Origin of the sequence: Exiguobacterium sp. FSL W8-0210, assembly GCF_038006045.1 — a bacterium.
Classification (GTDB): Bacteria; Bacillota; Bacilli; order Exiguobacteriales; family Exiguobacteriaceae; genus Exiguobacterium_A.
The window spans coordinates 1-44,532 of sequence record NZ_JBBOUK010000004.1; the positions used below are offsets into that span (position 1 = coordinate 1).

The 44,532-nt window shown below is 35.7% G+C and carries 51 protein-coding genes; 48 read left to right on the forward strand and 3 right to left on the reverse strand.

Translation table 11 applies throughout. The features are described from left to right. Nucleotides 1–111 precede the first annotated feature (111 nt). From MKY22_RS17025 to MKY22_RS17200, 36 genes are all read left to right on the forward strand, one after another. On the forward strand, nucleotides 112–327 hold the full coding sequence (locus MKY22_RS17025) for a hypothetical protein (protein ID WP_341090641.1): 216 nt from the start codon (nucleotides 112–114) through the stop codon (nucleotides 325–327). Nucleotides 328–461: 134 nt separating this feature from the next. Further along, nucleotides 462–911 (forward strand): JAB domain-containing protein, encoded by a 450-nt coding sequence (locus MKY22_RS17030; protein WP_064300989.1) that lies wholly within the window; start codon nucleotides 462–464, stop codon nucleotides 909–911. A 67-nt stretch (nucleotides 912–978) separates the two neighbouring features. Next, nucleotides 979–1,293: a hypothetical protein gene (locus tag MKY22_RS17035; protein WP_064300990.1), complete on the forward strand. Its 315-nt coding sequence runs from the start codon at nucleotides 979–981 to the stop codon at nucleotides 1,291–1,293. A 59-nt stretch (nucleotides 1,294–1,352) separates the two neighbouring features. Beyond that, entirely contained in the window at nucleotides 1,353–1,934 is a 582-nt protein-coding gene (locus tag MKY22_RS17040; protein ID WP_341090646.1) for a hypothetical protein, read from the forward strand. A gap of 306 nt (nucleotides 1,935–2,240) precedes the next feature. Further along, entirely contained in the window at nucleotides 2,241–3,476 is a 1,236-nt protein-coding gene (locus MKY22_RS17045) for a ParM/StbA family protein (RefSeq protein ID WP_341090649.1), read from the forward strand. A gap of 18 nt (nucleotides 3,477–3,494) precedes the next feature. Further along, nucleotides 3,495–4,055, forward strand: coding sequence for a hypothetical protein (locus MKY22_RS17050; RefSeq protein ID WP_341090651.1), 561 nt, complete (start codon nucleotides 3,495–3,497; stop codon nucleotides 4,053–4,055). Nucleotides 4,056–5,205: 1,150 nt separating this feature from the next. Beyond that, on the forward strand, nucleotides 5,206–5,400 hold the full coding sequence (locus MKY22_RS17055) for a hypothetical protein (protein ID WP_341090653.1): 195 nt from the start codon (nucleotides 5,206–5,208) through the stop codon (nucleotides 5,398–5,400). Nucleotides 5,401–5,641: 241 nt separating this feature from the next. Further along, on the forward strand, nucleotides 5,642–6,052 hold the full coding sequence (locus tag MKY22_RS17060) for a ribbon-helix-helix domain-containing protein (RefSeq protein WP_341090656.1): 411 nt from the start codon (nucleotides 5,642–5,644) through the stop codon (nucleotides 6,050–6,052). After that, entirely contained in the window at nucleotides 6,049–8,460 is a 2,412-nt protein-coding gene (mobP3, locus tag MKY22_RS17065; protein ID WP_341090660.1) for a MobP3 family relaxase, read from the forward strand. Before MKY22_RS17060 ends, mobP3 begins: the two co-directional genes overlap by 4 nt. Before the next feature lie 8 nt (nucleotides 8,461–8,468). After that, nucleotides 8,469–10,400, forward strand: coding sequence for a VirD4-like conjugal transfer protein, CD1115 family (locus tag MKY22_RS17070; protein WP_341090662.1), 1,932 nt, complete (start codon nucleotides 8,469–8,471; stop codon nucleotides 10,398–10,400). Further along, entirely contained in the window at nucleotides 10,372–10,758 is a 387-nt protein-coding gene (locus MKY22_RS17075; RefSeq protein ID WP_341090664.1) for a pilin, read from the forward strand. Before MKY22_RS17070 ends, MKY22_RS17075 begins: the two co-directional genes overlap by 29 nt. A 1-nt stretch (nucleotide 10,759) precedes the next feature. Further along, on the forward strand, nucleotides 10,760–11,632 hold the full coding sequence (locus MKY22_RS17080) for a conjugal transfer protein TrbL family protein (protein WP_341090666.1): 873 nt from the start codon (nucleotides 10,760–10,762) through the stop codon (nucleotides 11,630–11,632). An 8-nt stretch (nucleotides 11,633–11,640) separates the two neighbouring features. After that, on the forward strand, nucleotides 11,641–11,991 hold the full coding sequence (locus MKY22_RS17085; RefSeq protein WP_341090668.1) for a hypothetical protein: 351 nt from the start codon (nucleotides 11,641–11,643) through the stop codon (nucleotides 11,989–11,991). A gap of 56 nt (nucleotides 11,992–12,047) precedes the next feature. Continuing rightward, nucleotides 12,048–12,647, forward strand: coding sequence for a hypothetical protein (locus MKY22_RS17090; RefSeq protein ID WP_114597416.1), 600 nt, complete (start codon nucleotides 12,048–12,050; stop codon nucleotides 12,645–12,647). A 2-nt stretch (nucleotides 12,648–12,649) separates the two neighbouring features. Beyond that, entirely contained in the window at nucleotides 12,650–14,494 is a 1,845-nt protein-coding gene (locus MKY22_RS17095) for a VirB4 family type IV secretion system protein (RefSeq protein WP_341090680.1), read from the forward strand. Between the two features lie 17 nt (nucleotides 14,495–14,511). Further along, the gene (locus tag MKY22_RS17100; RefSeq protein ID WP_156501877.1) at nucleotides 14,512–14,685 is read left to right on the forward strand and encodes a hypothetical protein; all 174 of its coding nucleotides are present in this window, start codon (nucleotides 14,512–14,514) and stop codon (nucleotides 14,683–14,685) included. A 17-nt stretch (nucleotides 14,686–14,702) separates the two neighbouring features. Beyond that, nucleotides 14,703–16,010 (forward strand): hypothetical protein, encoded by a 1,308-nt coding sequence (locus MKY22_RS17105; RefSeq protein ID WP_341090687.1) that lies wholly within the window; start codon nucleotides 14,703–14,705, stop codon nucleotides 16,008–16,010. Between the two features lie 117 nt (nucleotides 16,011–16,127). Beyond that, nucleotides 16,128–17,381: an SH3 domain-containing protein gene (locus MKY22_RS17110; protein WP_341090689.1), complete on the forward strand. Its 1,254-nt coding sequence runs from the start codon at nucleotides 16,128–16,130 to the stop codon at nucleotides 17,379–17,381. Between the two features lie 19 nt (nucleotides 17,382–17,400). Then, nucleotides 17,401–20,205: a hypothetical protein gene (locus tag MKY22_RS17115; protein WP_341090691.1), complete on the forward strand. Its 2,805-nt coding sequence runs from the start codon at nucleotides 17,401–17,403 to the stop codon at nucleotides 20,203–20,205. Further along, nucleotides 20,202–20,654, forward strand: coding sequence for a hypothetical protein (locus MKY22_RS17120; RefSeq protein WP_341090694.1), 453 nt, complete (start codon nucleotides 20,202–20,204; stop codon nucleotides 20,652–20,654). The genes MKY22_RS17115 and MKY22_RS17120 overlap by 4 nt, the downstream gene beginning before the upstream one ends. After that, a complete protein-coding gene (cpaB, locus tag MKY22_RS17125; RefSeq protein ID WP_341090696.1) occupies nucleotides 20,651–21,526 on the forward strand; it encodes a Flp pilus assembly protein CpaB in 876 nt (291 codons plus the stop codon). Before MKY22_RS17120 ends, cpaB begins: the two co-directional genes overlap by 4 nt. Before the next feature lie 11 nt (nucleotides 21,527–21,537). Continuing rightward, a complete protein-coding gene (locus tag MKY22_RS17130; protein ID WP_341090699.1) occupies nucleotides 21,538–22,338 on the forward strand; it encodes a hypothetical protein in 801 nt (266 codons plus the stop codon). 83 nt (nucleotides 22,339–22,421) lie between these two features. After that, nucleotides 22,422–23,789 (forward strand): CpaF family protein, encoded by a 1,368-nt coding sequence (locus tag MKY22_RS17135; protein ID WP_341090703.1) that lies wholly within the window; start codon nucleotides 22,422–22,424, stop codon nucleotides 23,787–23,789. 101 nt (nucleotides 23,790–23,890) lie between these two features. Continuing rightward, the gene (locus MKY22_RS17140; protein WP_341090706.1) at nucleotides 23,891–24,718 is read left to right on the forward strand and encodes a hypothetical protein; all 828 of its coding nucleotides are present in this window, start codon (nucleotides 23,891–23,893) and stop codon (nucleotides 24,716–24,718) included. Nucleotides 24,719–24,730: 12 nt separating this feature from the next. Then, nucleotides 24,731–25,570 carry a hypothetical protein gene (locus MKY22_RS17145; protein ID WP_341090707.1) on the forward strand — a complete coding sequence of 280 codons (840 nt, stop codon included), beginning with the start codon at nucleotides 24,731–24,733 and terminating at the stop codon, nucleotides 25,568–25,570. A gap of 145 nt (nucleotides 25,571–25,715) precedes the next feature. Beyond that, on the forward strand, nucleotides 25,716–25,967 hold the full coding sequence (locus tag MKY22_RS17150; RefSeq protein WP_341090709.1) for a hypothetical protein: 252 nt from the start codon (nucleotides 25,716–25,718) through the stop codon (nucleotides 25,965–25,967). 41 nt (nucleotides 25,968–26,008) lie between these two features. Beyond that, nucleotides 26,009–26,260 (forward strand): hypothetical protein, encoded by a 252-nt coding sequence (locus MKY22_RS17155; protein ID WP_341090711.1) that lies wholly within the window; start codon nucleotides 26,009–26,011, stop codon nucleotides 26,258–26,260. A gap of 73 nt (nucleotides 26,261–26,333) precedes the next feature. After that, entirely contained in the window at nucleotides 26,334–26,729 is a 396-nt protein-coding gene (locus MKY22_RS17160) for a DUF4320 family protein (protein WP_341090714.1), read from the forward strand. Then, nucleotides 26,726–27,322, forward strand: a complete 597-nt coding sequence (locus MKY22_RS17165) for a hypothetical protein (RefSeq protein WP_341090718.1) — start codon at nucleotides 26,726–26,728, stop codon at nucleotides 27,320–27,322. Before MKY22_RS17160 ends, MKY22_RS17165 begins: the two co-directional genes overlap by 4 nt. Next, entirely contained in the window at nucleotides 27,319–28,008 is a 690-nt protein-coding gene (locus MKY22_RS17170) for a hypothetical protein (RefSeq protein ID WP_341090720.1), read from the forward strand. Before MKY22_RS17165 ends, MKY22_RS17170 begins: the two co-directional genes overlap by 4 nt. A gap of 134 nt (nucleotides 28,009–28,142) precedes the next feature. After that, a complete protein-coding gene (locus MKY22_RS17175) occupies nucleotides 28,143–28,535 on the forward strand; it encodes a hypothetical protein (protein WP_341090722.1) in 393 nt (130 codons plus the stop codon). 50 nt (nucleotides 28,536–28,585) lie between these two features. Then, nucleotides 28,586–30,214, forward strand: coding sequence for a lysozyme family protein (locus MKY22_RS17180; RefSeq protein WP_341090724.1), 1,629 nt, complete (start codon nucleotides 28,586–28,588; stop codon nucleotides 30,212–30,214). After that, nucleotides 30,214–30,723, forward strand: coding sequence for a hypothetical protein (locus MKY22_RS17185; RefSeq protein ID WP_341090726.1), 510 nt, complete (start codon nucleotides 30,214–30,216; stop codon nucleotides 30,721–30,723). The genes MKY22_RS17180 and MKY22_RS17185 overlap by 1 nt, the downstream gene beginning before the upstream one ends. Before the next feature lie 68 nt (nucleotides 30,724–30,791). Beyond that, the gene (locus tag MKY22_RS17190; RefSeq protein ID WP_341090727.1) at nucleotides 30,792–30,989 is read left to right on the forward strand and encodes a hypothetical protein; all 198 of its coding nucleotides are present in this window, start codon (nucleotides 30,792–30,794) and stop codon (nucleotides 30,987–30,989) included. A gap of 14 nt (nucleotides 30,990–31,003) precedes the next feature. Beyond that, nucleotides 31,004–31,675 carry a Fic/DOC family protein gene (locus tag MKY22_RS17195; protein ID WP_341090729.1) on the forward strand — a complete coding sequence of 224 codons (672 nt, stop codon included), beginning with the start codon at nucleotides 31,004–31,006 and terminating at the stop codon, nucleotides 31,673–31,675. Between the two features lie 155 nt (nucleotides 31,676–31,830). After that, complete coding sequence (locus MKY22_RS17200) at nucleotides 31,831–32,175, forward strand: YolD-like family protein (protein ID WP_341090731.1); 345 nt, start codon at nucleotides 31,831–31,833, stop codon at nucleotides 32,173–32,175. A gap of 54 nt (nucleotides 32,176–32,229) precedes the next feature. Here MKY22_RS17200 and MKY22_RS17205 read toward each other — a convergent pair whose 3' ends face one another. Continuing rightward, nucleotides 32,230–32,664, reverse strand: coding sequence for a hypothetical protein (locus MKY22_RS17205; RefSeq protein ID WP_341090733.1), 435 nt, complete (start codon nucleotides 32,662–32,664; stop codon nucleotides 32,230–32,232). 278 nt (nucleotides 32,665–32,942) lie between these two features. Here MKY22_RS17205 and MKY22_RS17210 point away from each other — a divergent pair, with 278 nt between their 5' ends. The 6 genes from MKY22_RS17210 (at nucleotide 32,943) to MKY22_RS17235 (ending at nucleotide 38,560) form a co-directional block, all read left to right on the forward strand. Beyond that, nucleotides 32,943–33,506 (forward strand): recombinase family protein, encoded by a 564-nt coding sequence (locus MKY22_RS17210; RefSeq protein ID WP_341090735.1) that lies wholly within the window; start codon nucleotides 32,943–32,945, stop codon nucleotides 33,504–33,506. A gap of 2 nt (nucleotides 33,507–33,508) precedes the next feature. Then, nucleotides 33,509–34,309, forward strand: a complete 801-nt coding sequence (locus MKY22_RS17215) for a ParA family protein (protein ID WP_341090738.1) — start codon at nucleotides 33,509–33,511, stop codon at nucleotides 34,307–34,309. A gap of 12 nt (nucleotides 34,310–34,321) precedes the next feature. After that, complete coding sequence (locus MKY22_RS17220; RefSeq protein ID WP_341090740.1) at nucleotides 34,322–34,597, forward strand: hypothetical protein; 276 nt, start codon at nucleotides 34,322–34,324, stop codon at nucleotides 34,595–34,597. After that, nucleotides 34,594–35,586, forward strand: coding sequence for a DUF7014 domain-containing protein (locus MKY22_RS17225; RefSeq protein ID WP_341090742.1), 993 nt, complete (start codon nucleotides 34,594–34,596; stop codon nucleotides 35,584–35,586). The genes MKY22_RS17220 and MKY22_RS17225 overlap by 4 nt, the downstream gene beginning before the upstream one ends. A 149-nt stretch (nucleotides 35,587–35,735) precedes the next feature. Continuing rightward, entirely contained in the window at nucleotides 35,736–36,635 is a 900-nt protein-coding gene (locus MKY22_RS17230) for a hypothetical protein (RefSeq protein ID WP_341090744.1), read from the forward strand. A gap of 392 nt (nucleotides 36,636–37,027) precedes the next feature. Next, entirely contained in the window at nucleotides 37,028–38,560 is a 1,533-nt protein-coding gene (locus MKY22_RS17235; RefSeq protein ID WP_341090746.1) for a primase C-terminal domain-containing protein, read from the forward strand. 54 nt (nucleotides 38,561–38,614) lie between these two features. Here MKY22_RS17235 and MKY22_RS17240 read toward each other — a convergent pair whose 3' ends face one another. Then, on the reverse strand, nucleotides 38,615–39,763 hold the full coding sequence (locus MKY22_RS17240) for a hypothetical protein (protein WP_341090748.1): 1,149 nt from the start codon (nucleotides 39,761–39,763) through the stop codon (nucleotides 38,615–38,617). A gap of 572 nt (nucleotides 39,764–40,335) precedes the next feature. Here MKY22_RS17240 and MKY22_RS17245 point away from each other — a divergent pair. From MKY22_RS17245 to MKY22_RS17270, 6 genes are all read left to right on the forward strand, one after another. Beyond that, complete coding sequence (locus MKY22_RS17245) at nucleotides 40,336–40,683, forward strand: hypothetical protein (protein WP_341090749.1); 348 nt, start codon at nucleotides 40,336–40,338, stop codon at nucleotides 40,681–40,683. 29 nt (nucleotides 40,684–40,712) lie between these two features. Continuing rightward, nucleotides 40,713–41,018 carry a hypothetical protein gene (locus tag MKY22_RS17250; protein ID WP_341090751.1) on the forward strand — a complete coding sequence of 102 codons (306 nt, stop codon included), beginning with the start codon at nucleotides 40,713–40,715 and terminating at the stop codon, nucleotides 41,016–41,018. A gap of 66 nt (nucleotides 41,019–41,084) precedes the next feature. Beyond that, nucleotides 41,085–41,480, forward strand: a complete 396-nt coding sequence (locus tag MKY22_RS17255) for a hypothetical protein (RefSeq protein WP_341090753.1) — start codon at nucleotides 41,085–41,087, stop codon at nucleotides 41,478–41,480. Then, on the forward strand, nucleotides 41,473–41,853 hold the full coding sequence (locus MKY22_RS17260; RefSeq protein WP_341090755.1) for a hypothetical protein: 381 nt from the start codon (nucleotides 41,473–41,475) through the stop codon (nucleotides 41,851–41,853). The genes MKY22_RS17255 and MKY22_RS17260 overlap by 8 nt, the downstream gene beginning before the upstream one ends. A 472-nt stretch (nucleotides 41,854–42,325) precedes the next feature. Beyond that, on the forward strand, nucleotides 42,326–42,643 hold the full coding sequence (locus MKY22_RS17265) for a hypothetical protein (RefSeq protein WP_341090757.1): 318 nt from the start codon (nucleotides 42,326–42,328) through the stop codon (nucleotides 42,641–42,643). Nucleotides 42,644–42,676: 33 nt separating this feature from the next. Beyond that, nucleotides 42,677–42,970 (forward strand): hypothetical protein, encoded by a 294-nt coding sequence (locus tag MKY22_RS17270; protein ID WP_341090760.1) that lies wholly within the window; start codon nucleotides 42,677–42,679, stop codon nucleotides 42,968–42,970. Between the two features lie 37 nt (nucleotides 42,971–43,007). Here the strand turns inward: MKY22_RS17270 and MKY22_RS17275 are convergent, their stop codons facing one another. Then, a complete protein-coding gene (locus tag MKY22_RS17275) occupies nucleotides 43,008–44,018 on the reverse strand; it encodes a DUF4062 domain-containing protein (RefSeq protein ID WP_341090762.1) in 1,011 nt (336 codons plus the stop codon). Between the last annotated feature and the right edge of the window lie 514 nt (nucleotides 44,019–44,532).

Sequence of the window (44,532 nt, forward strand, 5' to 3'; positions counted from 1 at the left end):
ACGGTGCCAAACCGGCAAAAATAAGCCTAGTGAGGCCTTTTAAGCGCCCCGAGGAGACAAAGACGGAAAAAACCAAGTTCGAAAACATCAAAAACGAAAAGAGGAAAACCAATGAAACCAGTTCAAGAGATTACAGTCTTAGGATTCATCAATTATTGTTTGAAAGCAGATTATGACTCGCTAAAACAGTACTTATGGTGTACTCAAGAAATATCTGAAAATGAAGAAGATTTTTTAGATAAGATTGAAAATATGCTTAATCTAATTGCTGAAGCAAAGTTAGATGGAACGTTTTTCTTTATCGATGAAAGTAAAATAAATAACTAATTTTAGTTTAAAAATAGTGTAAAATTATACTTTTGGTGTTATAATAGATATAGGAGGTGAGAGAGGGGAAGCTTGTAACACCAAGAGTTTTACCAAATTCGAAGACATAAAAAACGAAAAGAGGAATGTCATTTATGATGCTAGAGTCAGTCGTAGAAGTAGTTAGAATTGTTCAAGAAACTAAGATTCGAAAAGGGCGAATTGCTACTCCAATTAGTAGCCCTAACGACGTCGCAAATTTAGCTTCGTTTTATATCGGTGATGAAGATCGCGAAGTTCTACTAGTAATCGGTTTAAGCACTAAGAATAAAATCAATATGGTTAACAGAGCGCATATGGGATCGCTTAGTTCTTCGATTGTTACGCCCAGAGAGGTTTTCAAACCTCTTATTCTTAATAACTGTGCTTCATTTGTAATCTGTCATAACCATCCGAGCGCCGATTTAAGACCTAGTCATGAAGACATTCAGTTAACTAAACGATTTGCTGAAGTTGGAGAATTGATGGGTATCAAATTGCTCGATCATTTGATTGTAAATAATGAGACAGGCTTCCTTTCATTAAAATCTGAAGGATTGTTCTAACAACGAACGGTGAGGAGTAAAATCCTCACCGCCCTATTATTGCAAAAGACAAGGAGATGGTCAGGCAATGAGTAAATTAACTGTCGATGAATATATGAAGATGCACAATGTAAAGAATCACCATGTACTAAACGATATATCTAAATTAGGAAGCCCGTTGATTGAACTAAAAACATACGGTGATTTCTATGATTCATATGGGGAATCAAAAACAAAAACGGAACGCCTCTTTTACTTAACGTGTAAAACGGCTAAAGAAATTATTGAAAATGTTGTTAATACCATGAGGTCTGAATTAGAAGAATGGACTTACGATGAAACCTGGTTAGTATATCGCATTGCGAAAGATCGAAAGCTTTTGGTTTCTGAAAAAATGATATAAGGAGACTTTCCGAGGCGTTGCCTCGGAAAGCTTTATATTAAAAGACGGGAGACATGGAGATGAAGACTTGTATTTATTGTGGTGGGAAGGTTGAACTGTTTTCGGGTGAAATATATAAGTGTTCGTTCTGTAACGTTAACCTTGGTCCGAATAGTCCTTATGGTGAAGTAGGCAAAGATGGTTCTCGACCTCAGATAAACGGTTTTACGACAGGAATTATCTTAAGAGATGAAGATTATTTAGCAGAATTAACTGTTGATGAGCTATTAAATACAATGACATTAAGCATGATTTACTCTATTTTAAAGGAAATGAGACTAATCCGTTCTGATTCATATCTCCTTTTAAAAAATGCAAAAGACTTTTTAAAAGAGAATATGGAACTCTTAACAGCAAAAGAAATACGTGAGTTTCAAGAGTCGATTGATTCTCAGGGAAAAACCTATGAGTTTTGGACAAGAAAAATGTGGATGGTTGAAAATGTTTGTATAAAGAAATTTGGTTACTGTCCTGCAGCTATTCAAGAAAGGACTTTAGATCAAATGGAACAGACTACGATTAAGTTATCTAAACGATCTATGAAGATCAATAATACTAAAACAAATGTAAGTTACGTTTCACGTGAAACCGCTATTAGTTAAATGTATGAATTGGTATTGTTTTCGAGTTATCTTTGTTAAAATGAATACATGAGGAATTAAAGCTCTTTTCGCTTTAATTTTTTCGAATTTGGTTAGAGTATTCTTGCGGAAACAAGAATACTCTTTTTTTAATGTAATTAAAATTTAAATTTAGATTTAATTTAAACTAAAATTAAAATTATTTTTAGTTTAAATTATAGTTAATTAGTGATATAATTTACTTGTAAGCAAACAAAGACTGTTAAATAGTTTAAATAAAACTATTGATAGTTTATTTTTAAACCAAATTCGAAAGGGGTCATTTATATGACATACTCACTAATTACAGGATTGGACACTGGAAACACCAGCACTAAGACTAGCTACATTGATTCGAAATCTGGTGATATTGTATCTTTTCCGATTCCTTCAGTAATTGCTCCAGCTCCTCCAAGTGTGATCGAGTTACATACTGAAGCAAGCAACCATAAGATTAATCCAGAAGAAATGTTGCACGTATATATTGAAACAGACTCGTTGGAACAGCATCAAAGAAAGAGTTACTTCTATGTTGGCCAATATGCTATTGATAAAGCAGACATGCAACAACCACAAATTGATACTGACAAACATAATAGCTCACTTCATAAGATTGTGTCGTTAACGTCATTAGCTGTTGCAGCCTTAAAGGATAGTATTGCAAGTCCTGAGAATGAAATCGAAGTTGAAATCAACTATTCTGGTGGGCTTCCTATTGAGGAACATAAAAAAGTGGGTCAGAAACCGTTAGAAGATCTAAAAGGAAAACATAAAATTCAGTTTTTAGATGGTCCTGCTAAAGGGAAGACAGTAGTATTGAATATCACAGGTGGAAAGCTTCGGGTTGAGGGCGCGACTAGTGGTGTTTCCCTATCATTCGATATTCAATCTAATGAGCTTGTTGCTACGAAAGATCAAAATCTCCTGACTTCACCTGAAGCGAATTATATTGTTGCCGATCTTGGAGCTGGTACGTTAGATGAAGCCCTATATGAAAACAGTCAACTCAATAAAGTGGCATCAAGAAACGTTAACCTTGGTACTAACACGTATGTTGATCAGTTACTTGAGAAAGTGCTTGAACTACCTGAATTTGAATCAATCATTGAGGCGTTGAAAGCAAACGATCAGGATGGGAAACCATACCGTACTCGTGAAGAGTTCATGAAACAAGTAATTTATCCAGGTGTAAAGCTAGCTGTTGAAGGAAAAACACCTAAGTTCACAGTATCTTGGGGACGCAAACGTAACATCGATTTTACTAAGCAGACATTAGAAGTGATGGAAGCGTACGCTTCAGATGTAATGAAAGAAGTAGATTCTTACTGGAGTGTTAAAGGTGTCAATGCAGAGCACTTCTATTTAGTTGGTGGTGGCGTTCTCTTTGGTTATGAATTCTTTAAAAATGAAGAAGATATCAAGTTACCGGATGCATCAATCATTTGGGAATCACCTTTCATTACGAGTCGTGCTTACTTGATCGCTAACTATTTTGAACAAAAATTAGCAAGTGCTGTGAATTAACTAGGGGAGTGAATCGATATGGCAAGAGCAAAAAATCATAAGCCTGGCCTATCACCAGGAGAAGGTTTGACGTACACACCTAGTAATGATGCGACTTATACAGAAGCATTTAACGATTACTTGAAAAAGCGTAATATTAACCGAAATCAGGCAATTGGAGAGCTTATTACAATAGCTCTCCAAACGCTTAAGGATTCATATGATTTACCAGATCCAACAGCAGTACACTATATGAATAATCAAATTCCAATTTACCCATCACCAAATCTAATAAATCATTCTCGTGAGATTCCTAAATCCACATCTAAAATCATTGAAGAGAAGCAAGATGATACTAGCAATCCCTTAAAAAAAGAGGATTCTAGTGAAGATGTTCCCTTGGAAAAGGCGATTGAGAACAAACGAAAAGTACTATCTGATTTCATTAATACTGTTTCTACTGAAGAAAGTACTAAAGCTAGCTCTAGTAATAAGGAAGAACAAAATGATCCTTCTAAATCTGAGGAAGCTCGAAATGATTCAAGGAAGAATAGTACAGATATAAATGATCTTGCTCTTATGTTAAAAGGTATGGAATAAACTTTTTACACAAGCAGGGCGGTTTATGGCTCATAGAAGTGTCTGTAGCGCATTTCATGCTGACAGACACTAATCTACCGCTACTGCCTTGTTCAAGCCGATAACAACGATCCTATGCGCTTCTAGCGCAGGATTCGTATGTTCCTGGCTTTCACTTAACAGGCAGTACGGAGCGTAAAAAAGGAGAGAGATACTACGTGGGTGTTGTTATTTACGCTGCATCGAGATTTACTAATAAAAAGAATACTGTAGCAAGCAAATTTGATTCCAAGATGCTGGAGACGATGTTCAAACGAATCGAAGAAATAAAAAAAATAGAGCAAAAGAAGTCATAAAAAAAACGCATTAAGCGTTTTTTTTTATGACTTCTTTTGCTGAACGTACACATAATTTTTAAACAAATTCCGATTAATACATAAAAAGTAACAAATCACTTTAGGAAACTCACTAATTTGCGTTTTTCCGTTAGATACTTCAAAAAGTAGTAAATAAGCTCAAAAGAAATACTTTATAAGTGTTCTTGAAGACATTTTATAGTTTTAAAATAAACTAATTAAAAACTATAAATAATCTTTTTAAATTTATAAATAAACTATTTTTAAGCTCATTTAAATAACTGAATTATTGGAATTTACTTTTATATTATAAAAACCTAAATAAAAAGGTATAAAATACCGATATTTATAGTTTTAGATTAAACTAAATATAGTTTAAAACAAATATTTAAAATGTAGGTAAATCGGAAAATTATTCAAGAAAATGAGATATTAGGACTTTACAAAACCATTCTTTATCCTTAATCTGATAAAGAAGTCATGGAATATCCATGTAAATCCATCTAAAGTCATCTATGAACAAATAAATAATGTAATTTTACACTTTGAGGTGGTGAGACTTTATTTGTATACTATCGCTTTGATATTTTATGTACTTATTGCGTTAGTTATTGGTTACCTGTTCGTTAAAGCAACATATTGGATGGTTCAGCTCATTTTTGGAAGGGTTCTAGCGATTCTAAGTTCTACGATTGTAGGGATCTTCTTCTTGATCTCGATTATTGTATTTATCAAATTTGTTAACAGTAGTTTAGAAGGAACACTGAATAGTTAGGAATATCGAATAAAATCATCAAAAGTTAGGTAGTGGAATTATGGGGAATCAACGTTGGACTATAGAAGGATGGGCACATAAATTCGGAGTAGCCTTACCAAAGGAACGAGAAATCGGAGAGTTGCCTTCAGTAAGATCAAGTGGGGAATCAATAAATCTTGATCAGATTTATTTACAGGAAGATGTAGCTAAATTGGCTTTAGATCGATTTGCAAAGAGCATTGGGAAAAACTAAAACTGTAAAACCAAATCGTCCCTTAGAAACCAAGTGACGATCCTTTTTTGGACTAAGTTCGGTCCAAAAAAATAGGCAGGATAAGAGACGTGTGCCACGTCTTGGTACAGATGCCAGGCAAAGCCTGTCACTGAGCCAATCTAGCGTGTGCTAGATTGTGTGCTAAAGATGAACCGATTTATAAAATCGTGTGCTGTCATTCATTTGAACGTTTTGATAGAACGGTTTGGGAGTGTGACAGATGAAGAAAGGAGGTGATGCAGTGAATAAAAGGGTACACATTTATCTTCCTGAAAACGTGGTGGAAGAGATTGATAACTTATCAGAAGAGTTTGGTATTAATCGATCAAACCTGATTGAAAAAGCGTGTCTACAATACATTGAAAACGAAACGAAAGAGTCGGTAAAAGACTCCATCGTAGCAGATTTAACGAAGGCTCTCGATAATGCACTGGATCCTAAAATTGAACGACTAGCTAAATTATTGTCTAAAGGAGCAATCTTCTCAGGGGTAGCCCAAAATCTTCTAATCGAGTATTTAGACGAGGCTACTACATTTGATGTTCTAAGCTCATACACCAAAGCTCGAGTAAAGGCTGTAGAGGATCTAAAAAAACCATTTGAGACAGTGATGGGAGGCGGTCTTAAATGAATTCTCCTTTGATAGTGAAGATGCGGTTTAAAACTCCTACAGCAACGAATCAGAAGTTGAATCGTAATTATGCGACGTACATTGCAACTCGACCAGGAACAGTCATGAATAATACAAAAAGCGTATTAGATGAGTTTTCACCTGAAACGGCTGCAGGACATGTCAAATATGCATCTGAAAGACCTGGATCACATGGACTTTTTGGAAAAAGCCAAGATGAAATTATTTCACTTACTACTATTCAAAATGAATTATCAAAGCATAAGGGGATTGTTTGGCAGTACATAATTTCATTAAGGGGAGATGATGCAGCCAACCTTGGATTCGAAAAAAAAGGAGATTGGGAAAGATTCATGCGTGCTACAACCGATCAAGTCTTTAAAGAGATGGGCATCAATAGTAGCAATGGAAAATGGGTAGCAGCTTACCATGAAGAATTAGGACATCCTCATGTGCATCTAATGATGTGGGAGAAAAACCCTCAAAAAGAAGAAGGAAAACTAGATCGTAAAGAAATGAGAAATGTACGAAATATTTTTCTGAAGCATATTGCTAAAGAGGAACGACAACAGCTAAATATTTTAAAAACAATAAGTAGAGACAACATTGGTGAAGTTGCAAAACAGCTTTTAGATAAGAGTGTTCTAAGTCTTGTCGGAAAAGAGAGTGACATTCCAAATGAAATTAAGCTGGAACCTAAACAACTAAAGGCAGTGTATGCAGAGTTTAATCAACTTGCAGAGATGATCCCTACTAAAGGACGACTTGCATACGGGTATATGCCTGAAGAGGTTAAAACAGAATTGAATAATTTCTCGAAGTGGATACTAAACCAACCACAGTTTAAATCTGAAATGTCTAATTATCTTGAAGCCGTTCAAAAATTAGCGAAGTTTCATTTGAAAGACGAACAAAAAATTGAGGACTCTACAAATAATGCTCTCAAGGATTTAGAAAAGAGACTATCAAATCAAATTTTAAAATCGGTTGATCTATATCGGAAATCAAATCGTGTAGAGGTAAAGCAAAAAAACGTTCTAGATTTTGAACAGGCACTTTTGAATTCTAAAGCTCCTATTAAGTCTTTGGAGAAACAAGTAACTGAAGTTACGAAAAGTCTTTTACTAGATAAGGGCTTGAATAAGAACGAAATGGTTAAGGTGTTTGAAGAATTGAAAGAAAACGCCGGGATGGGAATAACGCTTAAGGAGTTTCTAGACACTAATAGAGTAGAGGTAACCAATGTTGAGTCTAAAGTAAGTGACTTAGCAATGTATTCACCTTTTCTGAAAGCTAAATTTAATCTCGATGCACCTTCAACAAACTTAAGTAAGAAATTAAGCATGAACAAAATGGAGTGGGAAATGCTAAAGCGTTCCTTGAATTTAAAAAGCGAACCACCATTTGAAGTTGTACGGAAATTAGAATTACTAGTTGAAAAGAAGGAACTTACTCAAGCACTTTCAAATATGATTTTGTCTGAACATGACATGAGAAATACGGTGTTCAAACAATTGATTATTATGAAAGAGGCTAATATAGATCCGACTAAGCAACTATCCGTATTAAAAAATTGCTTAGAGAAAAATAATATACAGTTTGAATCACAATCTAACTGGATTGAACAACAATTTAGTAAAGTAGCGACTCAAAAGTTCATGGCCGGACAAAATGTCTGGACTAAGCTCACAAATGAATCTGGATTAAACATGAAATATCCATTCTCGAACACATATGAGTTTAGCCCAAACAGGGAGAGCGCAGTTAAAGTCCTTCGGGAAGTAGAGATGAAGGTTGATAAGAGTAACCTTGAATCATTATCTCCAAGTCACATCAAGTCACTTCAAAAGCTCATTGATCTGTCAAAAGTGACGTTAGAAAATCCAGACTTGAAGCAACTCCTGGAACGAAAAGGACAGAAAAACCAAAAAATCATCAATTTAAATGCTCTTAACGATAAATGGGAGCTAAAAAACACTGAGCGTATCACTTTAAACAGAGCAGCTACAGTGCTCATATCAAGTGGGATGGACGAACAACAAGTTACTGCAGCATTGAGTAAGTGGAACATTAATACGCAAAGTCAGATTCCAGAGAAAAATATTAAGGCTGTAGTAAAGGCTGTAAACAGCAGAAATTTAGAAATGGAAAGATACGGAGGGAATGTATCGCTTACTAAACAAGAGTACAGATATATGCTCTCAGATTTAAAGTTAAGTGGTCTAAAGGACGTTTATAACTATCCAAAAGAAAATGTACAGATTAGTGTAATTACGGATTTATGGAAAGGTGCATTTAAAGGGCTTCGAAATGATATCAACCAATCGGAGTACGAAGCTCAAAGAAGACTTCGTAGAAGATTGATCAAAGAGAAGAACAACGAGAGGAAGAACTCACGGGAAAGGTAAGGTGATCCATGTTAAAAGCAAAGATATTCGTAGTGCTAGCAATAGCAATAGCAGATTTAATGTTCATTCCATCTCTTTTACGTATTCCTGAGTACATTGATAGAAATCCTGTTGAGACTATTAAAAAATGGGCTTCTTCAGTTGATCTTATAGAATCCTGGTTCCTAATGCTTGATTCTGAAGTGACATTGAGATTGTTTATGTACGTTCAAGCACCAGTCTTATTGTTTACACTTTCTCTATTTTTAATGGGACCTATAAAAATAAAAAATGAAAAATTAAAAGGGTTAGGTGGACCTGAAGCGACTGGTAAAGGACAGTTTGGAACTGCTCGTTTCTCGACTGATAAAGAAATGCAGAAATCTAATGGTACATGGGTCATGACGAATGGAACTCGTCCTGAGTCAGGTGGGGTGGTTCTAGGTATGGACACCAAAACCGAAAGAGCATATTACGTTCATGATGCCTCACATACTTTACTTTTAGGTTCTACACGGTCAGGTAAATCTCGTAAATCGTTGATGCCTTCAATTTATGTAACAGGTAAAGCTGGTGAAAGTATGGTCATAACGGATCCTAAAGGTGAACTGTTTAACCTTACAAGTGGATATCTGAAAAGTGAAGGATACAAGGTAATAAAAATCGATTTAAGGGATCCAGGAAAAAAGAGCAACACATGGAACCCTATGCAAACAGTCATAGAAGCTCTAAATGATCCGAACCTCTCGAAACAAGATCAAATGGCCCTAGCGACTGAACGTGCGCGCGATTTAGCTTACATGATCGTATTCCAAAAAGAGCGAAAAGGAGATCCAATTTGGGCGAATGGTGAGCTTTCAGTAACTACAGCACTAATTATGTATATAGCGATTGAAGAAACCAACCCGGCAAAACAAAATTTAATTTCTGTATTTAGATTGTTACGTGATTATGGGCAACCAATCGTTGATCCAGATACATCTGAAGAATACATTCCTCTTAACAATTTAATGATGGAGCTCAATCATGAACACCCTGCAAGGGACGCCTTCACAGTTGCAGCCTTAGCACCAGCTAGACAACGAGGAAGCTTCTTTAGTGGTGCAGCATCCAATCTGTTATTGTTCTCAGACCCAAACATTGCCTTGATGACTGAGGAGAATGATCACCGTCTTGAAGATATAGGAACAGTAAAGTCCGTTGTGTTCTTAGTTATTCCTGATGAAACGACTTCAAGACATTTATTAGCCAGTCTATACATTGACCAACTCTATTCGAAATTAGTAAAAGAAGCGAATCATTACGGTGGAAGGTTACCCGTTCAAGTAAATTTCTTCTTGGATGAGTTCGGGAATATGCCTCAAATTTCAAAATTTGATACCAAAATCACTGTAGCAGCTGGTCGGGGAATGAGATTCACTTTAGCTCTTCAAGATTTGAATCAGCTGAAAACGACATATGGCGATGCTGCAAAAACTATTACAGGGAACTGTTTAGTTTGGATTTTCTTAAGAACAACTGATTTAGATACGGCTAAAGCCATTTCAGAGAAAACAGGTAAATATACCATTTCGACTAATAGCGTATCTAATAACTACAAAAACTTAGAGCCTAGTGGAACGACAAGTACTAGCTTAACAAGTCGCTCATTACTTCTACCTGATGAAATCGAAAGATGGCCAAGTGGGATGACGCTCGTATTAAGATCAGGGCAATTTCCTTCCAAGTTGACTGCTCCTGATATATCAGAGTGGTCGGCTATGAATGAATTCAATAAGTACAAACCAGTAGTCATTGAAAGGAGGAATGCCGAACCTCTACCTAAGGTGATCAAGGTAGTGGAAAAAGAAATGGAAGTCAAAACAGAAAGTGTAAAAAAAGAAAAATCAGCATTAGATCAAATTCGAGAACTAGAAGGAGGAACTGAAGTAGATGAACTTCAAGAAGAACAAGCAAATTAATGTAATGGGGAACAAGATTAAAAAGAATTGGAATGCATTAGTTACTCTATCGCTTGCGATGATGGTTTTAGTCCTTACAAGTCCTTTAGCAGAAGCAGCTGCTAAGAAAAAATCTACACCGACTTTATTCTCAAACACGAAAACACTTTTAGGTGATGCAGGTGGATGGGTCGTTGGTATTGCCGGAGCTGTAGCAGGGTTTATCATGATTGGATTGGGTCTCAAATATGCTATGACAGATGATCCAGGTTCACGTAACGAAATCAAGAAACAAATGAAGAATGTAATCATTGGTCTTGCAATCTGTCTATCGGCAGTGTCATTAATCGCGGTCATCGTAACGTACTACGTAGCGTAAGATGGGCGGATTCCTTTCAAAAGCAATTAACACGCTATTTGAAGACTGGATTGATGGAGCTATCGATTTTATTTTAGTGTTACTTGCTCAAATAGGTGGATCTGGAATAAAGATTTTAGAAATGGATATTGTTGTAGATGCGATCATATACGCCCAAGGAATAGGGATTACGCTTTTATCTGTTGTTGTAGCAAAAGAGATGTTATTCCGTTACATCCTTCAAGAATCTGGTGATGAGGTTGCTGACCCAACAAAAATACTCATTCGTGTGATCAAATCGGTAGCAGTTATTATGAGTGTTCCATGGATAGTAACCACTATCTACAAGTTTGGAACTTCTCTAGCAGTAGATGTAGCAAAACTAGAAGGTGGCGGTTTCGGTAGTCCAGCAGGTAAAGGATCACTGAAGGATATGCTGAAAGCATTCTCAGCATTACAATACTTGCCGTTATTTATCTTAGTAATGGTGATCTCAATTGTTATTTTGATGTTTATTATTGTCATTCAAGCATCAATTCGTGCAGCTGAGTTGGCTTTTCTAGCTGTTGCTGGTTGTTTCATGGCGGTATCTCTAATGAACCCCAACAGTGAAATGTATTCCTCATGGTGGAGACAACTACTAGCAATATCGCTAGCACAAGCTTCACAGCTATTGTTAATAAAAATAGGATTCGAGTCTTTACAGACCATGTTTAAAGGTCCAGAAGAAGCCTTATTAGGATTCTGTTTGTTCTTTGGTGTACTAATTGTAGCTGTTAAAGTACCAACGATTCTCAAAGAACACATTCACTCTACAGGTACAGGGAAAATGGGATCAAACAGTGGTCAACAATTTAGTATGATGGCAGTTTCAAGAATGGTCATGAAAAAATGAGGTGAATCATGAATTTCGATTTAGAAAAGATGATGAACCAACAAACTGAAACAAAATACATCATTCCCAAAAACATTAAAGCTAGATTCGAAATTTTCGGTATAGGATTGCGAGAAATCATCGCAATCCTCATTGCCGGAATAGTTGGACTGCTTATCATTTCAACAGTAGATCTAATTGTTGATGTAAAAGGTTTGGTAAAGGCATTGGTCGTTTTAGTTTTTGGTGGTGTTTCATTCTTACTTATTGTCGAAGATCCAAGAGAAGGTGTATCGGTCATAAAGTTTGTTCAATACTATAAAGACTTTCTAAAAAGACCTAGAAAGTATCTATATTCGAAACTTGATAGAGGTGAATAGACATCTTTACATTTAAAAGAAAAGAAGTAACGACTGAAGAAAAAAATAAGCTTGAAATGAACAGTAATAAGCAAAATGCTCAAAATTGGTTCAATATTTCTGATGTGAATGATCAATTGATTTTAAGAAAAGATCAAAAGGTTATTTCACTTATCAGAGTCGGAACAGTAAACATGTCACTTTTATCTAAAACCGAAAAGGACATGAGGATTCGGCAACTTTTTGAGGTCATGAATGGGATTGACACAAGGTATAAAATCTTTTCAATCGCAAGACCCGTAGATTTGGATGGTTTCATTGAACAACTGAAGGTAAAACAATCACAAGAACCAATTGGTATGAAGAAAAGACTATTAAGTAATGCCATGTCACATGCGGCCATTATGGCGTCTGGTGGTGAAGCAGTTGAACAACAATTCTATCTTTTACTCGAAGGAGATATTTCGACGAATCCAGAGTATGAAAAGAATTCATTGATTCGAAGAACAAAAGAGATTGCAGCTAATTTAACTTCAGCTGGATTAGGCGGTCATTTATGTACCAATCAAGAAATCCGAGATCTATTATTTATTTTTTCGAATCCTCAACAGGCAGCTTATGAGAGAGCGCCACAAGATAACGGACCATATTTTACTAACTATGTGGAGGGTAAGTGAAGATGGCAAAAAAGGTAGAGCAAACATCACCATTGATTGAACAAATTTCTCCAATGGTGATTGAATTTAAGCCAAAAAAAGTAGTATGGGGAGATCGGGTAGCGCGCACTTACGTCATCACACAGTATCCTAACCAGGTTTCGGCTGCATGGTTATCTCGAGTGGCGAATATGGAGGGTGTGACAGTATCGATTCAAATTGATCCTACAGATCCTTTTGAACTTGTAAGAGAAATTAGACGGTCTAGTGGTGAGTTATCTTCTCGACTAATGGAAGTCAAAAATCCATTTGAACAACAACGTACAGAAGATCAACTAAAAGATGTTCAACAGTTATTAAAAGAGATTGATAGAGATCAACAAAGTGTTGTGAATTTAACTACTCTTCTCTTAGTAGGGGCAGAAAATGACGAATCCTTAGAAGCCCGATGTAGACGAGTTGAAGCAGAGTTAGCTGCAGGCGGACTTAGAGCACGAACGCCGATTCTTAGACAAGAAGATTGCTTAAAGGGACTCACTCCATGGGAAATGGTACCGAAAAATATCACTGCAATTGGACAACGAAATATGACCGCCAAAACGGCTGCTGCAAGTTACCCCTTTGTATTTTCTGGATTGAACGACGGTAAAGGAATTTTATTGGGTACGGATACAGCTGGAGGAATTGTGTTAACGGATTTTTGGGTTCGGCAGTCAGACCGAACGAACAGTAACGTTACGGTTATCGGAAAACCTGGTGTAGGTAAGTCAACCTTAGTAAAGAAAATATTAGCTAATGAATGGGCTCAAGGATCTAAAGTAATCGTAATTGACCCTGAAAATGAATATGGAGATCTGTGTAAGAATCTTGGAGGACAGTATATTGATGCTGCAGGAGATCCAAAAGGTCGCATTAATCCTTTGCAAGTCAGAGCAGTACCAGCTGACGATGATGAAGAAAGTGATCCACTTTTTGAAACTGAAGTAGATGATGGGAAAGCTAAACGTGGACCTCTAGCACAACATTTTCAGGTTCTCCGGTCATTCTTCAGAATGTACTTAAAAGACATGACGGTTTTAGAAGAAGTTTTACTAGAAAGAGCTCTGGAAGTGCTTTATAAGAGCAAGGGTATCACTTGGACGACCGAACCTACATCGTTATCAAACGAAGAATGGCCGACTCTTGAAGAGCTATACGAACTAATTTTAGAAGCTTCTAAAACAAATACTGAAAATGAACAGTCCAGCGATGAAGCAGAAAAAGAGTGGAAAACTTTAGCGATGCGATTGCGATCAAGTGCAATCGGTGCAGATTCATTTTTGTGGAATGGAGCAACGACAATTAAAGCTGAAAGTGACTTCATTGTTCTCAATATAAATAAATTACTTGAAGCAGATGAACGAACTATGAGAGCTCAGTTTTATAACATCTTAGGATGGGTTTGGGACGAGGTGAGTAGAGATAAGGAAGAACGAGTATTTATTGCTGTTGATGAAACATACTTGTTAGCTGATCCAGATCATCCGCAGCCACTTCAATTTTTACGCAACACTTCTAAACGTATTCGTAAACGTGAAGGTGGGTTAATGTCCATTTTTCATAACCTAGTAGATATGTTAGATCCTTCAGTTCAAAGATATGGCCAAGCGTTAATTGATAACCCGGTCTATAAATTCATTATGGGTCAAGGGGATAAGGATATCGAAGCGTTACAAAAGCTCATGTCGCTCTCTGAAAGAGAGGTACAGACACTAGCAGATGGTAGACGTGGGGAAGCTCTATTTGTTGCAGGAAGTAAAAGATTGCATTTGAAAATAGACGTCACTCAAGAAGAACTTGAGTTATTCGGGGCTGGAGGTGGACGTTAAATAAGGGGATGACCAAGATGATGAAGTCAAAGGAACAAGACTATAACTGCTGTATCAAGTTTACGTTAGATCAAAAAGTTGAACTTGAAAGTATCGCTAAAGATTACGGGCTATCAATCACTCAAATCATTAAAGTGATCACTTTAAAAAAATTAAAAGAGTATAAAGAGGCACCTAATCAATTTATCTGATCGAAAGGGGGAGCAATATGTACGGAATAATTTCTAGTCCAGGCAATCATCATTTATTTAAATCTGTAACTAATGAAGAATTGGTTTTTGAGGCTATAGATCAATTTGGTGATATCGAGTTTCTAAATGAGTGTATAAAAGTCTCGAGAGTGACACTAAATTACGTTTTAGTTGATCTTACTTGTGCTTCTGAAGATGCTCTTGTAAAAGGAATAATCAATATTGTATTAAATAAGCCAACCACTCGAATCATTCTAGCAGGATTTGATCTACAGGTAGGAGATAGAACGCTAGTTTTACTTATAAATTCTGGTGTTTATGATATTGTCTCCCTTCAAGATCCTACTGGTGCAGACTATCAAGAAATATATGAAATGAATCAAGACAAATTAACAGCAGCAATCGAAGAAAGAAAGATTTTAGCTGATGCAATCAGATGGAAAAGTAGTATGGAACGCTCAGAAATGCTTATTGAGGACGAAGAACCAGAAGTCGCAAGTGGTTCTAAAGAAATTAAGGTCAAAGAAAAAATTGTAGTCAAAGAAGTAGTGAAAACCAAAGTTATTAACGTAGAAGCAGACAGCTGGTTTGTAGTTAACCTTACTCGAAGAGCTGGAGCAAGTCTGATCACTCAATCTTTAGCAAAATATTTAGCTGATTTGGACTTTGATGTACGTGTGACCGAATCTCCTTTTAACAAGCCTACTTTTTTGTACTCTACAGGTGAACATTACGAATTACCAAGTTCCGTAATTGATTTAGAAAGCGATTCGCCCTACCAACCTTATGAGTATAAAAAAATTAAATGGGATCTTAAAACAACATATAAAGAAATTTCTGATGCAGATGTAGATTTTCTGAAGCTACTTATAAAGATAAGACAAGGTCTTAATTTAATTGATGTTGGTGATAGCTACTTTGAAAGACCACAGATTTTAAAAGATGCTCGAAAACTCATTGTAGTTTTAGAACCTGATATTAATGGACTTTGGGAGTGTACAGAGCGGAAAAGACAAATAAATACCTTGAGTAAAAAAGGCATGGAAATTATCTACGTCATAAACAAATCCCATGATCTGATTTCTAATGAATTTGCAAGCAACAATGGATTCGAAAATCATGTATTTTTACCAGCTTTGGATCCAGAGATTATTTATAAAAGATCGTTAAAAAGCCAACTTCTTTTAAATTCAACCGATGATATAGATGGTGCATTTATCCAAGGCTTAAATAGCCTTTCTAAGCTAATGAATATTCCTGTATATAAAGATGCAAGAGAACCTAGGAGAAGAAGGAAGTTCATACTACCATTCTTGAAAAACTGATTGACCTTATTACCAAGTATAGGAATTTACTTTAGTTAGTTTAATTGGTATCCTATATATAGGAAGAAAAGCGGATAAAAGCATTCAAATGCCTATATCATAGGGAGGAAATGTTTTATGAAAAAGAGTCTATCAGCAGTAATCGCAGCCACAGTATTTTTATCTGGAGTTCCTAGTGTAAGCATTCTTGAGAATGCTCCAGGACAAGTAACAAAAGTGGAAGCAGCAACATTTAAACAGTTTAAAGGTACGTCTACTGCAGATTTAAATGTACGAAGTGGTCCAAGTACGAAATATAAAAAATTGGGTCTACTTAAAAAGAAGAGTGTAGTTACGGTAAAAGGAAGTAAGAATGGTTGGTATCAGATCACATACAAAGGTAAAAAGGCATATGTTTCAGCTAAGTACATTAAAAAGAATCCATCAGTAAGTACGTTCAAACAGTTTTCGGTTACTACGACTGATGCTCTAAACGTTCGTCAGTCAAGATCTGCAAAAGCTAAAAAATTAGGACAGCTTGCCAAGGGAAGTAAAGTTACAGTAATCGGTTCAAAATCAGGTTGGTACACAATCAAGTACAAAGGCAAAACTGGTTACATTTCTTCAAAGTACACAAAGAAAGTTTCTACATCTCTTAAAGTTCAATATTACGCTTCAGTAATTCCAGCTAAAGCATATGTACTAACTGGTGCATCAGCTAAGTACAAGGTTGTAGGGTCATTAAAGAAAGGAACAAAAGTAGGGGTTTATGGTACTAGCAATGGTTTTTCAAAAATTTTGTTCCAAAAGTCATATCGTTTTATTAAATCGTCAGATATTAAAAAGGCTGTCATTTCTACAAAGCCTACAGTTCCATCAAAGCCCACAGTCCCTACAACTCCTCCAAAAGATACATCAAATAAACCGAGTAATGTATCAGGATACGAGCTGCAGACAGGTAGCTACGCTCTAGCTTTAAAATTTGATGATGTTGATCAAGTGAAAATCTCAAATTCATTTTCTTATGATGCGAAAGTGAGAGAAACAAAGGCTATTGCGGATGCTTTAGGTGCTAAATCAAGCGGATCTGTAATTAATTTAGTAAACACTGTGGATGGGTTTGAATCTTTGGATGATGTTAAAATTGCTTACGATTTTGCATACGGATCAAAAAAATTCAAAATGTATTACTCCAGCGGACGTGATTTACGAATCAAAGAGAGTAAGTACATCATGAAGCTCATGTTGAAACCATATTTACCTAATGGCTATGAATCCGTAATAAATAAATACTTTGATGAACAGTACTACGGTGGGGATGGTTATGGTCCTTATAACGTCGATGGTTACACGGTTACTTTCAACGCTGGAAGTATTCGTTTTGAGAAATAAGCATATCGGAGGGTTCTGAATGAAGCTGAAGAAAGTATCGCTTATTTTATTGACTATGTTCCTGCTTACAAGCACATCTATTGCAGAAGCTAGTACAGTCAGTGTAGGCGATAATGAACAAAATGCAGTCAACATTCAAGATGTTGAATTTATTGAAAGCAATGGGATGAAATCGTTTTTTGATTCATCAATAAGCAGGACTAAAGGGAAAGTTCCTATTCATTCATGGAAAGATTTAGAAGGCAAAATGATCACATCAGATAGTGGAAAAGTTGTCAAACTAATTGATGCGGATCATAACGGGGAAGTAATCGTTACTGAAAGTAAACAGCCTACAGTATTTGCTACTTATCGAACAATCGGAGCAGCTGTTCAAAATACGAATTCCGGTTATTCATCTTTAGCGATCCAGGCATGTGGTGATACAGACTGGCTATCATACGTAAAAAGTATTGGTGTACCTACAGTCTCAAACAGAATTAGTGGCAAGACTTACAATTTAAATCCGAGTCTCTCACGAAAATATAGATTATTAATTTATGGAACACCTAAAGATGTCAATGACAGTAGCTATGGAAATGACTACTCAGGTGGCCAGTGGCGATATCTTGGTTATTCTCGCTATGGCGGACTGATGATTAATGAAGACTATCCTGAATATATCGGTATCAGTAAATTTGATGCCGATCTATTCTTGAAGTCCGAAAATTATGCAACACGAGTTAAATATGCTTATGCAATGAAAGATGTTTTTTACTCTCCAAGAGGAAGTCTCTATAATGAAGCAGTTAAAACCATGGGTTACTTTTCTTGGTTAGGAAAAAAGCTACTCGATTATAAGACTGGATCTTGGTGGTTAAAGAACGAAGATGAAGCTAGAATTCGCATTCAAAGTCTTCGGAGAGGGTACGAGGCAGGATTAGCAGTTACTCAGTATAGAGATCCAAATTCAGGTGTGTACTGGTATCAAGCTTATATCGTTAAAGCACTAGACTTCCCTGAATGTCCAGAACCAGATATGAAAGCAAATTCTTTAACAGCTTCGCGTTCATCAAATAATGTCAATTTGACATTTAAAGTTCAAAACGCCTCACCAGATAAACAAATCGTAACTTCCAAAGTAGCGGTACCATGGACTGTAAGATGGAATTTTGATGGTATTGATGCAAAAGGAAAAGCTGTTTCAAAGAGTGGGACGCTCTCAACAGCAACATTGCCAAAGTACGGCAAATCATTTCCATATGGAACAGTGTATAGCAAGTCTTACGGGTTTAATCCCAATATAACCACGACATGGGCGGGCGTGTTTAAGTTTACCGCAGAGTTCAATCCTAATGGAAGTAAGGACATGACGGAGGAGAGTTATGCTAACAATAGTGCTAGCACTAGCTTAAGTTGGAGTCCTAAAAGCGTTCCGCCACCTAAACCAGGTACATGTCAAATTGAAGATATAGATCCTCCAGAATATCGATATGACTATGAATTGGATTTATCGGTTGAACGGCTTGAAACCAAAACTACGGACTCTAATGCAGCAACTACAACACCGATTTCCGTTTATAGAGCAAGCTACGCAGCAAATCGTTTAAAAGCAAAAAATGCAATTAATAAAGACTTATCTTCAAAAAAAGCTACAAAAGCAAGTCAGGAATCAAAAAAAGCACAATATCAATTGGAATTGGTTTCTTTGAATAAGAAATTGGCGGATGCCAAAAAAGGTGAAGAAGTAGAAAGTTGTGTAATTGATGGTAACGGTAAAGAACAATGTACTACTAAAACAGTCGTAAACCCTGCTGAAGTCAATGCAGCACAGACAGCAGTGAACAATAAACAGACACAAATTAACGATATGGAATGCAATATCGGTCAAACCGATCAATGGATCGACCACTACGAAAAAGAGTTAGATGAGGTAAATGCTGATGAATCTAAGTACAGCAGCACTAACCCAAATTTAACGCTTAAAGTAAATAACGAAGTTAAAGGAGAAACACACGTTTCACTAAAAGAAGGAGAGCGAAAAACAATCAGCTTATCTTGGACAGTAGAAGATGAAGCAACTGTAGTGGCAGAAATCAATGAAGATGGAACATATGAAGAATATGTTGATGGAGTAGAAGATGTTTATGCAAACAATGTCCGAGAAACCACAATCTTTACCCCTTCTAGAGAAGTTGGAATGTGTGGACCGACTTCTGAGGTAAGTGGACCAGTAGTTACTATAAGCGATTCGGTATTAGGAGAAAGAACGTACACAGAGACGCTTAAAGGATCTATAAACAGTGTCTTCCCTAAAAAGTTAAGAGCTGGATATGGGTTTACGTATACAGTCGATACTCAGTATTTTAATGAATACAAACCTTTATTCAACGGCACAGCTAAGAATGCAGCAGTACAGTATGGCTACTCAGCAAGTGGATTAGATACTATGCAGTATCTTGAACGCATTACAGACACTGGTCAATTTGCTAGATTCGTTCCTAAAAACGTATATGTCTCTAAAAAATCAGGGGTAGTTTTTGACAACGATAATCCAGCTCAATCTTCAGAAGAATTGATTGACGGTGGTCGAAAATGGTATTCGGACTTCGAACAAAAGGATGGCAAATACCCATTTGAAGTGAATGTAGGTCGTGGAGGAATCAACGACTTAGGACTTTGCTTAACAAGCGAAACAGAAATTAAGGGAACGGCAATGGATGATTTTGTACGAAGATCAGTTTCCCCTAGTAAGCCGTTTCCTGGAGGTAACGGTTGGGATTGGTTAGGTAAAGTGAGTTTGCTAAACGGTCTAGAGGATTGGATCGTGGGAGGTAAACAATGAGTAAAATGATTTGGTTTGGTTTGGCAGTATCAATTTTCACTATGTGTTTTGCTTTTCAAATTGATACCACTGTTTTAAATGCCAGCATGATTGATAATCGTGATGCTGTTAAACAAGCCTCAGAAGCTTCAATTCAGAGAGCAATCAATAAGGGTACACTTCGCGTGAGTGAAAGAATTGAAATTGACCAATCTGTATTTAATAAGGAATATGAAGACTTTTATAAATCAAATAACGATTTTAATTACGAAGGTAGTACTAGGAATTTTAAAGTCGTTAAATTTAATACCTCTCCTGCAATGGTAGCAGTTGAAGGAGAGGTAACAAATAAATCTACATTTATGAAGACCACTAAAGATGAAGATGAAGACGTTAGCCTAGTATTTAAAAATATCGTTATTTATGAATCTAAAAGTAAGATCAAAATGCCTGGAGGTAACGTAGATTGAAAAAATTAAAAAAACAAACCAAGCGAAAGGTTGTAGCAGCTGCTCTCTCATTAGCCGTCGTAGGTTCTATGTACGCTTACAATGCCTATGCTGTTGAAACTGCTGTTAATCCTACAAAAGTAGCCTTAGTAAAGAACGACATTCAGCCACATACCAAAATTACTGAAGATATGATTTTTGAACGAGATGTGCCAGGGAATGCAATACCACCTAATGCCTACACATCTAAAGATCAGATTGTTGGTAAGTATACGACTGAGGGGTTCGGAATATCAGCAAATAGCTTTTTCTTAAAGAATAATGTCAAAAGTAAAAACGAATTACCTGATGCAGCCATTCTATCTTTAGAAGAAGGAGAAGTAGCATTTCCATTGTTAGTTGATTTAGAAACTAGCTCTGGAAACTCAATAGTCCCTGGAACATATGTAGATCTATATTTTTTAAATATGGAAGGTGCACGAGGGGAACTGATGACAGATGAAAGCAATCAAAGTGTTCTATTCGGAGGTTTATTCCCTCAAGTCAGAGTAACGAGCGTGAAGGACGGAGACACGAATGATGCGTTTCGGGAAGAACAAGATTCCAATGGAGAAACGAAAGAAGTTAAGAGCGCTGCTAGATTGTACACTTTAGCCGTTACACCTGCTCAATTGCAATATCTAAATAGGGCCAAAAAGTTAGGAACAATAATGCCTGTTGCATCTCAAAATGGTGATAAAGAAAACAGTGAGAAATTAGTCACTTCCTTCAATCAAGTATCTGATCAATCAGTGATTTTAAAATACATCGAAGATAAATCTAAAAATAAAATTGGTGAGCATGTTAAGCAACAATTAAATTTCGGAAAAGACTTTAACTTAGTCAAAAAATAAGGAGGGTTTACATGTCAATGATAATTTCCTTTAGAAGTATTAGTCGAGGATCAGGAGCGTCAACGTTAGCAACTACGTTTGCTAAGGAAACAGCAAAATTAAAAGCTAAAGTTCTTTACATTGAAGCTAACTTAGTAAGTCCATCCTTCGCAGTAAACACTGGATTTACTCATCCAACCAAAAACTTTCTAAATCTAGTTAACCAAGGAAGTACTAGCTATAAGATCACAAATTATATTGCTACGAAAGAGGATATGGATAAAAAAATAGCAAGTCAACTGTTTGGAATTGAGGTGTTGTCAGTTCCGAAATTCCAAGGGAAATATGATCAAGTTAAATTAGAGGATCCTAACTCGTGGACTGAAAAATTTATGAGTATACTCAGAGATTTACCTTACGATTATATCGTTATAGACATTCCGACTGAACTGGATGAATTTACAGCGTATCCAATCATCAAATCGTCTGATCAGGTAATCAGTGTTGTAGAGGGGACGCCTAAGTCCTTACTAGAGTATAGAAACGAAAAGGCTTGGTTATCTGAAAACAACCTTGATTTTAACGAAACGTTAATTGTAAATAAGCACGATAAAGACTATCAAGGGGATATCGTAGAATTTATTGATGATATTCAATACATTCCAATTCCTTATGATCCTTTAAGAGTTAGGGAAGAATGGCTGCTTAATATTGGTAGTGACTTGATTGATGTGAAGATTCAATCTTTACAAGCTGTGTTAGGAGTTCAAGGAGTAGGATATGCTGAAAAACCTAAAACTTCTATCAAGAGCTTACTAACTTTTCGCAAATAAAGGAGTGAGAAAAAATTAGTACAAAAATCGATCTCATAAATAGTCCTGGCACAAAAAATCTCAACAAAATTGATTTATACACATTGTCTTATGCTGACAAGCAAAGTAAAGCAAAGTTGTTGGGAGAAGAAGCGCAAGACCTAATTGATGAATCAGTTGAAAGGCTTCGTAAGTATTTAATTGAAACTAATAAATCTTTATTAGAATCATCTTTCCTAGACCGAAAAAAGCGCGACAAGTTGAGTTCGAAAATTTCTGAGTATATTCAGCAAAATAGTATTGCAATTCCTAATATTGAACAACATGAATTGGTCAACTCAATTCTTGATGAAATTACGGGTTTTGGGATTCTGCAACCTCTTATTGAGAGAGAAGACATTACGGATATTTTCGTCAACGGAACAAAGTCTATTCGCTATATCGGTCCTGAAGGGGATACATTGTTTGTTGATCCACTAACAAAAGAAGTAATTAATTTCTCTACAGAGGATGAAATCTTAAGATTGGCATATCGCTTAGTGAACGTAACGGAATCTACTCTAACTACGGCTAAACCCTATACAGATGCCTCGTTACCAAGACTTCGAATGAACATTATGAAGTCAGATATATCAGGCATTGGAACTTCAATCTCAATTCGGAAAAGTTCAAGTGAGCTTAGAGCTACCAGAGAGCAGATGCTCTTGACGAATCAAGCATCGGATGATGAATTGGATTTGTTTAAAGCAGCTGTGCAAGCTAAGCTTAAAATTTTGATTGTGGGGGGAACTGGAACGGGGAAGACGGAACTTATCAAGCACTTGGCACAACATATTCCTAATAATGAGCGAACTCTCGTAGCCGAAGATGATCCTGAATTGTTTCTGCATGAGCTTTATCCTGAAAAACATTTTTATACCTTTGAGTGTCGAATGACAGGTAACGTAGAGACCGATATTCCATATAGCATTGGATTGAAGTTAGGGCTTCGTCAACATCCTCGACGCATTATTGTTGGAGAAAGTCGTGGAGAAGAAGCTATGCAAATGATTGAATTCTTTGAATCTGGTCATAGTGGAATGACTACTATTCATGCTGAAAGTAGTGAAGAAGCTATGCAACGATTGAAAAAAATGTGTTTACGATCTGGAGTTAATTTAAGTGGAAACGACATACTACAGTCTATCGCTGGTGCTTTTGACTTGATTATCGTAATGGAAAAATTAGAAGACAATAATCGGTATGTAACTCAAATATCTGAAATAGCAGGCTACGATCATGAAAGACAACAAGTTACTCTAAATGACATTTTTCTATTTGACTATCAAAAAGATAATTTTGAAATTGATCAACATGGAAAAATCTTAAAACTTAACGGAAAACATGTACTAAAAAATAAATTTTCTAAACGTCTCACTAGAAAATTATCACGCTCTTTAGCAGAACCGAAACTCATAGAAAAATTGATTTGAAGAGGTGACAGATGAACCTGTTGATTTCACTATGTTTACTCGTTCTTGTATACACATTTATACGTGTAGTCCTTCAACCTAAAAGCACGATCTCCGAGTTGATGACTGATAACGACAACAGGAACGAAAACAAAATTAGAACTGATGTTACTAAACACTCGAGATATAGTTTAAGTCCAAAGAAGTTAAGAGAGGAAGCACTAGAGTACGAGTGGGATTTAAGCCCAGTTAAATGGCTACTAATCACATTAGTATCAGTAGTATCAATTTCATTATTTGCTTATTTCAGCTTTGGAAAAGAAGAACTACTATTGTTGCTTGGTTTTTCAGGAATAGTTGTTCCAAAAATCTTGTTGAATCACAAGAAACGAAAACATCGAATTGTTTTATTGGATCGACTCTTAGTATTTTTAAATGCCTTTACTTCTACTTTGTTAGTCACGCACCAACCAGTAAAGGCATTGAAAGAAATTAAAGGATTACAACACCCTACCGTTCAAGAAGAAATTGAAAAGATTATCATTAGTCTTTCTTCTGGTATTAGTGTAAAAAAATCTTTTGATAATTTAATTAAAAAATATCCTTTTAAGATGCTTAATTTTTATGTCGATCAGCTTGACATAGCTATTACCGATGGCGGAAACGACACATATAAAATTTTGACAAGTGTAGTCAATGATATTGAATCAGAGAAAACACTTATAGCAAAACTGAAGACTGAATTAGTAAAAGAAAAAAGAGCATTTTATCAAAACGCAGTGTTCGTATTAGCAATGCCCTTTGCGTTTAACTTTATGCCTAAAATTGCTGAAGCATTAACAGAAAGTTTGCCAGGTAAGGTTGTTATTGTTTTTAATTTCCTTGCAGTCATCGTGATATATTTCATCGTTAGAAGATTGGCAAACTTTAATCCTATGTCGGAGAAGTAAGGGGGGAATAATTTGGAGCTATTTATAGCAGCAATTCTGTTCATAGTTGTTTCAACAGCACTTTACTTTATCATGACTCCTAATAAGGGGGTCACAGCATCTGAAATCTTATTGGAAGGGGGTGATAACCTTACAAATGGTAAGAAGCTTAGTAGAGTGAAAAAATCAGAAGAGAGCATAGCAGTTACGGATCTTCAGAAAAAACTTATGATTTCTGGAATGAATATGACTGTCAAAAAATTTAAGCAAACAAAGATTTTATATGCAGTCATGTTCACTACAGCATCTTTATTAGGAGTTGCGATCATTGGTTCACTACAGTTTAAAATCATGGCAGCTGTTTCTCCGTTTTTCTATTTCTACCCTAACTACCAGTTAAAGCAAAGAATTAAAAGGGCAGCTTGGGAACGAAAATTAGAATTGCCAGGTTACTTGAAAATTGTTGCCACATTGTTAAAGAACCATACACCTTCAAAAGCCATTAAAAAGTCGGTTGATTATGCTGGTCCATACTTGAGCCCTCATGTTAATGAGCTAGCCATGGACTTAGAAACTAAACCTGGAGATGACTATGTATTAAAAAAGTTTGCTAAGAACTTAGACATTGCAGAAGCACACACATTTGTAATTGCTATTAAGCAAGCTTCTGAAGTGAATAAAGAAGGAGCCCTTGCGATTCTAGACGATCAAATAGAATTAATGGATAAGTTACGCCAAGAAAATTATAACTATTTGATATCATCTAAACCTTTAGCTTTTGCTAAGTGGAATTTCATTGTAGTCATGCTGATACTTTTATATCCATTGGTAATCCTATATGTAACTTTTACGCAAACCATGCAATCGATGTAAACAATGGATTAGGAAAATTAGACTTCGAAAGGAGTGAAGGCATTAAAACCATCAATTTGTAATAGAAAAAATTAGTGTGATCTATGTAAAAACAATATCAAGAACGAAAAACAAACAACAAACAACTATGAATGGAGATAGACTAATGAATTTAATGATTATCTTAACACTTGTATTGCTAATGGTAGCGCTAGCGCAATTGCTAGCACCTAAATGGGTTGCATCTGAAGTGTCACAAAACTCTTCTGATATCGGTATGTGGATCGTTGGAACAATCTTTGCAGCAATGATGGCGATCGGTATCATCTACGCAGCACTTCAAGGATCATTCACTAATTATGGAAACCGTTTAAAAGATTCATCTACAAAAATCGATCCTACTACATGGGGTAAATAAGTTAACTTAAAAAATACTAAAAATGAATTGGAGATAGAAAAATGAACTTAATGATTATCTTGACACTCGTATTGCTAACGGTAGTTTTTGCACAATTGCTAGCGCCTAAATGGGTTGCATCTGAAGTATCACAGAACTCTTCTGATATCGGTATGTGGATTGTTGGAACAATCTTTGCAGCAATGATGGCGATCGGTATCATCTATGCAGCACTTCAAGGATCATTCACTAATTATGGAAACCGTTTAAAAGATACATCTACAAAAATCGATCCAGGAACTTGGGGGAAATAATCGTAACTGATGATGCAGAGAGAAGGTGAATACCTCCTCTCTTGCTTTTATCGGTATGAGAGGGGCGTAAAAATTGCAAAACACCGTTGCAACTGCAATGTTCATCACGTTACTAGTTCTTCTTGTTTTATTGATTCCAGAAGGTTTGATGATGAGTAACGAAAAAACCAATATACAAAACTTAGCGAATGATGCGGTTGAATTAGCCGAAAGACAAGGTGGTTTTGATTATGAATATGAAGGTGTTCGACATTCAATTATTGGTCAAATAGAAAGCCGTATGGAAAAAGAAAATCTTGCTGACTATAAGATTACTTACACAAAAGGGCGAGTACAGCATAATGAGCCACTGTCATTCGAAATTCAAGGAACATATCGATATGAAATATTCAATTTAATAGGGATAACAAATATGGATTTTTCATTGCACGCTAAGAAAAATGGAGTAAGCGAGGTTCTATTTAGATGATTAAGTCTCCACTATCTTATTTTTCTTTTAATGAATTATTGGGAGTTTTTTCAGTAGATCAATGGTTGCTATTAGGGGCGTTTTTTCTATTCGCGCTATATGTAGTGATGAATTTGTATACAGATATCCAATATAGAAAAACTTCAAACATACAGCATTTGTTTTCGTTAATTGTAGGACTAAGCTACTTCAGTTACACACATCAGGGTAGTTTTTTAGTTCTAGTTATTATGTTGATCGGTTTAGTATTTGGGTTGATTTTAGAACGTATGAATACCTCGAGTCCTGGAGATACAAAGATGTTTGTTGTTATGAGCGTGTGGATCACTTCATTTGCACAAGAAAATCTCATTTTACATGCTCTAATCTTTTGTACAATCACTTATTCATTTCAGTTAGCTTTTAGTTGGATTGCATGGGTACGGAAAAAAGGATTAGTTAAAGCAGTGGCTGAACAAAAGGAGCAACTGATCTTACTGTTCACTCCAGGAGTATCTTTAGGAAAAGAAGTAATTTTCGAAAACTGGCCGGGGGCTGTTAATATGTGTTTAGGAGCAATATTTACACTATTAGCAGGGGGATTAATGATGTGAAGAAAATGTGGACTTCTGAGCTTCAAAGAAAAGCAGAGTATAGAATGATTAATGCATTTCTTATCTGTTTGACAGGTCTTGCTTTATACTACGGGCTTTCAAAATCAAATGGCGTCCTACCAATTATAAGCAAAATAAGCAGCATAATTTTTTTGAGTGGATATTCATACCTGATTATTTGCATATTTTTATGGATATACTCCAGGAAAAAAGTAGACCCCGAAAAAGATGGTGACAAACTTAGTAAAGAACTAGGAATAAAAAAGCTCTCTTTCTGTAAATTGAGTGACGGAAGTTATGAAATGCATCATAAAAAGTATTCAAAACATGAAATGGAAGAAATGATTCGTAAGGGCATGTCTTCTGAGGAAATAATAAAGTTTTGGAAAATAGATCTCGTAAGTGACTTTAAACGACTCGAGTCGTTTATTAAAGCAAAAGAATTAAAGGGAGAGTCTGTGATCATCCACACCTATACACATATTAAGATGTATAAAACTTGGAACAAAATAGCCCGAGATGCAGGACTTGAATTAGAAGTGATGAAAGGCAATAATCAGAAACCAGTAGGGTTTAAATGGCTTATATGGAAAAGGGATGTTTATCTTACAAGTGGTAAGGTAGCCCCAAAAGGTTCTATTCCAACAGAATGGAATAAATATGTGGTGACTTCTAAAGCCATATAAAGACGCATTTCCAACTACCAATTATTGGTTCGTATTGCATCTTTATATCACTTTGTGACATTATGAAGTTAGAAAAGTCTTCTTCTTCATAACCTGTACACGAAGAAAATCTTTAGAAAGAACAGGGATGCTATATGCCATTTAAAACATTTGCGGTACGCAATGAAGTAATCCTACCTATCCATTACCTTAGAGGCTTAAGCAAGTTAAAAGAAAAGGAAATGGGATGGAATGAAATTTTTGATAACGGTCTTGGAGTGGTTAAAGAAATCAAGGAACGAAATCATAAAATAATTGCCCCACCAACAACCGGTGTACGAAAAGAACGAATGGGACATGATTTTAAGGATGGCGTTTTTGATGAAATGAAAGTATATGCAAAGCATTTTGGCTTGAAACAGGCTGAATTGATCGAGTTGTTTGCTTGGATATACTTTTCCACTCAATTTACTGAACAAGAAAAAGAATTCTTTCGACTAAATGATTGGGTATTTTATGTAGAAAGTGATTCTGATACTGAACAGTAAATCTTTACTTCTAAACCTGCAGCTTAATAATTAGCTGAGGAGACGACTTTATGATGCTAAAAATTAAACTAGCTTCTTTTGCAGTTAAGCATTGGAAGGAGCTAGCGGGCGCAGTAGGTGTAATCTTAGCGATTATTCTTACTGTGCCTTTTCTTGTCTTTACGGGCTTTATGCCAGGAGGAGAAGAAGACAAGGTAAAAGAATACGCGAATGTAGCTAGTGAATTCGGTATAGATTGGCAAGAACTCATTGCATTTGACATGGTGCGTTTTGATAATGATCTAGATAAGGGAGATCCAGAAGAAGCAGCATTGTATTTTATTGAGTTGAGCGTAGAAAAATTAAAGATAGAGAATGTCAAATGTGAAAAGAAAAATAAGAAAGGCGAGTGCATTAAAGGCGGAGGAACTGTAGAAAAGGTTATATCTAAAAAGAACTACAAAGGTAAGAATCAAATTTTATCTTTTATAAAAAGTAGTGGTGGGAGCACGAAGAACATAGCAGAATCGCTAAGAGAAATTGGTGCTAAATCAACATATAGAGTATCGATGTCTTCACATGGAATTGACGAAGCTATGAATCTTGCGAAGTTTACTAAAGTGATGAAAAGAGACGTCAAGCGTATTCTTGATAGTGGGATGCTCATGGAGATGTATCCTGATCTTCAATCAGTATCAGGAGGGATTGGTCTTTGTATTGGTGACGTGGCTCCTGGAGGAAGTGCTAAAGGTGTCACAGACAACGTGAAAGGCTACAAGTCCCTTATTGAAAAATATGCAAAGAAATATGGCGTAGAACAATATACAGGATGGCTTATGGCTATGATGCAACAAGAAAGTTCAGGAATGGGAACGGATCCAATGCAAGCTTCAGAAGGTCCATATAATACGCGATATCCTAAAGGACCTAATGGTATTCAAAATGCTGAATACTCAATCCAGGCAGGTGTACAAGAGTGGAAAGCATCGATACAAAAGGCTGGAGGCGACATGATGATCGCTGTTCAAACCTATAATTTCGGTGGCGCTTTCTTACCCTGGATTAAGTCACACGGAAACAAATATACACTAGAAAAAGCACAAGAGTTTTCTAAGTACTGGTGTTCGTCACACCCCTCTCAATTAGGATGCGGTGATGGGGTACACGGAACACCTCAACATGCCATGATGGTGTTGAAGTATTATAACAACCCTGGTAAAGCATCATGCGATTCGATGGGTGGAGATTTCATTGTAGGTAAGGGTGATTTCATTTCACCTATGCCAAAAGATACTTACACTAAAGGTACCTGGCATCAATTTAGATCGCCAGCATGGCACGCAGGTGTTGATTTGAACGTTCATTCTTGGGCAGATGAAGGGAAGATTGGGATCTATTCGATTGCTGCAGGCAAAGTAACTAGAGCAGAATACTCATCTTCTTACGGAAATGTTGTATATATCAAGCACAAGGTGAAAGGTAAAAGTTTTGAGTCGGTGTATGCTCATCTAGCTTACACGCCGTTAGTTAAAACAGGGATGAGTGTCAAGCAAGGACAAAAGATTGGAATGGTAGGGAATACGCCTGGAGTACCATGGTCCACTTTCCCACACTTACACTTTGAGGTACATTCTCCAGCCTGGACTGTCGATAAAAAGAATGCAATTAATCCAGAACTAGTAGTAAAGGGGCTGTTTTGATGGGGTACAAACGATTTATTTTAATTTTAATCGGTACGTTTATAGTTACGACCACCTTGATCATTACAGCTGCAGTAAAAATTGGTGAAATAAGACATGAAAAACAGGAGGTTGAGACTGCTAATAATAACTCTCAAGAGCCTCTCTCTACATTTTTACATGAACTTCCTAAAGTGAACGTAAAGAGTAGGGCTGAAGAGTTCGGTAAATCGGTTGTAGATGGATATTCTTTATTTAGCTACTTCTCACCTGAAGCCTTTGGGGTAAAGGGATCACCTGAGGTAATTGAAGGCCCAAATGGAGAGAGCCCAGAAGAGATGGATCAATTAATTATGGATAAGGTGAAACCATATGGATTTGTAAAGGAGTATAAGATAAAACAAATAAAAGAGATTGAGAGTAATACTGAAGCTTTATTTGAATTCACTACGGCTAAAGAAAAAGTGTATGAGGTAAAGCTTTTATACAATGATAAAGGGCTAATAATCACTAAAATAGTTACGGATTAAGCAATAAATAATCGTGTTTTATAGTTATTTATGATATAATTAAACTATAAAACAAGGAGGAGATATACATGAAAAAACTCCAAAATGCCGATAAAATGCTTGAGCTATTACCAGGTTTTTTAGCTTCTTCTGCAGCTGAAGGATTGCCTATAGAAGAAGATCTAGTAAAGAAGATTAAAGAAATGTTGTTATTAGGATTAGATCCTACTGAAGAAATTGATGCTTACTATGATGAAAAATTAAAAGAACTATCTTCTAATACGTAAGGGGAGGGAATGAATTGAGTACAGATCCTTATTCTCGAGATGGTGTATTGAAGAATAAGTTCGGTGAAACGGATCCAAAAAAACTAGAGATTCTAGAAAAGAGGTCTACAATTCGTGGATGGATCAAGTTACAAAACGAATTGATAGCCACACCGAATTTAAAGCTGGATGCTGCTTTAATAAAAAAGATTCATAAAAACTTGTTTGAGGGTGTATATGATTGGGCCGGCGAATATAGAACGGTGAATATCGTTAAAGGAAAAACAATGTTTGCCAATGCTCTATATGTACCAGCTGCACTAGAAGATTTAGTTACAAAATTAAATAGAGATATCACGTCGAAGTCTATTACGGCCAATAACATAAGTGAAAAGCTAGCTTATTATTATGGTGAATTGAACATGATCCACCCGTTTAGGGAGGGGAACGGACGTACACAAAGAATATTTATTGAAAAGGTAGCAGATAAACTGGGATACTCTCTCCAGTTAGAAAAAGTAGACTCAAAAAAATTACTCGAGGTAACAATTGAGTCAGTTAATGGAACTGGAAGACCTTTAAAGAAAGTATTCGAAGAGGTAATTGAAACCAAGTACTTTAAAGGTAAGTCTGAGCAACCACATATAAATAGTAAAAGTATCACTTCAACAAATGTAACTAGAAACAACTACGATCTAGAAAGATGAACTAAAAAATAGAGTTAAAGACAAAAGGCTAAATCAAAACTTCTTTTGAAGTAAATGACTTAGCCCTTTTTTTGTTGAAAAAATCAAAGAAGCGTTTTAACCAATGAAAAAAGGTTATTATAAGAACATATATTCTTATTTAGAGGAGGCGCGACATGTATAAAGATCGAGGTAACTTAAAGTGGATACCATTTCTTATGCCAGAGCATAAAGCATTATTATATGAGTACTATAAAGAAAAGCAAAAGATTCCGATGCCAGAGATGGATGAGCAAATGATGTTTGTTTATGAGGAAGCAATCAACGAAGCGTTAATTAACGGCAATCAAATAAAGATAACGTATTATGATAGTACTTCTGGTGATATGAAGTCTTGTAAAGGATATATACAACGGATAGATGACGTTGAACGTTGTGTAAGGCTAATTGGAAGTAACACTAGTACAGGGAAAATAGATTTTGAAAAGATTGTTGGAATAGAGTTATTAAGTGATATATAAAAAGTCAAAAGATCTCCTATCAATAGGAGATCTTTTGACTAACTAAATGTATCTTTAGAACTTTGATTGTTGAATAGTAATCAAATCAACCTTCGTTGGGATTACACCAACAATTTGATCAATAAATAGTACAAAATGAGATAAATTCAAAACTTTATTTTGTGAAGTCAATACTTGAACATCTTCTAAAGTAATACACGGAATCTCATTTGCAACATCTTTCTTTTCTTCGGCAGTTTCAAAGTTATATAATCCTGCAGCTATATCTATAAAACTAACAGGGACTTCTTCGCTTCGACGATGATCCAATGCCTCTTCGATCTTATCGAGACTTTCAAATACTAAAGGGTTAACACTTAATTTTTTTCCTACAACCATTGCATTTGAAGTGATGTAAGTTAAGTAATCAGAATCTTGATCTCCATTAAACTCTGTGACAGCAACTTTCGCATTAATTAATTGATTAATGTAAATAGATTTAGTAGACATATAATACCTCCAAAGTTTTTTTATTCTGAATGCAATTATACTATAATTTAAGTTCAAAATAGTCAGACATGTCTTTTGTCGATTTTTTATACCAAACGGTCGTTTAATATAAAAAACCAACATGCTAATAAATTTAGTATAATAAGCAGGAAAGTGTTATATTTTCTCGTATATTAATCAATATCTATTTATCGATAAGATTTAACGTTTTATATAAAAAAACCCTCGCTACGAGATTATTGTTTGCTCGAGCAAACAAAAAAACAGGAGGTGTCTTGATGGCGAACATCGGATATGTCAGAGTATCGACCATTGAACAAAATTTAGAACTGCAGCTTGATGCAGTTAAAGCAGCTGGTTGTGAAAAGATTTTTGAAGAAAAGAAGAGTTCAGTAAAAGATCGCCCAGAGTTTGAAGCTTGTTTAAATTATTTACGTCCTGGAGATACTTTAGTCGTTTGGAAATTAGATCGCTTAGGTCGTCAAACTAAAAAGTTACTCGAGTTATCAGAGTGGTTAGAAGAAAACGGTATTGGACTAAAGATAATTACTTTAGGTGTTGATACCAACACACCAGCCGGTAAGCTGTATTTCACGATTATGGCAGGTCTTGCAGAAATGGAGAGGGAATTAACCATTGAGCGAACTAAAGCAGGATTAGCTGCAGCAAGAAGTAGAGGAAGAGTTGGTGGTAGAAAGCCAATTGAGCAATCAGTCATTGATAAGGCTAACATGATGTTTGAAGCTGGAATGACTGTAAAAGATATTTGTGATGTCTTGCCACTGAAACCACCTACGTTCTATAAGTACCGTCAAAAAAAGCTGAGGAAGTATGAGGTGTAATGATGCCTGGAGAAGTAATTGCAGTCATAAGTAATAAGGGTGGGGTGTTGAAAACATCCATGACGACAAACCTTGCTGGTCAACTCTCTTTAATAGATAAAAAGGTCTTAATTGTGGATATGGACATACAATCAGATGTGGCTGTAACGTTTGGTCAAAACCCAGATCTGTTAGAAGAAGATGTGGAGTTTTCTTTATATGATGCACTCATTAAAGGGGTAGACCCTAAAAAAGCGTTAGTCAGTGTTGATAAAAATATCGATCTTCTGGTTACAAATGATGGTATGCTCTCATTTGAATTCGATGTATTGTTAGATGCAAGGCAATTTCCTACACAAAAGCGATTTTCATTGCTCAAAGAAGTTATTGAAAAAATTAAGATGGACTACGATTATGTATTAATCGATACACCAACAAGTTTCGGTTTAATACAAGGAAACATTTTAGTGGCGTGCCAGGATATGATTATTCCGTTCCAACCCGAAAAATATGCTATGCGATCATTGCAAAAAACCTTGAAGATAGTAAATGATTTTAAGAGTCAAATGAATCCTGAGTTACGTGTCCGAGCAATTGTCCCTACGCTAGTAAATCAAAGAACACTTTTACATAGAGGGATTATGGAACTTTTACAAGATTACGCAATGAACTCGAAAATAAAGGTCACTAAAACATTTATACCGACAACAATCGAGTTTGCATCTAGTGTTGGTTTTGATCAGAGACCTTTGTCTTTAGCAGCTCCTACTTCCAAAGGAGCAAAAATATACAATGAATTATTAAAAGAATTGAAGCTTGGATAAGGAGACTATGAAATGAGTAATAAAGAAAGAAAGCTAAAGGGTTTTAATGAAGTTGCTAATGATCCATTTGATAACACTAGCAATAACAATAGTGAAAATGTAAATAATAGTGCTCTTAAAGAAATTTTGCACGCAAAAAGAAGTAATACAGTGTACACAGGATTTTATATAGAAGAAGACTTATCGAAGGTTTTAAATAGTCTTCAACAAAGAGGACAACGAGGAGTAAAGTCTGCTACTGTAAACCTCGCCTTAAGAGAATTATTTAAAAGAGAGGGTTATTTATGAGTTATAAAGGTTTAACAGGTAAAGAATTATATTCAGAAAGAAATTTCCCCACAGCACACGATGTATTAAAGTATGATGAAATATCAGAAAAAGTAAGAGTACAAATCTTTCATCAAATGAATACTCTCTTAAACGATTTAGAAAGTAAAGCGGGATATCCAGATCGCGATACTGTCTTTTACAACGCAATGCGCAATATAAAGCAAAGACGTGGAGTCCTGTCTTATCATAATTTACTTCCTAAAACGACTCTTGAGAGAATAACTATCGACAATGAGTTTAGTTACCTATACTCTTATTTATCTGACGACGAATTAGAATTTTATACTCTACTCATCTATGCTGACGCTACTGATTATTTATTGATTTTAGATTTAATCGAATTGATATCTTATTGGGTTAATGAGTTATATGTAGATCAATCCTCTAAAATAGTAGATCAAATGATTAATGAATTAATCAGAACTAATGGTATAGGTTACGAATTAATAAATAATAATATTATTCATAAAGGAAATGAGGTCGTCCATAAAGGTGTAGTCCGGCCAGCTCTTTATTTATTATCAGAACCTATCTACGATGGAGCAAATAGCGAAATGTTACAAGCATTTGACAAATTCAAAGAGAACGATTTCAAAGGATCTATTCACAACGCAAGTAATGCTTTTGAAAGTACCATGAAGATAATTATCGAAAAAAATAACTGGCAACTAGTAAATCCAAATCCTCGTCAATCAGTACCTACGTTAGAAAAAGCGACAGCTTCTGTGTTAATTCATACTATAAGCAAGAATAGTGATCTCGAAGGTTTTGAATCGTTAGCTTTTAAAAGCTTAAAAGACACCCTTCAGGTGTTATCAAACCTTAGGAACAGTCATACAGGTCATGGTCAAGGATCAAAAATCAAAGAAACGCATATAAGACACTGTGAATTTGCATTGCATACTGCAGCAGCAAATATACTGTTTTTGATCAGAACATATGGATGAAAGGAAGAAAGGGTTATATCCTTTCTTCCTTTTTTATTTTAAAAGAAAGCTAGCACTAATGCTATTGCTAATAGTAAAGGATTTTATTTTTCGTTGTTTATTTTGTAGGTATTTGTGATATAATTAATCATAGTAAGAGAGGTGATTGTATGAAACGCTATAATTTTTATGTATCAAAATCTGTTAATAGAGCTTTCCAGGCGAAAAAGTTTGGACGACAAGGTAGTAAGCAACTTCGAGAAGTGTTGGATAAAGGATTAGATAAAGCTGAATTAATCAAATACATTCGTGACAATAAAATGAGTGACAAAAACGACGTAGAAAAAGAAATTAAGTTGTTAACTTTAACTGAATTTCAGAGTAAAGAAATTGATGATCTTTGTGACAGCTTAAAACAGATGGGTTTGAATGCTAATAGATCTACAATCATCGAATATCTTCTTACAGTCTTAGAACCTAAAGGGCAAAAAGAATTAAAAAAACGTATGTATTATGTACCGAAAGACATATTGGAGTTACTGGATGTTGCCATAAAAAAACAAACTACAACGGTAAATTCTAATGGAACCTTTGTACGTAGAAAAGACGAGATCATACGGTTTATAGATGAAGGTCTTTATAAGCCGTTAGAAAGCTTAAGAGAATACGAGTTATACAACCATTGGTCAGATGAAAAGCATCAATTACAGCTTGTTTTAGACATAGATACTGATGAATATATTGGAGAACAATCCATTCGATTGTTTGGGAATGATGAATCAAAGAATCGAATTAAAATTTTATGTGATGTATTTAGGCAGTACGTTAAATACACCGAAGAAGACACTATGAGTAAAATTAGAGAGGTGAAATTACTAATGCATAAAGCAATTGAACGCTCTGTTGATCTTGTAGGATGGAATGAATCAAAAGAAATTGTTAATGAAGTTATGGAAGTATATGAATTAGAAGGGGGTCAAACTATGTATCCGACTGGCAAAGAAGAATTAGTTTATCCAGGGCATGAATCAGAAGTAGAATACACAACTAAAAAAACTAGCGAAAAATAACCTTGTCCTATATAGCTTTTCCGAGTATTGTTAATGTAATGCGAGTAATTATGGAATATTTTTTACAAAGAAAATTAAAAATGAAACGCTTGATAATATATAAAAACTAAAATCGAATAAAGGAAAAGGACCTGAATCATAGATTCAAGTCCTCAGAGAACATGCATACCCACTCAATTGTCTTTGGCCGGACGGGAGATGAATTTGCTGTTCTAATTAACATACTTATGACCTCATATTAGCATGCTTAAACATGTCTGACAAGGTTATAAGTATAAAAAGCGTGACCTCCAATATACGGGTGTGCATGTTCTCTGTTGCTTTTACTAAAAATCAACGGGAACAGCATACCCTTTTTGTGTGCTCTTCTTACTAGTTGGAGGAGAAGTCTGATGAACTCGAGTCTTTCTAAAAGTCCTGTAAGACAGCATTCGTATTTAGAACAAAAAGTTTTAGAGACTATTTTCGGTCGTGGAATTGGATTATATGACAACTATGCCAATAATGTACCGAGATCAATCAAACAAAAGTGTGATTTCGAGTTGAAGACTCAAGGAAGTATCCGGGTTGCTTATAGTAAAGAAAGTATTTTTGACCTCTCTTTAGGAGGTCAAGATATTGCTCGAAGTATACAGGGTGTTTTGCATTACCATAACAATAGTCATACTGGAGTAACCCATTTTACTCCAAATACATATTATAAGGCCGTAAAGCCATCTGACATTGCTGATGAAAACTTAAGACGGGTTAGAACATATTGTTTTGATATCGATCAAAAAACATCAGTACAACAAATCCTGTTTGCTTTCGAAGTAGCAGGAATCCCGTGTAAACCGGCATTGATTTTAAAAACTCCAAAGGGAGTACAATTTTTTGTTGTGTTCGCAGATAATGAAGCGTGGTACGGTTCAGCTGCTGCTGTTCAATACGCAAAAGCTATTGGAGAAGCATTACGTTCTTCTTTGTATGAACAAGGCTTACAAATTGACTTGAACAACTCACTTTTTGGATGGGCTCGCTTTCCAAGAGAAGAAACAATTATGTACTTTGAAAAGGAAAACGTTTGGTCTAAAAGCGAAGCTACTGAGTGGTTTCAAGAATTAGGTCTAAAGCGTGGTAATGCATCAGTCAATGGATCATGGTTAACTAGCAAGGCAGGACGTGCTCTTTGGAATATGGACGAAAAAGGAACTCGAAACATGGCAGCTTTTGAATTAAGTGTCATGGCTAAGAGAGACGGATATGAGCTCGAGGATACTCTTATAATGCTGAAAGAGCGAAATGTAAAAGCTACCTATCCTATGGGTAACAGACGACTTGAGAAAGCCGTAAAAAGTGCATATAAGAAAGATTACTTTGTAAGACCAGATGTGGTTGAAATGATTTGTGGCGTGCGTCCACAGTTACGTGGTTACTATAAGCACAAAAAGTCTAAAGAAGAACGTGCCTATGAAAAAATAGAAGAGCTTGTAGAACGCACTATTGATCACCTTGAAAAAAGGTTGCCCGTTGGGGAGGGGGGCAGTCTGTCGATTAGTGCCTCACAACTTGCAGAAGAAATGAATCATGAAAAAGCACAAGTCAAAAGTTTGACTCGTGCTTTTAAGAAAGTCTCTAAATCTAAATTCATTATCCGTAAAAAAAGAGATTTAAAAGGTAATGTAATGAAAGGTAGATATGCTGGATTCGTTATTTATCGGACCCAGGACTTCATGCTGGAGATCTCCAAACAGAAGCAGAAGATTCAATTACTTAGAGGTACGTATAATGCATTATGTGCATTAGAAAAGACAAAAGAATATTCTTCAAAATTAATGTGTCAATTGCCAAAACACTTAGGTACCGTATCCCGCCTGTCTGTTTTGACCTTGATTTATACAAGTGGTTGTTTGCCAGGACCTGGACTATGGTGGTTGGACGAATAAATAGGTGTTTTTCAACGAGTATGGTGATTGAAATATTGTAAGGATTAAGAAGGATTAAGATGGTTTACTGAAGTGTTTTATCATTGATCCCAGTATCTTTTGCCAGTCGATTTCATTTTTGATTTCTTCAGTATCAACAAATGAATCAATAGCCTCTGTTAGATGATTCATATCCTGTAAAAGTATTTGGTCGTCTAATATGCTTTCACTGTTTGTGAAAAACAAGTCTGTAAAGTTAGGACCATTTAAGTTGTAATGGAGAGTGTTTCGATACTCTTTTAATTTTATATTGGAATCAGATCCGTATTTCTCAAGAATATAGTTTAAGTCTGATTTACTTTTGTTATTAAGATCTTTGAATCGTTCTGGTAAATGTACTTTAACGGTTCCCAAGGAGCTAAGTATACTGTCAAATCTTATAGTTATAATTCTCTGGTGATAATAATGATCTAATAGATTAGGATTATTGATGTTTGGAAAATAGTCTTGTACAAACCATTTTAAAACGGTCAATTCATGTTGTATGAGTAATAGACGAAAGATAAAAGTGTTATATGCAGGATCCTCTGAAATAAAAATGTTCGAGTGGTTTGTATCTTTGTAATACATATCTCGAAGGATTTCTGATTTGGTAGGAACGTATTTCTCTTCTTTTAAATTGAGTATAAATTCATGTGGAACATGAGTTTTTAACTTATTAGAGAGTTCAGGAAGTAATTTAGCAAGCCTGGTTGCTAAATAATAAGCTGCAGGTGGCGTTTTGTCCTCTCGTATTACTTTTGCCTCTATACACTCAACAAGATACATCTCATACATGGTACTACCTATGAGTTCATCGTATTGGTTGAAATACACACCTATATTTTTGGTATTAGTTCCAAATTCATCAGTATGTCTTTTTAGAACGGCCTTAAATATTTTTTGGTTTTTAGCTTTATTATCAAGCTTGATTTTATGACGTAATTTATGAATAACGTCCATATCCTTAGTTTTAAACTTAAAGTCAGTATCAATTTGATAAACAGTAAGTGCTAAATCTCTCAGAATAGGAAAGTTAATCATGGGATCATTAATTTTTGCGTACTCTATAAACCTTTTTAAAAATTGTAGATGGGCTTCACAATCATAATAGGCTGTAATGTAACTAGATTTAGGGTTTAAAAGCATTATTAAGAATACACCTCCATACAATAAGTATACCATTAGATTATGAATGATTAGGGCTCATAGAAGGTCCTGTAGCGCATATACATGCTGACAGGACCTAACTACCGCTGACAGCCTACTCCGGCCGATAACGACGTTTCCTAAGCGCCAAGGCGCTAGGATCCGTACGTTCCTGTCCATCGTTTAACGGCTGCCACGGAGCGTAGGTCAAAATCAAAAGCATTATGATAGCACTAGCGTTAACGCTAGCATTAAAAAAGGAAGTCCGGCCAACGCCGGACGAGAGCATTTTTCCGATTTGCCCCTCGGAGCGTACACTTCACTGACCAGGGCTGGAGATGGAGGACCCGAGCCTCCGCTTCGCTTCTCGGGATCCTCCAGCCCCTAGACCTGGACTCCTCATCAAGGGACGAAAACTTTGTATTATTCTCTGAAGATCGGAGAATAAAAGTTTCCTCAAGAGCTCCCTTGACACGTCGTAGGCAGCGAGTGTCCGCATTCGGTGTCAAATCGGCAAAAATAAGCCTTATTGAGGCTTTTAGCGCCCCGAGGAGACAAAGACGGAAAAAACCAAGTTCGAAAACATCAAAAACGAAAAGAGGAAAAGCATGAACCTTAAAAAGCTATCAAAAGACTTACAAGATGAAATCGAAGAAATTTACAACATGACGTTTACTTACGAAAATTTATCTCAGATTCATGTTCGAGAAGTAGACAGAAGTAAGGAGTGTGGAAGTATAAAACTAATGTACTCTAACGTTAAAAATGAGACGGCTTCTACATTAGATTATCAGTACGACGAAGAAGAAGAGACATTTGAAAGAAGACTAATAGTAAGTTATTTAGAAGGAGATTGGTCCACCTTATTAGATCAAAAGTTAAAGGGAATAGATCCTGAAGATCTTTTAGATGATCTTAAGTCTGTATTTGATTTAATGACACTTACACCGTACTAAAATCACTTATCTAATTGGAGGAAACTAAAATGATGCATGCGACTGTTACCGTGGGAATGAACACTAAAAAAAACAGTAAGTCGATTCAAAGAAAACAATATTTCACGTTACCACATCAAAAAGAATTATTTTTCAATGCTTTGGAGAGCTATGGTATTAACGATCAGATGGATCCAGTAAATTTAGAAATTAAAAAAGAAGATGTTCTGATTGAGAAGTGGTCCAATGTTACAGTAGATTATCGCGACTTAGAAAAGCTAAGTAAAGACGTGTACTGCTCTTCTTCGCTAAACGAAATTACCGAACATCTCGAGATGTTTTTAGAAAGTATATAATTTTTATAAAAGCATTAATGCTAGCAATAGCACTAGCATTAATGCTAATTTTAAGGAGGTCATTATATGAGTGATTCAATTAATTTTAAGGTCTTTGTAGGGCTAGATATAGATATTGAAATGAGCAAACTTCAAACTTATATTCATTCAAACTCAAGTAAACTACAGATTTTGCAAGGGCTTCAAGAGATCATTAAAGAAGAGTTAGCAGCTGAAGCAAACTGTAATGTAAGCAGTCCAGGACCAACTATAATGCGTTTCTATGATACTCATAACGAATTAGAGCATTTCACGGATATTCTAGAATCGCATAGCTCGACAATAGGCAATCTAAATAAGGTGAATCCTGATATATATCCGGTTCTAAAGCACTTATCAGAGTGTGACGCAATGATAGAGATTGAAGATCCAGAGGATCCATATATGGTGACTTTAAGTGAACAGGAGACTGAACATGAATAATACAACTTTGATGAACATCATAAACAAATTATGTACAGAAACGAATAATAGTAGAGAACGTCGGATAAGCGTTTCTGTACAATTAGGTGTCCTTAGAAATGCATTTGGTTTAAAGAACGATGCTCATTTAAAAACTAAAAGTGATCATCGTCTTCAACCAGTGTTGACTCAAAAGGAAATTAAAAATGAAGCACTTTGGTATAGTGAAATTTTTCAGCTGCAGCAGAAAAATAATCAACACGAAAAGTTAAGAGAAACGTTTGTAAGTCTTTTAGCAACAATCGATGCAATTGAGATCTTCGATAAGGATTTAGCACTTAATATAACAAGGGAATTGGACACAATCCTCCGTACTGGAGCAACAGTCAAATAATCTAAAAGAAGAAAGGAGAAAGTAGCTATTGCTACATTTCTCTTTTTTTCGAAAGGAAGTAATACTACGTATTACTATTGAATTAATTTTTTCGCACGCATCGAGCGTGCGTTTTATTTTAGGCTATTCATTTTCCTGGATGATGTAAAAAAAACAAAAGCATAGGACCCCTGTTCTTGTCACGTTAGTTCACTATTATTTTTTGGCAAGGGTGAAAAATAAACCCTTCATTCCATGATTTATAAGAACCAGGAAACTCCTCGACCTCATGCGTCGTCAAAAATTCTGATAGCTACGCTAGATTTTTGACTCCTCTGATCCCCGGAGTCTCACTGAACCTAATAAATATTCCAATCAGTTACGCTAAAGCGTATTTTTTTTTGCACTTTTCCTTGCCAAAAAATCATCACGTTCACTCAACAGACTTCGAACAGGGGAGATGGTCCTCGAATTTACAAAAGGAGTGAATCGTATGTATTCGTCGTTTGAACATCTAAGAAGTGAAATTTCGCAAAAGCTCATCTATGAATATGGAGGAACTGGTTATCATATCGATAGAAAAGGAAAAAAAATCTCAGTGAATTTTTTAGGTAATGATTATCTGTTTCATGTGACAGATTTTATTCTTGAATCAGATAGTAAAGTGAATGTCATTGATGACATTTTTAATTGGGAACTTGAGCGAGTAACAACACATCAATATGAATCAGTAGCAATTGATAATGTTCAAGAACTCCTTATTAATATCTGGACAAAAGAGGAGAAAGGAAGAACTAATTTACTAGCTTAATTGCTAGTAAATCAGTTCTAAGGAGAATCTATAATGAACCTACTAGAAATAAGATATAACGACGGAAAAGAAGAAGTAGTTCAGTTACAAACTGAAGAAGATTTTCTTCAGTTTGTAACTGAACTTTGTTGGGAGAGATTTCAATGGACACCTTTATTAGAAATTTGTGATGGTATTATTTTTGTTCATTCAGAGACTTGGGAAAAAGATTATTATTCTGAATCAGGTAAGAAAGAATGGCTTCGAAAAAATATTGATATTGAAAATGACTCTGATTGTATTTTCTATGAAAAATTGAAAAAACTTTTAAAATTTAAATCTAATTAGTAAGCAGAGAAGACAAACTTTAAAACTAATACTATTTTTAAAGTTTGTCTTTTTCCTGATTAATAGCCATGAAGAATTTTAATCCCTCTCCAGTCAGTCGATATGTAACTGCAACTGAGTCGTTAGAGTTTCTCGTCATAAATGGATTGACTAAATGGTTGGAACTTAAGAACCCTATCAAATTTTGCGAAATGTAATATCTTAATACATCATTTGGAGATTCATGATTAGTAATATCTGAAGCAATTTCTTTCTGAACTTGGTTGATTTTAAGGACTGATAACATATCAGTAAAATGAGCATTTATCCCTGTATATGGTGCTAATTCTTTGGCAGAAACCATAGATAATGCAGCGACATCCATCAATTGTGAGAATTTTAATGTTGATTCGCTAGCATGACCAGACGAACGACGACTAAAATCGTTTTGCTCGGTTAAAATTCTGTTCTCACTTTTCAAAAGCGATATTTCAGACTTTAGTTCTTCAATTTGTTGTATGAATAATTGATTATCAGCAGAAGAGTCATTGCTTCTGACCCATCCTTCGATGTTTGCGTCATCCTCAAAAAATCTCAATGAACCCATAACAGCTGAGTCAATTTGAAAAATATTCTCTAAATACTTTACAACACTACCAGTTTTAGTTTGTTCAATAAAAGAAGCCAGTTTTTTAGGGCTTTTAATTTCGCGAAAATCATCAAAAGACCGATTTGAATTTGTATATTTATCTTTAATCATTTGTTCAGTTAAAATTAGTGTGAAAATCGGCATATTTTTCTCTAATGCATATTCGTATTCAAGATGAGTGTAGCTTTTTTGAGTAGCTGGATCTAGAGAACCATAGCGTCCTCCGAGAATAAGCATAAATACATCTGACTCATCAATCCACTGTCTAATTACTTTCATCTGATCCTGATTATTTGCTTTGAAAAGCTCCATTCCAGCAGGTATATGGTTTGAATCTAAAACAGCCGTTACCGCTCGTTGTCGTTCTTCAATCAAATCTGTATAAGTAGATGATATAAATACCTGAAATTTCTTTTTCAACTGGTATTCCTCCTAAATGTTCATACTTTAAATAGTAACATTTATTGGTTACAAATATTTAAACATTTGGGCTCATAGAAGGTCCTGTAGCGCATATACATGCTGACAGGACCTAACTACCGCTGACAGCCTACTCCGGCCGATAACGACGTTTCCTAAGCGCCAAGGCGCTAGGATCCGTACGTTCCTGTCCATCGTTTAACGGCTGCCACGGAGCGTAGGTCAAAATCAAAAGCATTATGCTAGCACTAGCGTTAACGCTAGTGCTAAAAAAGGAAGTCCGGCCAACGCCGGACGAGAGCATTTTTCCGATTTGCACCTCGGAGCGTACACTTCACTGACCAGGGCTGGAGATGGAGGACCTGAGCCTCCGCTTCGCTTCTCAGGATCCTCCAGCCCCTAGACCTGGACTCCTCATCAAGGGACGAAAACTTTGTATTATTCTCTGAAGATCGGAGAATAAAAGTTTCCTCAAGAGCTCCCTTGACACGTCGTAGGCAGCGAGTGTCCGCAT

What these genes read in the sequence shown, in the direction of transcription:
- MKY22_RS17030 (WP_064300989.1), top strand. Translation starts at nt 462, where the DNA reads ATGATGCTAGAGTCAGTCGTAGAAGTAGTTAGAATTGTTCAAGAAACT.
- MKY22_RS17110 (WP_341090689.1), top strand. Translation starts at nt 16,128, where the DNA reads ATGAAAAAGAGTCTATCAGCAGTAATCGCAGCCACAGTATTTTTATCT.
- MKY22_RS17255 (WP_341090753.1), top strand. Translation starts at nt 41,085, where the DNA reads ATGAGTGATTCAATTAATTTTAAGGTCTTTGTAGGGCTAGATATAGAT.
- MKY22_RS17150 (WP_341090709.1), top strand. Translation starts at nt 25,716, where the DNA reads ATGAATTTAATGATTATCTTAACACTTGTATTGCTAATGGTAGCGCTA.
- MKY22_RS17070 (WP_341090662.1), top strand. Translation starts at nt 8,469, where the DNA reads ATGTTAAAAGCAAAGATATTCGTAGTGCTAGCAATAGCAATAGCAGAT.
- MKY22_RS17055 (WP_341090653.1), top strand. Translation starts at nt 5,206, where the DNA reads ATGGGGAATCAACGTTGGACTATAGAAGGATGGGCACATAAATTCGGA.
- MKY22_RS17100 (WP_156501877.1), top strand. Translation starts at nt 14,512, where the DNA reads ATGATGAAGTCAAAGGAACAAGACTATAACTGCTGTATCAAGTTTACG.
- MKY22_RS17120 (WP_341090694.1), top strand. Translation starts at nt 20,202, where the DNA reads ATGAGTAAAATGATTTGGTTTGGTTTGGCAGTATCAATTTTCACTATG.
- MKY22_RS17085 (WP_341090668.1), top strand. Translation starts at nt 11,641, where the DNA reads ATGAATTTCGATTTAGAAAAGATGATGAACCAACAAACTGAAACAAAA.
- MKY22_RS17060 (WP_341090656.1), top strand. Translation starts at nt 5,642, where the DNA reads ATGAAGAAAGGAGGTGATGCAGTGAATAAAAGGGTACACATTTATCTT.
- MKY22_RS17225 (WP_341090742.1), top strand. Translation starts at nt 34,594, where the DNA reads ATGAGTTATAAAGGTTTAACAGGTAAAGAATTATATTCAGAAAGAAAT.
- MKY22_RS17200 (WP_341090731.1), top strand. Translation starts at nt 31,831, where the DNA reads ATGTATAAAGATCGAGGTAACTTAAAGTGGATACCATTTCTTATGCCA.
- MKY22_RS17140 (WP_341090706.1), top strand. Translation starts at nt 23,891, where the DNA reads ATGACTGATAACGACAACAGGAACGAAAACAAAATTAGAACTGATGTT.
- mobP3 (WP_341090660.1), top strand. Translation starts at nt 6,049, where the DNA reads ATGAATTCTCCTTTGATAGTGAAGATGCGGTTTAAAACTCCTACAGCA.
- MKY22_RS17095 (WP_341090680.1), top strand. Translation starts at nt 12,650, where the DNA reads ATGGCAAAAAAGGTAGAGCAAACATCACCATTGATTGAACAAATTTCT.
- MKY22_RS17045 (WP_341090649.1), top strand. Translation starts at nt 2,241, where the DNA reads ATGACATACTCACTAATTACAGGATTGGACACTGGAAACACCAGCACT.
- MKY22_RS17270 (WP_341090760.1), top strand. Translation starts at nt 42,677, where the DNA reads ATGAACCTACTAGAAATAAGATATAACGACGGAAAAGAAGAAGTAGTT.
- MKY22_RS17025 (WP_341090641.1), top strand. Translation starts at nt 112, where the DNA reads ATGAAACCAGTTCAAGAGATTACAGTCTTAGGATTCATCAATTATTGT.
- MKY22_RS17075 (WP_341090664.1), top strand. Translation starts at nt 10,372, where the DNA reads ATGAACTTCAAGAAGAACAAGCAAATTAATGTAATGGGGAACAAGATT.
- MKY22_RS17155 (WP_341090711.1), top strand. Translation starts at nt 26,009, where the DNA reads ATGAACTTAATGATTATCTTGACACTCGTATTGCTAACGGTAGTTTTT.
- MKY22_RS17035 (WP_064300990.1), top strand. Translation starts at nt 979, where the DNA reads ATGAGTAAATTAACTGTCGATGAATATATGAAGATGCACAATGTAAAG.
- MKY22_RS17180 (WP_341090724.1), top strand. Translation starts at nt 28,586, where the DNA reads ATGATGCTAAAAATTAAACTAGCTTCTTTTGCAGTTAAGCATTGGAAG.
- MKY22_RS17260 (WP_341090755.1), top strand. Translation starts at nt 41,473, where the DNA reads ATGAATAATACAACTTTGATGAACATCATAAACAAATTATGTACAGAA.
- MKY22_RS17090 (WP_114597416.1), top strand. Translation starts at nt 12,048, where the DNA reads ATGAACAGTAATAAGCAAAATGCTCAAAATTGGTTCAATATTTCTGAT.
- MKY22_RS17080 (WP_341090666.1), top strand. Translation starts at nt 10,760, where the DNA reads ATGGGCGGATTCCTTTCAAAAGCAATTAACACGCTATTTGAAGACTGG.
- MKY22_RS17250 (WP_341090751.1), top strand. Translation starts at nt 40,713, where the DNA reads ATGATGCATGCGACTGTTACCGTGGGAATGAACACTAAAAAAAACAGT.
- MKY22_RS17245 (WP_341090749.1), top strand. Translation starts at nt 40,336, where the DNA reads ATGAACCTTAAAAAGCTATCAAAAGACTTACAAGATGAAATCGAAGAA.
- MKY22_RS17105 (WP_341090687.1), top strand. Translation starts at nt 14,703, where the DNA reads ATGTACGGAATAATTTCTAGTCCAGGCAATCATCATTTATTTAAATCT.
- MKY22_RS17190 (WP_341090727.1), top strand. Translation starts at nt 30,792, where the DNA reads ATGAAAAAACTCCAAAATGCCGATAAAATGCTTGAGCTATTACCAGGT.
- MKY22_RS17265 (WP_341090757.1), top strand. Translation starts at nt 42,326, where the DNA reads ATGTATTCGTCGTTTGAACATCTAAGAAGTGAAATTTCGCAAAAGCTC.
- MKY22_RS17040 (WP_341090646.1), top strand. Translation starts at nt 1,353, where the DNA reads ATGAAGACTTGTATTTATTGTGGTGGGAAGGTTGAACTGTTTTCGGGT.
- MKY22_RS17165 (WP_341090718.1), top strand. Translation starts at nt 26,726, where the DNA reads ATGATTAAGTCTCCACTATCTTATTTTTCTTTTAATGAATTATTGGGA.
- MKY22_RS17215 (WP_341090738.1), top strand. Translation starts at nt 33,509, where the DNA reads ATGCCTGGAGAAGTAATTGCAGTCATAAGTAATAAGGGTGGGGTGTTG.
- MKY22_RS17230 (WP_341090744.1), top strand. Translation starts at nt 35,736, where the DNA reads ATGAAACGCTATAATTTTTATGTATCAAAATCTGTTAATAGAGCTTTC.
- MKY22_RS17205 (WP_341090733.1), bottom strand. Translation starts at nt 32,664, where the DNA reads ATGTCTACTAAATCTATTTACATTAATCAATTAATTAATGCGAAAGTT.
- MKY22_RS17220 (WP_341090740.1), top strand. Translation starts at nt 34,322, where the DNA reads ATGAGTAATAAAGAAAGAAAGCTAAAGGGTTTTAATGAAGTTGCTAAT.
- MKY22_RS17115 (WP_341090691.1), top strand. Translation starts at nt 17,401, where the DNA reads ATGAAGCTGAAGAAAGTATCGCTTATTTTATTGACTATGTTCCTGCTT.
- MKY22_RS17210 (WP_341090735.1), top strand. Translation starts at nt 32,943, where the DNA reads ATGGCGAACATCGGATATGTCAGAGTATCGACCATTGAACAAAATTTA.
- MKY22_RS17130 (WP_341090699.1), top strand. Translation starts at nt 21,538, where the DNA reads ATGTCAATGATAATTTCCTTTAGAAGTATTAGTCGAGGATCAGGAGCG.
- MKY22_RS17050 (WP_341090651.1), top strand. Translation starts at nt 3,495, where the DNA reads ATGGCAAGAGCAAAAAATCATAAGCCTGGCCTATCACCAGGAGAAGGT.
- MKY22_RS17185 (WP_341090726.1), top strand. Translation starts at nt 30,214, where the DNA reads ATGGGGTACAAACGATTTATTTTAATTTTAATCGGTACGTTTATAGTT.
- MKY22_RS17240 (WP_341090748.1), bottom strand. Translation starts at nt 39,763, where the DNA reads ATGGTATACTTATTGTATGGAGGTGTATTCTTAATAATGCTTTTAAAC.
- MKY22_RS17175 (WP_341090722.1), top strand. Translation starts at nt 28,143, where the DNA reads ATGCCATTTAAAACATTTGCGGTACGCAATGAAGTAATCCTACCTATC.
- MKY22_RS17235 (WP_341090746.1), top strand. Translation starts at nt 37,028, where the DNA reads ATGAACTCGAGTCTTTCTAAAAGTCCTGTAAGACAGCATTCGTATTTA.